This is a genomic window from Zoogloea sp. (genome assembly GCF_017302315.1).
Taxonomy (GTDB): Bacteria; Pseudomonadota; Gammaproteobacteria; order Burkholderiales; family Rhodocyclaceae; genus Zoogloea.
This window is the reverse complement of the sequence record NZ_JAFLDT010000028.1, coordinates 1-44,088: the sequence shown is the minus strand read 5'-3', so window position 1 is coordinate 44,088 and position 44,088 is coordinate 1. Positions and strand designations below refer to the sequence as shown.

General features: G+C 64.0%; 41 protein-coding genes. 14 read left to right on the top strand and 27 right to left on the bottom strand.

Going from position 1 to position 44,088, the window contains the following annotated elements; genetic code table 11:
- From J0L98_RS10475 to J0L98_RS10450, 6 genes are all read left to right on the top strand, one after another.
- Positions 1–1,629: primosomal protein N' (locus J0L98_RS10475; RefSeq protein ID WP_296411745.1), on the top strand; the 1,629-nt coding region annotated here is incomplete at its 5' end.
- A 147-nt stretch (positions 1,630–1,776) separates the two neighbouring features.
- Entirely contained in the window at positions 1,777–2,055 is a 279-nt protein-coding gene (locus J0L98_RS10470) for an amine oxidase (protein ID WP_296411743.1), read from the top strand.
- Between the two features lie 208 nt (positions 2,056–2,263).
- Entirely contained in the window at positions 2,264–3,268 is a 1,005-nt protein-coding gene (locus tag J0L98_RS10465; RefSeq protein ID WP_296411741.1) for a cytochrome-c peroxidase, read from the top strand.
- 141 nt (positions 3,269–3,409) lie between these two features.
- Positions 3,410–3,823, top strand: coding sequence for a Fur family transcriptional regulator (locus J0L98_RS10460; RefSeq protein WP_296411740.1), 414 nt, complete (start codon positions 3,410–3,412; stop codon positions 3,821–3,823).
- A 134-nt stretch (positions 3,824–3,957) separates the two neighbouring features.
- A complete protein-coding gene (locus J0L98_RS10455) occupies positions 3,958–4,206 on the top strand; it encodes a hypothetical protein (RefSeq protein ID WP_296411739.1) in 249 nt (82 codons plus the stop codon).
- Positions 4,190–5,485 carry a DUF2325 domain-containing protein gene (locus J0L98_RS10450; protein ID WP_296411738.1) on the top strand — a complete coding sequence of 432 codons (1,296 nt, stop codon included), beginning with the start codon at positions 4,190–4,192 and terminating at the stop codon, positions 5,483–5,485. The genes J0L98_RS10455 and J0L98_RS10450 overlap by 17 nt, the downstream gene beginning before the upstream one ends.
- A 7-nt stretch (positions 5,486–5,492) precedes the next feature.
- Here the strand turns inward: J0L98_RS10450 and J0L98_RS10445 are convergent, their stop codons facing one another.
- The gene (locus J0L98_RS10445) at positions 5,493–6,722 is read right to left on the bottom strand and encodes an MFS transporter (RefSeq protein ID WP_296411735.1); all 1,230 of its coding nucleotides are present in this window, start codon (positions 6,720–6,722) and stop codon (positions 5,493–5,495) included.
- A gap of 221 nt (positions 6,723–6,943) precedes the next feature.
- On the opposite strand from J0L98_RS10445, the gene J0L98_RS10440 reads away from it, so the two are divergent.
- From J0L98_RS10440 to J0L98_RS10430, 3 genes are read left to right on the top strand one after another with little or no spacing between them, the layout of a single operon-like run.
- A complete protein-coding gene (locus tag J0L98_RS10440) occupies positions 6,944–7,309 on the top strand; it encodes a response regulator (RefSeq protein WP_296411733.1) in 366 nt (121 codons plus the stop codon).
- A gap of 3 nt (positions 7,310–7,312) precedes the next feature.
- Complete coding sequence (locus J0L98_RS10435) at positions 7,313–7,957, top strand: chemotaxis protein CheX (RefSeq protein WP_296411732.1); 645 nt, start codon at positions 7,313–7,315, stop codon at positions 7,955–7,957.
- Positions 7,957–9,309 carry a diguanylate cyclase gene (locus tag J0L98_RS10430; RefSeq protein ID WP_296411731.1) on the top strand — a complete coding sequence of 451 codons (1,353 nt, stop codon included), beginning with the start codon at positions 7,957–7,959 and terminating at the stop codon, positions 9,307–9,309. Before J0L98_RS10435 ends, J0L98_RS10430 begins: the two co-directional genes overlap by 1 nt.
- Positions 9,310–9,342: 33 nt before the next feature.
- Here J0L98_RS10430 and J0L98_RS10425 read toward each other — a convergent pair whose 3' ends face one another.
- The 4 genes from J0L98_RS10425 to J0L98_RS10410 all read right to left on the bottom strand — a co-directional run bounded on the left by J0L98_RS10425 (position 9,343) and on the right by J0L98_RS10410 (position 16,645).
- Positions 9,343–10,311 carry a nitronate monooxygenase gene (locus J0L98_RS10425; protein ID WP_296411730.1) on the bottom strand — a complete coding sequence of 323 codons (969 nt, stop codon included), beginning with the start codon at positions 10,309–10,311 and terminating at the stop codon, positions 9,343–9,345.
- An 86-nt stretch (positions 10,312–10,397) separates the two neighbouring features.
- Positions 10,398–12,686, bottom strand: coding sequence for an AsmA family protein (locus tag J0L98_RS10420; RefSeq protein ID WP_296411729.1), 2,289 nt, complete (start codon positions 12,684–12,686; stop codon positions 10,398–10,400).
- A gap of 45 nt (positions 12,687–12,731) precedes the next feature.
- The gene (locus J0L98_RS10415) at positions 12,732–15,068 is read right to left on the bottom strand and encodes a CHASE2 and HATPase_c domain-containing protein (RefSeq protein WP_296411728.1); all 2,337 of its coding nucleotides are present in this window, start codon (positions 15,066–15,068) and stop codon (positions 12,732–12,734) included.
- Complete coding sequence (locus J0L98_RS10410) at positions 15,065–16,645, bottom strand: FecR domain-containing protein (RefSeq protein ID WP_296411727.1); 1,581 nt, start codon at positions 16,643–16,645, stop codon at positions 15,065–15,067. The genes J0L98_RS10415 and J0L98_RS10410 overlap by 4 nt, the downstream gene beginning before the upstream one ends.
- Positions 16,646–16,864: 219 nt before the next feature.
- On the opposite strand from J0L98_RS10410, the gene mscL reads away from it, so the two are divergent.
- Positions 16,865–17,287: a large conductance mechanosensitive channel protein MscL gene (gene mscL / locus J0L98_RS10405; RefSeq protein WP_276659629.1), complete on the top strand. Its 423-nt coding sequence runs from the start codon at positions 16,865–16,867 to the stop codon at positions 17,285–17,287.
- A 41-nt stretch (positions 17,288–17,328) separates the two neighbouring features.
- Here the strand turns inward: mscL and J0L98_RS10400 are convergent, their stop codons facing one another.
- From J0L98_RS10400 to pyrE, 4 genes are all read right to left on the bottom strand, one after another.
- Positions 17,329–18,057, bottom strand: coding sequence for a response regulator transcription factor (locus J0L98_RS10400; protein ID WP_296411726.1), 729 nt, complete (start codon positions 18,055–18,057; stop codon positions 17,329–17,331).
- An 85-nt stretch (positions 18,058–18,142) separates the two neighbouring features.
- On the bottom strand, positions 18,143–18,784 hold the full coding sequence (locus J0L98_RS10395) for an MBL fold metallo-hydrolase (RefSeq protein WP_296411725.1): 642 nt from the start codon (positions 18,782–18,784) through the stop codon (positions 18,143–18,145).
- A gap of 358 nt (positions 18,785–19,142) precedes the next feature.
- Positions 19,143–19,766 carry a hypothetical protein gene (locus J0L98_RS10390; RefSeq protein ID WP_296411723.1) on the bottom strand — a complete coding sequence of 208 codons (624 nt, stop codon included), beginning with the start codon at positions 19,764–19,766 and terminating at the stop codon, positions 19,143–19,145.
- Positions 19,767–19,770: 4 nt separating this feature from the next.
- The gene (gene pyrE / locus J0L98_RS10385; protein ID WP_349769114.1) at positions 19,771–20,421 is read right to left on the bottom strand and encodes an orotate phosphoribosyltransferase; all 651 of its coding nucleotides are present in this window, start codon (positions 20,419–20,421) and stop codon (positions 19,771–19,773) included.
- A gap of 35 nt (positions 20,422–20,456) precedes the next feature.
- Between pyrE and J0L98_RS10380 the strand changes: the two genes are divergently transcribed.
- Both J0L98_RS10380 and J0L98_RS10375 read left to right on the top strand, forming a co-directional pair.
- Positions 20,457–21,245: an exodeoxyribonuclease III gene (locus tag J0L98_RS10380; protein WP_296411720.1), complete on the top strand. Its 789-nt coding sequence runs from the start codon at positions 20,457–20,459 to the stop codon at positions 21,243–21,245.
- Positions 21,246–21,336: 91 nt separating this feature from the next.
- Positions 21,337–21,936, top strand: a complete 600-nt coding sequence (locus J0L98_RS10375) for a hypothetical protein (RefSeq protein ID WP_296411718.1) — start codon at positions 21,337–21,339, stop codon at positions 21,934–21,936.
- 32 nt (positions 21,937–21,968) lie between these two features.
- Here the strand turns inward: J0L98_RS10375 and kdpE are convergent, their stop codons facing one another.
- From kdpE to kdpF, 11 genes are all read right to left on the bottom strand, one after another.
- On the bottom strand, positions 21,969–22,667 hold the full coding sequence (gene kdpE, locus J0L98_RS10370; RefSeq protein ID WP_296411717.1) for a two-component system response regulator KdpE: 699 nt from the start codon (positions 22,665–22,667) through the stop codon (positions 21,969–21,971).
- A 19-nt stretch (positions 22,668–22,686) separates the two neighbouring features.
- Positions 22,687–25,404 (bottom strand): two-component system sensor histidine kinase KdpD, encoded by a 2,718-nt coding sequence (gene kdpD / locus J0L98_RS10365; protein WP_296411715.1) that lies wholly within the window; start codon positions 25,402–25,404, stop codon positions 22,687–22,689.
- A 2-nt stretch (positions 25,405–25,406) separates the two neighbouring features.
- Positions 25,407–27,041, bottom strand: coding sequence for a CorA family divalent cation transporter (locus J0L98_RS10360; RefSeq protein WP_296411713.1), 1,635 nt, complete (start codon positions 27,039–27,041; stop codon positions 25,407–25,409).
- A 275-nt stretch (positions 27,042–27,316) separates the two neighbouring features.
- Positions 27,317–27,619, bottom strand: a complete 303-nt coding sequence (locus J0L98_RS10355; protein ID WP_296411711.1) for a hypothetical protein — start codon at positions 27,617–27,619, stop codon at positions 27,317–27,319.
- Complete coding sequence (gene argB, locus J0L98_RS10350) at positions 27,616–28,434, bottom strand: acetylglutamate kinase (protein ID WP_296411709.1); 819 nt, start codon at positions 28,432–28,434, stop codon at positions 27,616–27,618. Before argB ends, J0L98_RS10355 begins: the two co-directional genes overlap by 4 nt.
- On the bottom strand, positions 28,435–28,899 hold the full coding sequence (locus tag J0L98_RS10345; RefSeq protein ID WP_296411706.1) for a PTS sugar transporter subunit IIA: 465 nt from the start codon (positions 28,897–28,899) through the stop codon (positions 28,435–28,437).
- Positions 28,900–28,920: 21 nt separating this feature from the next.
- Positions 28,921–29,790 carry a TorF family putative porin gene (locus J0L98_RS10340; RefSeq protein ID WP_296411704.1) on the bottom strand — a complete coding sequence of 290 codons (870 nt, stop codon included), beginning with the start codon at positions 29,788–29,790 and terminating at the stop codon, positions 28,921–28,923.
- A gap of 20 nt (positions 29,791–29,810) precedes the next feature.
- Positions 29,811–30,386 carry a potassium-transporting ATPase subunit KdpC gene (gene kdpC / locus J0L98_RS10335; protein WP_296411703.1) on the bottom strand — a complete coding sequence of 192 codons (576 nt, stop codon included), beginning with the start codon at positions 30,384–30,386 and terminating at the stop codon, positions 29,811–29,813.
- A gap of 16 nt (positions 30,387–30,402) precedes the next feature.
- A complete protein-coding gene (gene kdpB, locus J0L98_RS10330) occupies positions 30,403–32,481 on the bottom strand; it encodes a potassium-transporting ATPase subunit KdpB (RefSeq protein ID WP_296411701.1) in 2,079 nt (692 codons plus the stop codon).
- A gap of 10 nt (positions 32,482–32,491) precedes the next feature.
- Positions 32,492–34,288, bottom strand: a complete 1,797-nt coding sequence (gene kdpA / locus J0L98_RS10325; RefSeq protein ID WP_296411700.1) for a potassium-transporting ATPase subunit KdpA — start codon at positions 34,286–34,288, stop codon at positions 32,492–32,494.
- The gene (gene kdpF, locus J0L98_RS10320; protein ID WP_296411698.1) at positions 34,285–34,377 is read right to left on the bottom strand and encodes a K(+)-transporting ATPase subunit F; all 93 of its coding nucleotides are present in this window, start codon (positions 34,375–34,377) and stop codon (positions 34,285–34,287) included. The genes kdpA and kdpF overlap by 4 nt, the downstream gene beginning before the upstream one ends.
- Positions 34,378–34,652: 275 nt before the next feature.
- Here kdpF and J0L98_RS10315 point away from each other — a divergent pair, with 275 nt between their 5' ends.
- Positions 34,653–35,324, top strand: a complete 672-nt coding sequence (locus J0L98_RS10315; RefSeq protein ID WP_296411697.1) for a L,D-transpeptidase family protein — start codon at positions 34,653–34,655, stop codon at positions 35,322–35,324.
- Between the two features lie 83 nt (positions 35,325–35,407).
- A complete protein-coding gene (locus J0L98_RS10310) occupies positions 35,408–36,658 on the top strand; it encodes a spore maturation protein (RefSeq protein ID WP_296411696.1) in 1,251 nt (416 codons plus the stop codon).
- Positions 36,659–36,928: 270 nt separating this feature from the next.
- On the opposite strand, the gene J0L98_RS10305 is transcribed toward J0L98_RS10310, so the two are convergent.
- From J0L98_RS10305 to J0L98_RS10275, 7 genes are all read right to left on the bottom strand, one after another.
- The gene (locus J0L98_RS10305) at positions 36,929–38,032 is read right to left on the bottom strand and encodes a macro domain-containing protein (RefSeq protein ID WP_296411695.1); all 1,104 of its coding nucleotides are present in this window, start codon (positions 38,030–38,032) and stop codon (positions 36,929–36,931) included.
- The gene (locus J0L98_RS10300; RefSeq protein WP_296411694.1) at positions 38,029–38,676 is read right to left on the bottom strand and encodes a DUF4433 domain-containing protein; all 648 of its coding nucleotides are present in this window, start codon (positions 38,674–38,676) and stop codon (positions 38,029–38,031) included. The genes J0L98_RS10305 and J0L98_RS10300 overlap by 4 nt, the downstream gene beginning before the upstream one ends.
- Before the next feature lie 204 nt (positions 38,677–38,880).
- A complete protein-coding gene (locus J0L98_RS10295; protein WP_296411693.1) occupies positions 38,881–39,414 on the bottom strand; it encodes a hypothetical protein in 534 nt (177 codons plus the stop codon).
- 275 nt (positions 39,415–39,689) lie between these two features.
- Positions 39,690–40,391, bottom strand: coding sequence for a restriction endonuclease (locus J0L98_RS10290; protein WP_296411691.1), 702 nt, complete (start codon positions 40,389–40,391; stop codon positions 39,690–39,692).
- A gap of 341 nt (positions 40,392–40,732) precedes the next feature.
- Positions 40,733–41,632, bottom strand: coding sequence for a hypothetical protein (locus tag J0L98_RS10285; protein WP_296411690.1), 900 nt, complete (start codon positions 41,630–41,632; stop codon positions 40,733–40,735).
- An 89-nt stretch (positions 41,633–41,721) separates the two neighbouring features.
- The gene (locus tag J0L98_RS10280) at positions 41,722–41,976 is read right to left on the bottom strand and encodes a hypothetical protein (RefSeq protein ID WP_296411688.1); all 255 of its coding nucleotides are present in this window, start codon (positions 41,974–41,976) and stop codon (positions 41,722–41,724) included.
- Between the two features lie 29 nt (positions 41,977–42,005).
- Complete coding sequence (locus J0L98_RS10275) at positions 42,006–42,953, bottom strand: toll/interleukin-1 receptor domain-containing protein (RefSeq protein WP_296411686.1); 948 nt, start codon at positions 42,951–42,953, stop codon at positions 42,006–42,008.
- Positions 42,954–44,088 lie beyond the last annotated feature (1,135 nt).

The window sequence follows — 44,088 nt, the reverse complement described above, 5'->3', positions numbered from 1 at the left end:
GCGGCCATGGCCGGTGCCCCTACGCTTACCGGGGAGCAGGAGGCTGCGCTGGAAATCCTCTCCGGCGGATTTGGCCGCTTCCAGCCCTTCCTGCTGGCCGGGGTGACGGGCAGCGGCAAGACCGAGGTGTATCTGCGCCTCGTGCAGCAGACCATCGCCCGGGGTGGGCAAGCCCTGATCCTGGTGCCCGAGATCGCCCTCACGCCGCAGCTGGAAGGGCGCGTGGCGGGGCGCTTCCCTGCCGCCCGGGTGGTCAGCCTGCATTCGGCCCTGGCCGAGGGTGCGCGCTCCCAGGGCTTCGTGCAGGCCATGGAGGGGCGTGCCGACATCGTGCTCGGCACCCGCCTGTCGGTGTTCACCCCCCTGCCCCGCCTGGGCCTGATCGTCGTGGATGAAGAGCACGATGCCAGCTACAAGCAGCACGAAGGGGTGCGCTACAACGCCCGGGATCTGGCCATCTGGCGTGCCCGCCAGCGGGGCGTGCCCATCGTTCTCGGCTCGGCCACCCCCTCCCTGGAAAGCTGGCATGCCGCCGACACCGGCCGCTATCGGCGCGTGGAGCTGGCCAGCCGTGCCGTGGCCGCGACCCTGCCCAAGGTGCGGCCGGTGGATATCCGCCGCGAGAAGCTGCAGAACGGGATGTCGGAACACCTCCTGAGGGCCATTGCGGCCCGCCTGGAGCGAGGCGAACAGAGCCTGGTCTTCCTCAACCGCCGGGGCTATGCGCCGGTGCTGTCCTGCCCTTCCTGCGGCTGGGTCAGCCGCTGTCCCCACTGCACGGCCAACATGGTGCTGCACCTGGCCGACAAGCGCTTGCGTTGCCACCACTGCAGCCACGAGGCGGGCATTCCCCTGGCCTGCCCCGACTGTGGTGACCAGGACATCCAGCCCTTTGGCCGCGGCACCCAGCGTCTTGAAGAGACCCTGGGCCAGCGTTTTCCCGAGGCCCGCGTGCTGCGCGTGGATCGGGATGCCGCCCGCACCCGCAGCCAGTGGGATGCCCTCCTCGACCAGATCGGCCGCGGCGACGCCGACATCCTCGTCGGCACCCAGATGATGGCCAAGGGGCACGACTTTCCGCGGTTGACCTTCGTTGGGGTGCTCAACGCCGACTCCTCCCTGTTTGCCGCCGACTTCCGCGCCCCCGAACGTCTGTTCCAGCAGCTCATGCAGGTGGGTGGCCGGGCCGGCCGGGGCGAGCTGCCCGGCGAAGTGATGATCCAGACCCAGTACCCGGATCACCCCCTCTACAAGTGCCTGGAGGCCCACGACTTCGCCCGCTACGCGGCCCTGCAGCTGGAGGAGCGCAAGCAGGCCCGTTTTCCGCCGTATGCGGCCAACGCCCTGCTGTTCGCGACCGCACCGGAGGTGGCCATCGCCATCGACTGGCTAAAAGAAGCCCGTGCCCTCGCCGCGCCCCTGGCCCAGGCCTTCGGCGTGCAGGTGTTCGACCCGGTACCCATGCGCATGGTCCGCCTGGCCCGCCGTGAGCGTGCCCAACTCCTCGTCGAGGCCCCCGCCCGCCCGGCGCTGCAGGCCTTCCTCACCGAATGGAGCCGGCACCTGTGGGGCCTGCGTGCACCCCGCGAGCTGCGCTGGCACCTGGACGTGGACCCCGCCGAGGTGTAAGCCGCCGGTGTCCTGCGGCCCTGTTACAAACGCACATGCCCTTACATCTGCATTGCCAACCTCGCGCGGACAGGGCGCGTTGATCGCAGCAAGGGCCGGCAATCACGCCGGTCCGGTTGATCAACATACCCAGTCCAGGAGAACACCATGCTGAACAAGATCATCGCCCTTGCCATCGCCGCCGGTTTCGCTTCCGCCACCTTCGCCCAGGCACCGGCAGCCGGCCCCGCCGCAGCGCCGGCTGCAGCCATGGAGAAGAAGGTCGAGGCCGTCAAGGCCGCCGAGCCGGTGAAGGCTGAAGTGGCCAAGGTCGAGAAGGGCGCTGCCGCCAAGGCCCACAAGGCCAAGGAACATGCCAAGGAACACGCAAAGCCTGCCGCCATGCCGGCAGCTGCGGCACCGGCAGCTGCACCCGCCGTCAAGTAAGCGTTCTTCCTCTTCCCCGAGGGGGCGTGTTCCGGACATCCGGGGCACGCCCCCTCCGTCGTTTACCGTGCCGATCCATGATTCAGATCAAGATCCGCTGCCCAGGAAAGGCGTCAAATCAGTCCGCGATTTAGACCAATTCTAAAAAACCCCCCCAAGAGATCCGGTTTCAGTGTTTCGACATCAGTTCTTTCTGGAGGATGAAAACATGAAGATCAGCCGCCTTGCCCTTGTCACTGCCGTCGTCTGTGGCAGCCTCACCTCCCTTGTCCAGGCAGCCAAGCCCGCCAGTGAGCCGGTCGCTCCCATCGCGCCGGCCAAGGTCACCAACCCGAAGCTGGTCGAGCTGGGCAAGAAGCTCTACTTCGATCCGCGCCTGTCCAAGTCGGGCTTCATCTCCTGCAACTCGTGCCATAACCTGTCCATGGGCGGCACCGACAATCTCAAGACCTCCATCGGTCACAACTGGCAGAAGGGCCCCATCAACGCCCCGACGGTGCTCAACTCCAGCCTTGCCGTGGCCCAGTTCTGGGACGGACGGGCCAAGGATCTGAAGGCTCAGGCCGGCGGCCCCATCGCCAACCCGGGTGAGATGGCCTTCACCCACGAGCTGGCCGTGGATGTGCTCAAGTCCATTCCCCAGTACGTGGCCGAGTTCAAGGCGGTGTTCGGGTCGGAGACGGTGGACATCAGCAAGGTCACCGACGCCATCGCCGCCTTCGAGGAAACCCTGGTCACGCCCAATTCCCGCTTCGACAAGTGGCTGAAGGGCGACAAAAAGGCCCTCAACGAGAAGGAGCTGGCCGGCTATGCCCTGTTCAAGAACAGTGGCTGTGTGGCCTGTCACAACGGTCCGGCCCTGGGTGGCACCTCCTTCCAGAAGATGGGTGTGGTCGAGCCGTACAAGGCCAGCAGCCCGGCCGAGGGCCGTTCGGCGGTGACCGGCAAGGATGCCGACCGCTTCAACTTCAAGGTTCCGACCCTGCGCAACGTGGAACTCACCTATCCGTACTTCCATGACGGCGAAGCGGCCACCCTGGAGCAGGCCGTGGACACCATGGGCCGCCTGCAGCTCGGCAAGCAGTTCACCGCCGACGAGAACGCGAAGATCGTGGCCTTCCTGAAGACACTTACCGGCGATCAGCCCAGCTTCAGGATGCCGATCCTGCCGCCTTCGACCAACGCCACGCCGCGTCCGAAGCCCTTCGAGTAAATCCCGCTGGCGGGGCGGTCCGGCATGGACAGCCCCGCGCGCGTAGACCAGTGGCCTCCTGACTCGATAAGATCCGGATCACCTCCTCCCGCGAGGGAGACAGAATTCGAACAGTACGGACGCCCCGACGGAGATCCCACCATGGCAGACATGAGCATCAGGCAGGCGACCGAGCTGCTGCGCGAGGCCGGCATTCCGGTCACCCTGCAGCGTGTCGAGATCGCCCGCAGCATGTTGTCCGCTCCGGTCCATCTATCGGCCGACCAGGTGTTCAGCCGTGTCCGCGAGAGCGTGCCGGCCACCTCCCGGGCCACGGTGTACAACACCCTTAAACTGTTCAGAGAGAAGAACTTGGTACGAGAGCTCATCGTGGACCCGGAGCGGGTTGTGTTTGACTCCAACACCGCGCCCCATTACCACCTCTATGATGCCGCAAGCGGCCGGCTCGTCGATGTCTCCGCCGACGAGCTGAAGGTGGTCGGCATGCCCGCCCTTCCCCCCGGGATGGAGCTCGAGGAGGTGGATGTGATAATCCGCGTGCGCAGCCGCCCATAGTTGGTGCTGCCTACCTGCCCGCGGCAGGTTCGGTGGGGGCATCGACTTACATTTTGAGAATTATTCTCGTTTACAAAATCAGCCTGTGGGATTAAATTGAGAACTGTTCTCAACAATCCCAAGTGGGTGATTTCATGGATCCTGTCAGCGGCCTGCCGCCCGCCCTTGCCCCCGTCCCGGCCAGCCTGTGGGCCGGGGCGCTCAGCGAACTCCTCAATCATGGTGAGACCGGTTGCCGCCAGTCCGCGCGCCGGGCTGCCGATCTCCTGACCCGCTTGGCTGAGAGTCCGGCCGTTGATCGTGAGGTCCGCGACCTGTGCGAACGGGCCTGCGACCGGCTCACCCACCCTGCCCAGGAGCGTCGCCATGTGCCTGGCGTCTGATCCGAAGGGCGGAGATCTGCAGGCCCTGCTGCGTGCCGAGTACGCCAGTGCCCTGGTGGCCATCGAGCTCCCGAAGCCGGGCGCCCTGCCTTCCCTCCGGCGTGCCCGCCTGTGGGATCTGGACGACAAGCTGCATTGCCCGATCATCGGCACCTGCATCTCCATCGAGGAGCTGCAACGCCTCGCGCGGCGTTTCCAGTTTGCCGGCCCGTCCGATGACGACTTCACGGTGCACGTGGAAGCAGTGGGCCTCGCCCGCAATCGCAACCCGGTGTCCGAAGCCCTGCAGCGCCACCTCGAGAAGAAGTTCCACCTGGCAGTGGAGCGTTTCGGAAAGCTCAAGAGCGATGCCGAAGTCCGCCAGCAGTGGATCGAATGCTGCAACCGGGGCGAGGTGGCCGGCCCCCTGTGGGCGGTGTGCACCCACCGGGCCGTGTCGGCGGAAACCCGTCAGCGTGCCTATACGGACATCCACATGCTGTCCCATCAGGTGGGGGCGGGACAGGCTGCCGACGCCAGGCGCCTGGCCCATCTTCTGGCTGAGAACGCCGATCTGAAGCGCAGCCACGCGCAGGAAACGGCGGCCTTGCGCCGCCAGCTTGCCGACGCAACTGCCGGGCTCGCCGAGCGGGAGGCTGCAGCCGAGCAGGCGGCGCTGTACCAGAAGCGCCTGCAACGTTTCGAGTCGGGTCAGGCCTATGTGGAGATGGGGCAGCGCCTGCTGGCTCTGCAGGCCTCCCACGAGGCCCTGCTCAGCAGCGCCCGGCAGGTGCAGGAGCTGGAGCGGCAGCTCAAGGAGAGCCGTGAGGAGTTGCGTCGGCTGTCGGTGGAGCGCGATACGGCGGTGGCCGAACGGGAAGCCCTGGAGCACTTGCTGCAGGCCCTGGATTCGCCTGTGTGCGACAAGGCCGGCGGTGACGACTGCGCCGGTTGCAGCGAGGCCCTGACGGCACGTTGCGTGCTCTACGTGGGGGGGCGTGCCTCCCTGCTGGCACAGTATCGTCAGCTTGCCGAGCGGCTTGGCATCACCCTGATCCACCACGACGGCGGGCAGGAGGAGTCCCTGTCGCGGCTGCCCGAGCTGATCCGCGGCGCAGACGCGGTGGTGTGCCCCACCGATCGCATCAGCCACAACGCCTACTACCACGTGAAGGCCCACTGCAAGCGGGTCGGCAAGCCCTGCCTGTTCTACCGGGGAGGCGGCGTGTCGGGCTTTGCCGTGGCGATGGCCCGGGTCAGCCGGGGAGAGTTCAGCGTGGCCGGAAGCGAGGCGGGCTGAATCTCATTCAGTGGGGCTTGAAGCGGCCGGCGCGGGCCAACGGCACGAAGCTCAGGATCTGCGCCCCCAGCAGGATCAGGAAAGCCACCCGCAGGGCATCTGCTCCGCCCATGCCGCCGACGCGAAAGCCGTCCAGCAGCCCGCCCAGGCCCCACTGCACCACGAAGGCGCCGATGAAGGCCATCAGGTTGATGCTGGTGGTCACCCGGCCCGTAAGGTGCAGGGGAAACAGGCCGGCCACCACCCCGTACATCTGCGCGCCGGTGGCCGACACGACCCCGAGCAGGCACCACAGCACCAGAGTTGAACCCGCCTCGGCGATGATCAGGCCCTCCACCACCATGGTCAGGAACAGCCCCACCTGCATCAGGCGCAGGGGCGTGAAGCCCCGGGCTGCGAGCCGGGTCGCCCAGGCGCCGATGGAGAGCTGGCCGGTAAGCATGCCGATGTTGAGCCAGAACAGATGGTCGGCGGCCACGCCGCGGCTGTAGCCATTGACCTCCATCAGCCAGGGCACGGCCCACAAGCCCTGCAGGGCCATGAAGCCCCCGGTGAAGAAGGCGGACTGCCCCGAGAAGCTCCAGAAACGCCCTGCTGACAGCACCTCGGCGACGCCGCGCAGAGCGCTCTGCAGATCCACGCCGTGGGTGCCCTCGTCCTTCTCCGGCATGGCAAGGAAGATCAGGGCGGCAATGCCCGCGGCCAGGGCGGCCACCACCCAGAAGGCGCCGCGCCAGCCCAGGAAGGGCAGCGCAGCTTCGAGGGGGGCCGATGCGGTGACGGCACCGAGGGCGCCGCAGGACATGATGTAGCCCGTCATCGAGGCCAGCTTCTCCCGCGGGAACCACAGGGTGAATCCCTTCAGCCCGGCCATCAGGCAGGCCGCCACCCCCAGGCCGATCAGGCCGCGGGCACTGGCCAGGGTGGGCAGGCTGTCACCGGTGGCAAAGAGCACCCCGCCGAGGGCCGTGATCAGCAGCAGGGCTGCCTCCACCCGCCGCGGGCCATAGCGGTCCAGGGCGATACCCACGGGGATCTGGGCCAGACCGAAGGCAAAGAAGTAGGTGCTGGTGAGCAGGCCCAGGTCGGCGGCGGTCAGGCCCAGCTCCCGGGTCAGATCCGGCGAGATCACGGCGTTGACGGTGCGCAGCAGGTAGGAAAGGTAATAGCCCAGGGCAAAGGGCAGGAAGATCCGGCTGACCAGAAAGAGCGAGGAAGGAGCTGGGCGGGCGGGCATGGGACAAGCGGAACGATTGGGCGAGCCCGGAGCTTACCGGGGGCGGCTGGCTTCGTGTCAGAACACTAGGGTAAGCCCCAAGACGTTTCGGTCTGGTTGGTCGAGTCGCATCCGGGGGGGCGATGTGATGCGTGTCCTTGCATTGATCTGCTGTGCATAATTTAACTAAAGTTTGCATATTTGACGTCGTTACCGGCTCACGACATCACCGGAATCCATCCATGTCCCAGCCCGCCTCGATTCTGCTCGTTGATGACAGTCGCGCCTCGCGCATGTTGTGTGCGGCGGTCATGCGCAGCCTGCATCCCGAGCTTCATCTGCTCGAAGCGGGAGACGGGGCTGCCGCACTCGCCCTGCTCGACGATGCCCATCCTGATCTGGCTGTGCTGGACATGAACATGCCGGGCATGTCCGGCATCGAACTGGCGGAACGGCTGCGCCTCAGTCATCCCGGGATGAAGCTGGCCCTCCTCACGGCCAACACCCAGGAAGCCATTCAACGCAGGGCCGCCGCCCTCGGTGTGCATTTCTTCCGGAAACCCATTGGCGAGAAGGTCGTTGCAGACATCCTCGCCTTGCTGGAGTAGGCCGTGAGGACGTTCTCGGAACTCGAGATGGATGCCTTGACCGAGGCCTTCAACCTGTCCCTGGGAGAGGCAGCAAGCACCTTCTCGGCCATCGTCCGTGAAGAGATAGAACTGTCCGTGCCGACCATTGAGATCGTCTCCCGGGAGGAACTGACCGGTCGTCTTGAAAGCGCCCAGCCGGCGGGTGCAACCGAACGCCTGTGCCGCATCAACCAGCATTTCTGTGCAGCAGGCGGCTTCCAGACGGATGCGCTGCTGCTCTTTCCCGAGCACGGCAGCCTGGAAATCGTGCGCCGCATGCTCGGCGACGATACCGCCATCGAACACATCACCGAGCTGGAGCAGGACGCCCTTGCGGAGATCGGCAACATCATCATCAACAGTTGCATGAGCAGCCTGGCCAGTCTCTTCGGAAGCGAGATGCATGGTTCCCTGCCCAGGGTCCAGTCGCGAACTGTCCATACCCTCCTTGATGACAAGGCCGCCACCGATGTGATCCTGGTGGCCCGCATCGGCATGAGCATGGCGGCCCACAACCTCCATGGCTTTGTGCTGTTCATCATGGATGTACCCTCCATCGAACACTTCATGGATCGGGTGAGCCGCTACTTCAAGCTGCCACTGTACGACACGGGCGAGCGCGTCTGATGGACTGCTGCCACCTCCTTCCGGATAGCGTGGACATGGGCCTGATCATGGTGGACGGGGAGGGGCGCATCCGCCTGTGGAATCGCTGGATCGAAGAGCGTAGCGGGCGCCTGGCCAGCCAGGTATGTGGCGTGACGCTTGCCGAGGCCTTCGGGCCCCACGTGGACCCACGGATTGCCCTGGTTGTGCGGGAAGCCCTCGATTTCGGGTGGTCGGCCCGCCTCTCCCATGCCCTCCATCCCATGCCCCTGCCGCTCTACCCACCCGGCGGTGGGCGGGTGGAGCGCATGAAGCAGTCCATCGACATCACTCCGGTCCAGGGCGAAGGCGGCCCTCGTTGTCTCCTGCAGGTGCGCGACGTGACGGAAACCGTGCGCCGCGAAGCCCTGCTCAAGCAGCAGTCGCGACAGCTACGTCTTGATCTGCTGCGCCTTTCCCAGGCCCAGGTCGAACTCCAGCGCAGCGAAATGCGCTTCAGGGAACTGGCCCGCCAGGCACCGGCGGGTCTCTTCGAGGCCGATGCAGAGGCCTGCTGCACCTTTCTCAACGAACGCTGCGAGCAGATTCTCGGGTATAGCCTCGAGAATGTGGCCGGCACCCCGTGGATCAATCTCCTGCCGGTCAGTGAACAGGCCAGGGTAAGGGCCATCTGGTGCCTGGCCGTGGCATCGGCAACGCGTTTCGCCGAGGAGTTCCGCTATGTCGGCCCCGACGGAGAAAACCGCTGGATCCGGGCTGAGGCGGGGCCCCAGCGCGACGGGAATGACCGGATGAGCGGTTTCGTCGGCACCCTGCTTGATGTCACGGAGTTCCACGAGCGCGCGACCCGCAACGAGTTCCGCGCAAACCATGACGGCCTCACCTCCCTCCTCAATCGCGACCGCTTCGAGCGCCACCTGCGTGCTGCCATTTCCGGTGCCCGTGAAGTTGCCGACCGGATGGCCTTGCTCTTCATCGACCTGAACGACTTCAAGGGCATCAATGACACCCACGGGCATCATGCGGGCGATACGGTGTTGAAGACCATCGCGGCACGGGTGCGCCGGGTGCTGCGCAGCGAGGATATCGTGGCCCGTTACGGCGGTGACGAGTTTGCGGTGCTGCTGAACGGAACCGGTGATCCGGAAACCCTTGATGCCATCCTCTTCAAGCTCCATCAGGCGGTCGGGCTGCCCATCAACCTGGGGCATTGCCATGTGCGCGTCGGATGCGCCATCGGTGTCTCCATCTACCCCGACCATGGCAGCGACCCGCTCAGCCTGCTGACCCACGCCGACAAGGCGATGTACGCGGCCAAACGTGCCCGCTACGCCAGGAACGATCCGATCGCCCAGCCCTCTGCACAGATCTGACGCACCTTCAGCCCACAAGGGGGCTGCACCCGCTCAGGCCAATGCCGGGCTGGGGGGCAGAGCGCAGGCCGCCCGGTATTCGCTGGCGAGACGCTCGCACAATTCACGTACCGGTGGAACATCGTGGATGGTGGCAACCCCGTGGCCGGCGCTCCACACGTCGCGCCATGCCTTGGCTTCGTCCGCCAGGGGCTTGAGCTTGCCCTTGCCGATCCCCTGGACCAGCTCCTCGCGACGATGGCCCAGTCGCGCCAGGCTGGGCCACAGGAAGTTGGCATTGGTGCCGGAGACCGCATCGGTATAGACAATGTCCGCAGCGGCGGCGTCCACCAGCATCTGCTTGTAGGCCTCCTGGGCGTTGGATTCCCGGGTGGCGATGAAGCGCGTGCCCATGTAAGCCAGATCGGCGCCGAGCACTTCTGCGGCCCGCACGGCATGGCCATCGGAGATGGCGCCCCCGAGTATCAGGGTACCGTCAAAGAACTCCCGGATCTCGCGGACAAGGCTGAATGCGCTCTGGGTGCCCGCATGGCCGCCCGCACCGCCCGCGACGGCGATGATTCCATCCACGCCCGCGGCCATGGCCTTGCGTGCGTGATAGGCATGGATAACGTCGGAGAAGACCAGCCCCCCATAGGCGTGGACGGCCTTTACCACGTCGCCCGGATGCCCCAGGCTGGTGATGACGAAGGGCACCCGGTGGCGGCAGATGAGTTCCAGGTCCGGCCCCACGCGGGAATTCGACGCATGCAGGATGAGGTTGATGCCGTAGGGGGAGATGGGGGCGGACGGATCGGCTGCCCTGGCCGTCGCGAGCGCCTCGTCGATGGTTCCCAGCCAGGCATCGAGCTGGGCCGAAGTGCGCGCGTTGAGTGCCGGGAAGGTGCCGGCGACACCGGCCTTGCAGGTTTCGGTGACCAGCTCGGGGCCGGACACCAGGAACATGGGGGCGGCAATGGCGGGAACGCGCATTGCGCCGCGGAATGCGTGCGGAAGGGTCATGTTGCTGTCTCCTGGCTTGTCTTGTAGGTATCGGGGTGCTGCGGCTGGCAATCTAGCATGCGGCAGGCAGGACAACAGTGGGGGGCTTACTCCGAAACGGCCTCTTCCGCCGCCTTTTCGGGGGTGGGTACGGCCTTCTTCACAACCCGGCCGACCGCTTGGGTCACGCTCTTGGGAATCACCCGGGGCAGGCTGCGGACGGCCGCCCGACCGGCGCTGAGCGCGGCAGACGGCAGGTTCGCACCCGGCTCCAGGTGCCAGTACGGACCGTCGAAGGGACCCTTGATCCGGATCGGCAGAGTCACGCCGCGCAGGCTGGCCAGAGGGCCGCTGTCCGGCCCTACGGGGATAACGAGGAGTGTCACCCGGGTCAGGTAGTCGATCTGCCGCTGGGGCAGACTGATCTCGCCCGCACCGCTGATCCGCAGCATGCCGCTCTCGGCTTTCAGGTCGGTGCTGCGGGCGACTCCGCCGTCAATCCGGAAGCTGGCGGTGAGTTCTCCCACCGCTGTCGACTCCCGCTCCCGGTGGGCGCGCCGGGCACCCTGGCGGGCGCCGAGCGGACCGCGCCATTCCCGGATCGCCTGACCGATGTCGATGCCGGGTACGCTGCCGCCTTTCAATCGCAGGCGTGCCAGGCCCTGCAGGTCGCGCAGCAGGCTGCTGTGGCTTTCGGCTTTGCTGCTCACGTCGACGAAGAAATTGGCGGTCCCGGCGACTTTTTGCCGGGCACCGAAATCCACGAGCAGGGGGGCCAGGTCGGCGTTCTGCAGGTAAGCCCGATAGCTTGCCCGGCCGTCATCCGCCGCGATGTTGAGGCTGCCTTCCAGGCTGCCGCCGTACAGGGACAGGCTATGGCCGGCAGACACCAGCCGCCCGCCGTGCAGGCTGATGGGCAGTTTGACCTGTTCCAGCTTCAGGCCAGCCAACTTCAGGTGGCCGAAGCGGATCGTGCCATCCAGATCCAGCCCGTGCAGCGCCGACAGGTCGAAGCGGTCGTTTTCGGCCTTGTCGGTGGCGGGGCCACGCGCGGGCTGGGTGGCCAGGAGCGCATCCGCATCCAGCCGATTGACATCGATCTCGAAGCCGATGGCAGCAGCGTCGAGCCGGGGCAGGGTCCAGCTACCTTTGGCCTGTTGCTGCGCCGAGCGCAGTGTGAAGTGGCCGCCCGCACTATTGCGCTGCAGATCGACCCGGGCGTCGGCTTCGCTGGCGAACTTGAGCAGGCTTGTGCCGGGGCGAGCGGGCGAGAAGTTCAGATCCCCGGCCAGACTCGGCAAGTCGAGCTGGCGGTTGGCTGCACGCCATCGGATCGGGCCGGCAAGGTTGCCGGCAAGGCGGCCGCTGGCCATGCGCAGATCAAGATCGGTCGCCAGCTTGCCACCCATCAGGCCGCCGTCGGCGGGCTGCAGGTCGGTCAGGCGCAGACGAACGCTGCCGCCCCGCAGCTTGCCATCCAGGCGCAGGCTGGCATCGATGCTTTCGGCCTCAGGGCCGGTGGGGGTGAGGGCCAGGCGAGGCGCATTGGCACGGAGTTCGAAAGGCCCGCCCGTGCTCTTGCCGCGCACCTGCAGGCTGCCGCCCTGGATGCTCGAAGGGCCGTCGTCCGCCCATTCCAGCTCCGACAGGGTGCTTTCCGCGTCGAGGGCCTGCCAGCCTGCCAGATGGCCCCGGGCGGTCACACGTAGCTGACGCAGGCGGAGGGGGCCGTCGCTTTCGCCCACGCGGTAGGCGCTTTCCAGGTCCAGGTGCATGTCGGTGGCGGGTTCGGCCCGGGTCAGGCGGGCGCTGGCATTGACCCGGCCGTCGGCGGTCTGGCCGAGGCGCCCGGTCTCGATGGAGAGATCGGAAAGCGCGAGCTGTCGGCCAGCCCGTTCGTCCGTCCAGGTGATCGCCCCCCGCTGGATCGCCAGGGCGCGAATGTCCAGGTCAAAGGGATCGTTGCCGGAGGGTGGGGGAGCGTTGTTGTCTTCGGTGCCAAGGAGATCCGCAGCATTGAGCTTGCCCGCCTTGTCGCGGAGCAGTGCCATGCGCAGTCCGTCGATCTCGACCCGCTCCACCACCACGCGCCGGGTAAGCAGGGGCAGCAGGCGCACGCTGACGCTGGCCTGCTCAAAGCCCATGAACTCGCTGGTGCTGTTGCGCCCCGACAGGGTGCCGGCGGGTAGCTGCAGCCGGAGTCGGGGAAACATGGACAGCTCTACTGGCCCTTCGATGCGCAGGGTGCGCTGATAGCGCTGCTTGGCGAAGTGCGCCAGCTCACCTGCCAGGCGCAAGCCATCGAAGGTGGCATGGAGATACAGGGCTCCGGCGGCGATGACGGTGCTCAGCCCGCCCAGCGCGAAGGCCAGATACTTGAGGTATTTGAATCGCATGTCAGGCAATCCCATGACCGATGCGCCGATCTTACCTCAGGGTGCTTACACGCCGACCGCGTCGGCCGTCTGGCCGCGCAGGGGCAGGCGCAGCTCGAAGGTGCTTCCAACTCCCACCTGACTATCCACGGTGACGTTGCCACCATGGCGTTCCGCCACGGTCTTGACGATGATCAGGCCCAGACCCACACCGGAGGGCTTGTCCCGTCCCTCGTCGATGATCCGGCTGAAGCGCTTGAAGAGCCGTGGCAGGGCATCGGCAGGAATGCCCTCCCCCTGGTCACGTACCCGGATGACCCAGTCCGTACCTTCAGCCTTCAGGCTCACGGACACACGGCTGCCGGCATTGCCGTATTTGATCGCATTGGTCAGCAGGTTGATCACCGCCCGCCGCAGCAGGGAGAAGTCGCCGCGAATGATGGCCTCCTCCCTTTCGGCGTCCCGGGAATCCACGTCGATGTTGATACCCCTGGCGTTGGCCTGGGGCCACACTTCGTCGGCGGCGGAATCCACCAGGCCGGCCAGGTCGAGTTCAACGAAGTCCTTGGGATCGGAGCCTTCGGCCCGCACCAGACGGAAAAGACCGTCCGCCAGATCGAGGGCGGAGCGGGCATAGCGGGCAATGCGCGGGATCTGTCCGGCTTGAAGGACGGGATCGTCCCGGTAGCCATCGATCAGGGTCAGGATGGAGGCGAGGGGCGCACGCAGATCGTGGGACAGGAAATGCATGGTGTCCTCGCGGCTGCGCTGGGCTTCGTGCATGGTTGTGACATCCGCCAGGCCGATGACCCGTCCGGGGCGGTTGCTGGACTCCGAGAACAGATCGGCCACCGACACCAGCAGGTAGCGCTTCTTGTCGGGGGTGAGTTCGAACTGGCGGGTGCCGGAAAAGCCGCTGACGTCGGGCAGGCCATCCCGCATGGGCAGGTAGGTCGGCCAGGGTAGGCCGCGCAGGGCGCTCAGCAGGGCATCGTTGCGGAAGGCTCTCAGCAGGTGGCGTGCGCGCTCATTGTGAAGGATGACGTGGTCCATCTGGTCAATCACCACCACGCCGATGGGCAGGTGTTCGAGGGTGTCGGCGATGAAGCGGCGTACATCGCGCTGGTGCTGGGCCGCCCGACGTACGATGTGGATGCGGCGCTCAAGGGGGTCGGCGGCGGTCCGTCCGCCCTCGTCGACGGGCCGGCCAAGGGGCGTGCCCTCACGTTCGAGGGCGATCAGTTCGGCGTCCAGGTAACGCTGGGCCGACTCCAGGCGCCGCCAGCTCCACAGGGGATAGGCCAGCACGCAGCCCAGGACAGCCGGGGCAGGGCCGAACCACCAGCCACCCAGGTGCAATCCGAGCCCGGCCAGCAGGACTGCCGAGGCACCGAGGATGAACGAGGCCAGCAGGCCTGCGCGGGCTTCGGCGTAAAGCAGGATCAGCATCACCACCACCACCATCACCGTTGCCACGGCAGCCGACACCCACGGCGACAGTGGCATGACCGCCGCGCCGCGCCGCAGGGCATCGAACACGTTGGCCTGCACCTCGACCCCGGGCATGGGACGGGACAGGCCGGAGGTGGGGGTGGGCACCGCATCGCCCATGCCGGCGGCGGTGGTACCCACCAGCAGGATCTTGCCACGCAGCGCTTCCGGCGGGACTTCACCGCTCAGGACGGCCTGGTAGGAATAGTGGGTGTAGGTTCCGGGCGGGCCGGAGAAGGGCATGCGCAGCCAGTCGGCGCGCTGCCATTGCTGATGGTCAAGACCTTCACCGGTGGGCGGAGGGGGAAAGCGGTTTGCCGCTTCCGGTTCGAGCAGGCGCAACAGGGCGAGGGAGAGCTGGGGATGGCGGGCCGCACCGAAGCCTTCCCACAAGTAGACGCTGCGAGCGATGCCGTCCGGGTCGAATTCCACCTGGCTGTGGCCGATGGCGGCGGCGGCATCCGCGAAGACATCAAGCGGACGGACCTCGCCGGAGAGCATGGCACCCGTGGTGGCCTGGGTCATCGGCAACACCACCCGGCCCTGGTGGTGGATGGCGCGGGCCAGGGCCATGTCGGCACCGGGGTCGTCCTGGCTGGGGGCATCGAGGATCAGGTCGAGGACAATCGCCCGGGCTCCGGCCTCGCGGGCCAGGTCGATGAGGGCAGCATGAACGCGCCGGGACCAGGGCCAGCGCCCGATGCTGGCGAGGCTGGCATCGTCGATGGAGACGATGACCACATCGTCGCTGGCGGGCTGGGTCCACGCCGACAACACCCCGTCGTAAAGGGTTTGGTCAATACGCCACAGCCAGCCCTCAACCGCCGAGACCAGGGTCAGCAGCACACACAAGAGGGTGACGGCGAACCACTCGACGGTCGGCCGATGCAGGCTGGAGGCCGGTGCTCTCACGGATTCTTCACTGCCGGTGCCGAAAGGCTCCAAACGGGCAGCAGGTGGAGGGACTGCAGATGCTGGATTCCCGACCAGGGGCTGACGCCGCCGTCCGGGTCGGTGGCCCGGATGCGCAGTCGGTAACGGCCCGGGTCTGGCTCAGGGAGGGTCAGGGCGGCTTCCCCGATGCGCTGGTCGACGATGAGATCCTGGAAGGCCTCGTCATGGGCCAGTTGGACGTCGTAGATCTGACCGGGGCGTCCGGCCCAGGCCAGACGCAAGCGTCTGTTGTAGTGCTCGACGGTGGCAGGGCCCGGGGCCGGACGGATGTCCAGCGTCCGCGAATCGCTCCACGGACCCGGCTTGCCATCGGTGCGCAGGCTGGCGATTCGCCACGCATAGCGGCCCGGCCCCAGGGGCGGCATGGACTGCAGCCCGTCCACCTTGTGGTCAATGGCGGGCTGGGCAAAGCGGCTGTCGTCCGCAATCTGCAGCTGGTAGCCCGACGCGTCGGGTCGGGCTGACCACGCGACGACGCCCGGCGGGGCACTGATGGCCTCCGGGGGTTCCGGACGGGCGCGCAGTGCGATATCGCGGGTGGCGTCCCGGCCCTCCAGGCCGTCCGCATCGATGGCACGCACGCGCAGCCGGTAGTCCCCGTCGGGAAGATCGGTGAATCGCGCCCGCGGGGTCGCAAAGACACCTGTTGCCACCACGTCGCCGAAGGCCTCGTCGCGGGCAATCTGGGCCCGGTAGGCCACCGCCTTTGCGATCGGGGGGAAGGGAATGTCCATGGTGATCCGCTGGAACAGCGCAGGCACGTCATCCAGGGCAGGCGCTGGCAGCAGGGCTCGTGGCGCGGGAATCGGGGCGCCCGCCCGTGCAACGACCCCAAAACCCGCCGGAAGGGCTGTGGCATCCGCCGCTGTGGCATTGCGCATGCCGACCTCGCCCGCCGTGACCTCGGCCTGGGCCGTGCCTGCATCCGGGTCTGCCCCGGCCCGGAAGGCCGTACCGCGAACGCTGAGCGTGGCCGACGGCGTGCGGATCTGATAGCGGGCGGCCGGGCCGCGTTGGGGCGCCACGGAGGACTCGATGCGTCCTTGTTCAAGGTGAATCCGGGTGTTCTGACCGGGCAGGCCGTGGAAACTCTGTACCTTTTCCAAGCGCGCCTGACTGCCGGGCTGAACGGTAAGGCGGGACTCATCGGGCAGCGCAAGGGTCACAAAGCCTCCTTCACCCGTACGCAGGATGGCGCCGGCGGACACCCGGGTGTCCGGGTCCAGGGGCTTCCCGTCCATGGTGACGTCGCCGCTCACTGCTACGACCCGGGCCGTGTGAGGCTGGGCCCGCAGCCAGTTTTCCGGAATGCGCAGGGGCGTGCCGATGGGCAGACGCATCGGGTTGCCGATGCGGTTGAGTGCCTTGAGCCCCTTCCATCCGAAGGGAGCGGACAGATACTGGCGCTCCAGGCCGATCAAGGTGTCGCCCGCGCGGGTGGTGTAGACGATTTCCAGATCCGCTGCGTGGACACCGGGGCCGGCAAGCGCCAAGCCAAGGGCGGTAGCCAGGAGAGGGACGGAATGACGTGCCACGGGAAAGGTCTTTCTGCAGAGTTTGGGCAACTATATTAGTTCCCGGTCCGGCGCAGGGTGCAAAACATCGCAAAATAGGCGAGAACTGCATCCTCCGGTGTCAATTCCATAACGATGCATGTGCTTGGGAGTTCTATCATGCGCCACAGACATCCCGACTCCCCCCATTGGGCATGATCTTGTTTCTTCCCCTCTTCAACCCGTCTTAAAGGAAAACCCATGAGCTTCATCCAGGAATTCAAGGAATTTGCAATGAAGGGCAACGTCGTCGATCTGGCGGTCGGCGTCATCATCGGCGGAGCCTTCCAGAAAATCGTCGATTCCCTTGTCAAGGACATGCTGATGCCCGTGATCGGCAAGCTCCTGGGGGGCGTCGATTTCAAGCACCTCTACATCAATCTGGGCGACAAGACCTTCGAAACCATGGAGGCCGCCGAAAAGGCCGGTGCGCCTTTGTTCAAGTACGGTGTCTTTGTCAATTCGATCATTGATTTCACCATCGTCGCCCTGGCTATTTTCGTGGCCATCAAGGCCATGAACAAGCTCAAGCGGGATGAGCCGGCACCGGCGCCCGAGGCGCCCCCTGCCGAACCGGAAGACGTGAAGCTGCTGCGGGAAATCCGTGACGCGCTGAAGAAGTAAGCGCGCGAAGCCGGGGGCCCGCGACCGGGCCCCCGAAGCGGTCAGGCTGGCGACATCGCGGCCTCGCCGAGGGTCGACGATTCGGATGGGTCGATCTTCTCCAGCCGATAGCCGAAGTTGTAGGTCGGGGTCAGGCGGAAGCCGTTTTCGGGGCGCAGATTGAGTTTGCTGCGCACGCGGCTGATATGGGTATCCACCGTGCGCGTTGCCAGATCGGGGTTGCGTCCCCACACCGCCTCCAGCAGATGACCCCGCGACAGCAGGCGACCGAGGTTGCGGAACAGGAAGGCGGCCAGCTCGAACTCCTTGTCGGTCATCTCCACCGCCACGCCATCAATCGACAGGGACTTCTTGACCAGGTCGAAATGATAGGGCGCCACCGTCAGGGTCTGGTTGGTGTTGCGAGGCTGGGCCCGACGCAGCACGGCCTCGATGCGCGACAGCAGTTCGATGCGGCGGGGCGGTTTGATGAGGTAATCATCGGCACCGGCACTGAAGGCGTTGGCAATATCCTCTTCCGCATCCCGGGAGGTAATGAAGATGGCCGGGGTGTCATTGCCCCGCTCCACCCGCAGCCAGCGCAGCACCTGCTCACCGGTCAGGTCGGGCAGCACCCAATCCACCAGGAAGAGGTCAAAACTCTCACGGCTGGCGACCCGCATCAATTCGCGGGCCAGCCCAAAGCCATGCACGTCGTGCCCGGCGTCCCTCAGCCAGCCGGTCAGCACTTCCATTTGGGCCGGGTCGTCTTCGAGAATAGCTAATCGCACGCTGGTTTACCTTTATCGAGAAATTGAAGCATGCCATTCGGGAATGCACGCCGGCATTGACCGGCTGAAATCCCCAGCGGCGCATTTACGCGTAATCACCCACATACGGATTGCTGTCCCGCTCTTCGCCGAAGTTTGACATCGGCCCATGACCGGGAATGAAACTCACATCGTTGCCCAGGGGCCACAGTTTTTGCCGGATCGAATTGATCAGATCCTTGTGGTTGCCCCGGGGAAAATCCGTCCGTCCGATCGACCCGGCAAAGAGCACATCACCCACCACGGCCAGTCTCGCCGAATTGCTGAAGAACACCACGTGGCCCGGCGTGTGGCCTGGGCAATGAATCACCGACAGGCTTTCCTCGCCCACGTGGACCACGTCGCCGTCCGACAGCCAGCGATCCGGCGTGAATGCCTCGACATGGGGAAAGCCGAACATCTTGCTCTGCTTGGGCAGATCGTCGATCCAGAAGGCGTCGCCTTTCTCGGGCCCCTCAATGGGAACGCCCAGCTGCCTCGCCAGGCTCGCGGTACCACCGGCGTGATCGATGTGACCGTGGGTCAGGAGGATCAGCTCGATCCTTACGCCAAGGGTGTCGATCGCCTTCAAAATGCGCTCGGGGTTGCCGCCCGGGTCCACGACCGCCGCTCTTAGGGTCTTGTCGCACCACAGGATCGAGCAGTTCTGTTCAAACGGAGTGACGGGAACGATCTGGTATCTGAGCATGGTTTGAAGTTGCCTGCCAAAGGGGCAGGGATCGGTAAAGAGACTACTTACGCCTCGGCCGCAGTTTTTTCAAGGCCGCTGTGAAAGCACTCCGCATGCCGTCAAGTTTATCACGCTCAAATTGGGGAGCCATTGGCGCTGCCACTGCCCAAGCGCCTATCGGGCCTGCCGACACGCTTGTTTTCACACTGGATTTGATCGCATTTATCCAAGTGTCAGAAAGCAATCCCAATCACATCGGCGGGGCGCGTATTGAGGCGGTGAGAGATCATCGCGGGATCTGCCAATGGGGACGCCCATGCCAGAAATGGAGATGTCACCTAACCGCAACGGGCGAGGCGTAACCTGCGTTACGGGTTCAGCGTGGGAAGGTGCGTGATTCGGTGAGGGCGATGTAGCGGCTGCGATCCTGCTCGAAGCGATTGCGGATGGCCTCGATGTCGCGCCGCTTGGCATCCATGATCGAGTTTTGGGCGGCCAGCTCGCTGTCGGATTCGCGCAGGGATGCCGCAAGGGCGGGCGGCATGGCGCGCTTCTGGAAAAACTCGGCTTCGCGCAGCAGCCCGGTGCGCTTCTTCATTAGCTGGGCGTGGCGGGCTTCTGCCTGCCGGAGCTCCAGTTCGACGCTCTCGATGGCCCGGTCGCGCCGGCTGTCGATGTCGGCCACACTGGAGTAGGTTTCGAGCAGGGACTGGTTGCGCCGCATCTCGGCCCGCTGGCGGGCCACCTCGGCCCGGCGGGCGCGTTCCTCGGCTTCACGGCGGGCCAACTGCTCGGGGCTCAGGGGCGCCTCGACCGTGCGCCGTACCGTGCCCTGGGGGCTCATCTCCCGGTAGCTCTTGCCGAAGCATTGGGGCGGCAGCACGTCGCCACACACCTGGTGGCCGTTGTCCGTGCAGCAGTAGACCGTACCCTTCGATGCCGTCTGGGCGTGGGCGAGGGGCATGGCCAGCAGCAGGGAAACGAGCATCAGACGTCGCATGGGTTCAGGCGTCTCCACTCACACCGTAGGTTTCGCGGTAACGCTGGACAGCTTCAAGGTTTGCCTTCAGGGCCGGGCTGTCGGCGAGATAGCCGATCAGATCCTTCAGGCTCGCCACGGCCAGCACCGGAATGCCATAGGCTTCCCGAACCTCCTGGACCGCCGATAGGCTGCCGGTGCCGCGCTCCATGCGGTCGAGGGCGATGACCACGGCAGAGGGCGTCGCACCATGGGCGCGTATGATCTCGACGGACTCGCGCACGGAAGTGCCGGCGGAGATCACGTCATCGAGGATGGCCACACGACCCTGCAGGGGCGCGCCAACCAGGGTGCCGCCTTCGCCATGGTCCTTGGCTTCCTTGCGGTTGAAACAGAAGGGCAGGTTGTGCCCGTGCTCGGCCAGACGCATGGCCGTGCCGGCTACCAGTGGAATGCCCTTGTACGCCGGCCCGAACAACATGTCGCAGGGCAGGCTGGCCGACAGCAGGGTACGGGCATAGAAACCGCAAAGCGCACCGAAAGACGCGCCGTCATTGAAGAGGCCCGCATTGAAGAAGTATGGGGACAGGCGACCTGCCTTGGTCACGAACTCCCCAAACCTCAAAACGCCCTTGTCACACGAGAGGGCGATGAAATCACGGCTAAAATCCACGATGCTCCCAGCAAAAAAATCGGACCATGTCTCTAAAAATGTTACGCGTTGTTTCCGCCAACCTCAACGGCATCCGCTCCGCAAACGTGAAGGGTTTCCTCAACTGGCTCAACAAGCAGGATGCCGATCTGGTCTGCGTCCAGGAGTTGAAGGCCCAGATCGACGACCTTTCACCGGATATGCGTAAACCCGGCATATATACCGGATACTTTCATTGTGCGGTGAAGAAGGGCTACAGCGGGGTGGGAATCTACACCCGCCGGCCCCCTGATCGCGTCATCGAGGGCCTTGGTAACGAGGAGTTCGACGCCGAAGGTCGCTATCTGCAGCTGGATTTTGGCTCCCTGTCGGTCGTTTCCCTCTACTTGCCCTCCGGCTCCAGCTCGGAGGAACGCCAGGCTGCAAAGTTCCGCTTCATGGATCTGTTCCTGCCCCACATGGCTGCTCTGCGTGAGAGTGGCCGTGAAGTGATTATCTGCGGTGACTGGAATATCGCCCATCAGGCCATCGATCTCAAGAACTGGCGTTCAAATCAGAAGAACTCGGGCTTCCTGCCCGAAGAGCGTGCCTGGTTCGGACGCCTGCTGACGGAACAGGGTTGGGTGGACACTTACCGCAGCCTGCACCCCGATGCCACCGACGCCTGCTACACATGGTGGTCGAACCGGGGCCAGGCCTGGGCCAAGAACGTGGGCTGGCGTCTCGACTATCAGCTCGCCACCCCCGGCGTCGGTACGCTGGCCCGCAGCGCCACGGTGTATAAGGATGAGCGCTTCAGCGATCACGCGCCGCTGACGGTGGATTACGAGCATCCCTTTGACGCCTGATCTGCGCCGCCGCTGCCGTGCGGCACTTTGTCGCGCCTGTTCCCCATGCCTGCCTACCGGAAAGACCCTTGCCCGCAGAGCTCGCCGGTGCATGGCTGGTGGCGCAGGGACGATCGTGCTGGGCCTGGGATCGGTGCAGGCCGACAGCCCGTCGTCTCTCGACGGCCAGCTTCGGTTGGGCGTCGAGTACGAGTACGAAAAAGCCGCGGACGGCCGTGAGCGAGCAGACGCGCTCACGCTGATTCCCGGCATCAAATGGCGCTCGGGTTGGCTGACCATGACCGAGCTGCTCATCGAATCAGAGCAGGAGCGGGAGGCCGGCCGTGTCACCGACCGGGCCGGCAAGCTGGGTATCCGTCTGCGCAAGGACGTTGCCCTGAACGAGCGTACCCGCCTGGTCCTGCGTGGCCTGCTAGGCCGCGCCCTCAACGGCAATGAGAGCTACACCTACGCCTACCTTGAACCCAGCCTCAAGTACGCCTTCGATGACCTGGAGATGATGATGGGCTTTCGCGCCGTGCGCGCGGTGGACGGCACGCCGGGCCATGACGTCAACAAGTTCCGCATCGGCCCCAGTTTCGATCTCGGCAAGGCGTCGGAGATCGAGTTCCGCTTCGTGCGCAACTGGGACGCCAGCACCGGCCGCCACGCCAGTGATGCCTACATCGTGGAGTTCGTGCAGAAGTTCTGATGCGCCCTGTCGCGAGGGCCGGGGCGTGCGTGTCAGGGCTCGGCAACAAACCGATAGCCGATACCGGGTTCGGTCACGATATGGTCCGGGTTGGCGGGGTCGGCTTCGAGCTTCTTGCGCAGGTGTCCCATGTAGACGCGGACATAGTGGCTGTCCTCCGCATGGGTAGGCCCCCACACGGCCTTGAGCAGTTGTCGATGGGTCAACACGCAATCGGGATTGGCCAGCAGATAGGCCAGCAGACGAAACTCGATCGGGGTCAGGTGGAGCGATTGCCCGTTCTTCTCGACCAGTCGCCGGCCCAGGTCAACCTGGATCGAGCCGAATGTCAGCAGGCTGGGCCCGTCGGCGCCCGCGCGCTGGCGTCGCCGCAGATGGGCCCGTATGCGCGCCAGCAGCTCCGCCGATCCGAACGGTTTGGTGAGGTAGTCGTCGGCACCCGCATCGAGCGCGGCGACCTTCTCGGCTTCGGCGGTGCGGGCGGACAGGACAATGATCGGAATCTCCGACCAGGTGCGGAGTTCCCGGATCAGGTCGATCCCATCGCCATCCGGCAGCCCGAGATCAAGCACCAGGAGGTCGGGTTTCCGCGTTCCCGTCTCGATGAGGCCGCGTTTGACCGAGTCGGCTTCGAAGACCTCGCAGCCTTCGGCTTCCAGTGCCAGGCGTACGAAGCGGCGCAGGTTGGCTTCGTCCTCGACGACAATGACCGTCGGCATTGAGTGAGACATGGTGTTTCCTCTCAGACCTTCATGGTGCCGTGTCGGCTTCATCGGTCTCAAGTGTCGGGGGGGAGCCCAGGGGCAGGGTGAAGATGAAGCAGGCTCCGCCACCGGGGCGTTGCCGTGCATGGATCGCGCCGCCATGGGCTTCAACGATGGCACGACAGATCGCCAGCCCCAGACCGACTCCGGGCGTACTGCCCTCGGGCATCCCCCGTTCGAATTTCTTGAATATCGCTTCCTCACGACCGGGTGGCAGGCCCGGGCCGTCGTCCTCCAGGCGTACCTCCATCGTGCGATCCGTCGTGATCGCCCGGATCCAGATATGGCTGCCCGACGGCGTGTATTTCAGCGCATTCTCAAGCAGATTGCAGAACACCCGCTGCATCAGAACCGAATCCACCTCGATCAGAGGCAGGTCCTCGTCAAGCTCCACCCTGACCTGATGCGTGCCAAGCACTGGCCGCAGGCTCTTGAGCGCACTGCCGACCACCTCCTCGATGGGTTGCCATTGACGGTTCAGTTGAATCCGGCCTGCCTGCAGGCGGGCCATGTCGAGCAGGTTGTCCACCTGGGCGTTGATCCGTAAAGCCTGCTCCCGCAGCTTCCGGGAGATGGCGGCCTGGGCGTCGGTGGGCGGCGGTTGGGTCAGGAACATGGAGTCCGCCAGCCCGATCATCACGCTCAATGGTGTGCGCAGATCATGGGAAATGGCGGAAAGCAGGGAGTTGCGCAGGCGCTCCGACTCCATCTGGACGGTGCTCTCCTGGGCCACGACGACGTAATGAACCCGTTCCAGGGCAATGGCGATCAGCGACGCGAAGGTCTCCAGCAGACGTCGCTGCTCCGGAATGAGCAGACGTGCCGGATTGCGCATCTCCAGGGCCAGCACGCCACGCAGGCGCATGGGGGCCTTGAGGGGCAGGTAAAGGACAGGGCTGGCGGGCAGCGTGTCGGTCCCCTGGCCGGCGGGCTCGGCGTGGTCGAAGGCCCACTGGGCAATGCCGGGATCGATCTCGGGCAGCCCCGCAGAGGCAAAGATGGGGGCTTGCAGGTGGTCGGCGTCGTCGGTGAGCAGGAAGGCCGAGCGGGCACCCATCTCTGCCACCAGAAAGCGCTCGCCAATCTCGGCAATCTGCTCCGGCAGCAAGGCTGCTGACAGGTCTCGCGACATTTCGTAGAGCGCCCGGACACGGCTCTCCCGGCTACCTGCGACATACGCCTGATATTTGTACCCGGCGGTAAGCTGGCCCACCACCAGGCCCACGACCAGCATCACGGCGAAGGTCATCAGGTACTGAACGTCGCTGACCGCGAAGGACATCCGTGGCGGGACGAAGAAGAAGTCGAAGATGGCCACACATAAAAACGATGCCATCACGGCAGGGCCGCGGCCGAAGCGCACCGCCACGAACACGACCCCGAGCAGGAAGACCATGACAATGTTGGCCAGATCAAACAGCGGATGCAGCGGGGTGGCAAGCAGCCCGGCCAGGCCACAGACCACGACGGTCAAGGCGTAGGCGCGCCAGTCGGCCGCGAGCTGGCCTGCGGGCCGTTGTGAAAGGTCTTCGGTGGCGGGAGCATGCCCCTCTGCGCGCGCCACCTGGATGACATCCAGATCCGGAGCGCGCTGTCCGATCCGGTCGGCCACTGAGCGCTTCCAGGCACGCCAGGGCGAGGGCTCGTCCCGGCCGACCATGATCCGGGAGAGGTTGTGGGTGCGGGCGTAATGCACTGCCTCTTCTTCGACCTTCGTGCCGGCGACGGTCGCGGTGGTCGCGCCAAGCTCCTCGGCCAGCTTGAGTGTCTTCAGGATGCGGTCCCGGCTGCCGGCCGACAGGCGCTGGCGATCCGGAGTCTCCACATGGATCGCGTGCCAGGGCGCTTCGAGGCGCCCGGCAATGCGCGCAGCGGTACGCACGATCTTCTCGCTCCCTGCGCCGGGGCCGATACAGGCCAGCAGCGAGTCCTGGGTCTGCCAGACGGGGGACACCAGTCGATCGCGCCGGTACTGCTGCACATCATCATCCACCCGGTCGGCAGTACGGCGCAGGGCCAGTTCGCGCAGCGCCAGCAGGTTGCCCTTGCGGAAGAAGTTGCGGATCGCCCGTTCCGCCTGATTGGGCAGATAGACCTTGCCGTCCCGAAGGCGCTCCAGCAGCTCATCCGGCGGCAGGTCCACCAGAACGACCTCGTCGGCATCATCGAAGACCTTGTCCGGCACCGTCTCCCAGACGCGAATGCCGGTGATGCCGCTGACCACGTCGTTGAGGCTCTCCAGGTGCTGCACATTGACGGTGGAATACACGTCGATGCCGGCCGCAAGCAGTTCTTCCACGTCGTGCCAGCGCTTGGGGTGGCGCGAGCCCGCGACATTGGAATGGGCCAGCTCGTCCATCAGGATGAGGGCCGGTTTGCGCGCCAGGGCCCGATCCAGATCGAATTCGGCCAGCATGCGCCCCCGGTAGGGCACCTCCACCATCGCGAGGCGCTCGATACCGTCGGCCATCGCCTCGGTTTCCATGCGCCCATGGGTTTCGACCACGCCGATGACCACATCAACGCCCTGGATGAGTTGCTGGCGCGCCGCCGCGAGCATGGCGCATGTCTTGCCGACGCCGGCGGAGGCGCCGAAGAAGATCTTCAAACGCCCGCGGCCGGCGCGCGCCTCATCCTGCTGCACCCGCGCGAGCAGCTCGTCGGGGTCGGGGCGACCCTTGCCGGGGTTTTCACCGAGGGCCATGCCTATTCCTCCGGTTTCCTGAACACACGGGCCAGGGAGGTCCACTTGGCCCGGAGATCGAGACGCTCGTCGGACATGGCTTCCAGGAAATCCGAGAGCCGCTTGGAGCGGGCAACCGCAAACAGCACAAGGCCCAGGGTGGCGCCCGTCACTAGGCTGAACTGCAGCAGCTTGCGTGACTCCGGCACCTCCGGGAAGTTGAACAGGTTCATCCCGAAATAGCCGGTCACCACGGTGGCAATCAGGCCGAAGATGGTCACCACGGTGAGTCGCAGCACGGTAGCCGACTGGCGCCGCTGGCTGTCGCTGTCCAGGTAGGCGCTCATCTCGCGGACCTGCTCCTTCACGTCGGAGAACAGCTCGTCATTGCGCAGCAGGCGCGTGGTGCGCTGAAAGAGTGCCTGCACCAGACCCTGCTCGGAGACCTCGTGAAACCAGTAACGATGGGTGAAGCGCAGGAAGGTCTCGAAGGACTGACGGATGCGCCGCTTGAAGCGGCGTACCGATTCACTGTCGCGAATATCAAGGTCATTGACCGCACTGGCCAGCCCGTCGGAAAAGGAGAGGAGGGCGGCGCGGTGGAAATGGGCGATCAGGAAAACGAGGAAGTACTGGTGCCGGAAGCGGGCCAGAAAGCCATGGTCCGCATCACGGAAGTAGTCCGATCCGGCTTCGCCCACCAGCATCAGCGCGTTACCCGTGCAGATGAAGCGGGTGTTGGGCCCGCCATCCGACCCGGTCCAGTAGCGATCCTCGCAGTGCAGTCGTTCGAAGCGGACCACCGCCGGATCGCGCAGGGGCACGGGATCACGGGACGGCAGGTTGGCGGCGAAGCCGATGCGGATGAAATCCTCCCGGCTCAGGCTGCGGGGGTCGTCGAGGGCCAGGTAGGCCATCATGGGCATCCGGTAGTACTCGATCAGCCGGAAACGCAGTTCGCTGACCGCCTCCTCCTGATCGAGTACCAGCGGCCGCAGCAGCCAGGCCCACAGGGCGCCGACGCAGGGCGCCCTGTGTCTGCACACGAAATGCAGATAACGCTCCCGGTTTTCGGAGTCAGAGGTGGCGAGCACCCGCCCCTGCCGGTCCAGCAACTCCGAGCGATGCACGTTGTGCACGCCCTGCCCGCCGCTATCCCAGCCCGTCGGGTAGGCCCGCCCGAAGCGGTAGAGCAGTTCCAGCGCGGTGGCGAGGGGCAGATCGTCGGCGGCAACCTCCACATTGAGAAGGGCCACATCCATGTCCAGGAACAGGTACAGATCCACGTGCGCCACACGCAGGTGGATCGGCACATCGCCGGCTTGAGGGGTAACGTTCAGGCCGGCTACGTCGGTGCGCCGGAATACGGCCATCGGTGCAGCCTGGTGCGCTTGCCCGTCAAAGCCGCCTGAACGGCTGTCGCCATAAAGAAAGCGCTGTACGTAGGGCAGAAAGGCCACGAACTCCTTGTAGTGGCGCTCCTGAAAATCTGCTGGATCGGTGGTGAACTCATCGTCAATCGGTGCCCACTGGCCGTCGGCGGTCATCAGATGATGAATGCGGGCGACGTTTTCACCCGAGAAGCCAGGCCGGATCTGAACCGGCCATACCAGTACATCCCGGAAGTGACGAACGACCTGGTCTGGTTGTGAAAGCATGCGTCTCCTCTTCTCTACGGCGCGGGATGCGCGAAATTCCGTTGCACGGCATCGTGCCCGGACATCATGCGCTAGTCTTCCCCCATGGCGCTTTTCCTGCGGCGGAGGTCCGCGGATTCAGCCATTGCGGCAAGTGTGCGCTGGCGGGCGAGCGTCGCCAGTGCCACCTTGCATTTTGGTGAGCATGTCAGCGCATACCCGCAGGCAAGACGGTGGAGTACCACCGAGACTTCATGCCGGGCACCACATACGGGACACACATGGATGGGCATGCGTTACACGGCCCGCGAGGCATAACGCGCCAGGGCGACCGGATGGTCCGCCACGCCACGGGCCACGATATAGATATTGCACCTCTCGGCGGGGCCCACGGCGAAGGCCAGACCCATCGCAGCATCGCCGGAAACCGCGAGGCGCAAGGGGCGGCTCTGGCCGGCCAGGAAGACCCGCAAGGCCGCACGCCCCAAAGGAGACACCGGAAAGCCGACGTGCTCGGGTGCGCCCGAAGCATCAAGGGTGGCCACCTCACAGGTGTTCTTGCATGCGACGACTCCAACGCATAAATCAGCAGGACTCACGTTTCATCTCCTCTCTCATCGGGTGACAGATATTGCGCACTCCTGGCGACCACTCCGGCAATGCCGTCTGGCAGAACCAAGCTACCCCGGCTTTCGCAGGTCAGTACTTCAAGCAGCAGCACATCGGGACGCCGTGCGTCGACGACATGCACAGCCCCTACACCCGATCGCAGCGCGCGAACGAAATTCGCGTTGCTGTGATCGGCTCCCAGCGCCTCTGCTTCGGCGGCTGACAGGCGATGAACGACGTGCCCTTCGGCGTCTTCAAGGCCTGCCGAGTCCCGCATGATGATCAGCTTTGAAGCCCTCAGGTGCGCAGCGATGGCCGCTGCCACCTGCCCCCCATCGACGGGACACACCTGGCCATCCGGTGCTGACGCCAAAGGACGAATGACAGGCAGGAAGCCCCTGGCGAAGTGCATCTGGAGCAGTGTGGCGTCGACCCCGGTAATTTCGATGCCAGCGGGGCAGTGCTCCCGCATGGGCGCTGCACCCAGCTTCAGGAAGCCACCATCCACACCGGTAAGGCCGACTGCCCGGCCACCATGGCGATTGATCAAGCTGACCAGTTCCGCGTTGAGCGCACCACCTCGGTGAACGACAATCAGCCGAAGCCCGATGAGGCTGAGCAAGGCCAGATCGCGCCCCATGCTGTTCCACGCAACAGGCCGTCCGGCGATGCTGCGCTCATAATCGATGACAAAGGTCTTGCCGTGGTACGCGTGGATATAGGGAAGCGCTTCGGCAAGAACCCGGGCCTGTTCCCTGCCGAGCGCGTTGAGCGATGGTGCTGCATCCATGTCCTGATGCTCCATTCACGCTGCGGCCGCCAGCCAGGACCGGAACAGCGCCTGGATTGCGTAGGGGTCATCGCAGGCGTGCAGCGCATCGCGAAAGCGTGGGTCGGTGAAGAGGCTGGATACACTGGCGAGAATCCCCAGGTGTGTGTCCGTGGCGCGCTCGGGAAGAACGAGCACGATGAAGTCCGACACGGGCTTGCCATCGGGTGACTGGAAGGGCATGGGACGTCGGGGCCTCACGTAAGCTGCGTGGCTCTGGTTCAGCCCCTTGATTCGACCGTGGGGAATCGCCACCCCCAGGCCGAGCGCTGTGGAACCAAAGGCCTCCCGTTGCGCCAGTGCCTCGGCAACCACCACACGGGGCAGCCCGTGCCAGCGCTGCATGGTCTGGCCCACCTCATCGAAAAGCCCTGCGGCGCCGCTGACCTCCAGATCAAGCAGAATGTCTTCCGGAAGCAGGATGTCGGCAATCGAGATCATGGTCATTTCCTCCACACCCGCTCAGAAGCTTCGACTGATCGAGAGGACGATCACCGCCCGGCCCGCATCGCGGCTGCGCGAACCGCTCCCGCTGCCATCACTGCGCAGGCTGCTGCTGAAACAGTAGAACTCGCCATTGGCACAGCGTCCCTGAGCGTCGCTGTCCACGTAGCTGGCGCCCACCATCCAGCCGGATATGTCCTTGGTGACGCCGACGCGCCAATCCGAGTAACGGCCGTCGTAGGTCGATCCGTCGGCATTGCGATAGGAGAAGTCGCGCAGCAGCAGGTGCCCGACATGTGCGCCGAGCACATAGCCATTGCCCAGGTCGTGGGCGGCCGAGAGATCCACGTAGCCGCTTCCCCGGGTGCCCGGCATCGAGAAATAGTCCGTGACGGCATGCGAGTACTTCAGGGTCAGGAAGCGCCATGTCCCCGCGAGGTAAAGCTCGCCGTTATTGACCCCGCCGTTGGCGGCCTTGCCCGGGTGGCGTCGATTGACGCCAGCAAAGGCGTTCTCCAGCCGCGTCCCGGGGTAGTGGTAATACAGCGCACCCATATCCAGGCCGACATCGCCCACGCGGGTCTTGTAGCCGGCATAGAAGTCCATCTCCAGGCTGCCCTCCGGATAGCCCGCGCCGCTGCTCACATTGGAGTTCCAGTTGCCGGCGTACAGCCCGGATGCGTGGGTGTAATCGAATCCACCCTGCACGGCCGGCTTGCCAAAGGTCTGATCAAGCCCGCGGAAGCGGTAGCTGCTGAAGAGCCCCGCATTGGCCGTCAGCGAGGACGGGGAGGGGGCCCCTTCCGCGTCCTGCTGCGCGTGGGCGGGGGAGTGGAAAGTGGTGGCGGCCAGGGCCAGCACGGCAAGGCGTTGGATCGTATTCGACATGTTTCTTCGTGACTCCGGATTCAGTTCTTCAGCGCATCCAGCGCCAGGTTGAGCTTCAGTACGTTGACCCGCGCTTCGCCGAGCAGCCCCCACTGGCGACCCTCGGTATGGGCATCGACCAGCGCCGTGATCTGCGCCTCCGGCAGGCCACGCGCTTTCGCTACCCGTCCCGCCTGCCACAGGGCGGCGGCCGGACTGATGTGGGGGTCGAGACCGCTTGCGGATGCACTCACCAGGTCCGCGGGTATCGGCGCCGTATTGCCCGGGTCTGCGGCGCGCAGTGCCTCGACACGGCCCTTCACCGCGTCCACCAGGGCCGGGTTGAGAGGGCCCTGGTTGGAGCCGGACGACGCCGCTGCGTTGTAGGGCTGCGGGGCGGTGGCGGAAGGGCGCCCCCAGAAGTGCTTCGGGTCACTGAAGTTCTGGCCGATCAGGCTCGATCCGACGGGCTTGCCATCCTGGAGGATCAGGCTGCCGGCGGCCTGTTCCGGGAAGACTGCCCCGGCAATGCCGGTGACGGCCAGGGGATAGGCAAGACCGGTGATGGCGCTGAGCAGCACGAACAGGCTGAGGGCGGGACGCAAGAGGGTTTTCATGGTCATGTCTCCAGGTTCAGGCCATGCCGGTGGCGGCCAGGATGAGGTCAATCAGCTTGATCCCGACGAAGGGCACCAGGATTCCGCCGAGGCCATAGATGGCCAGATTGCGACGTAGCAGCGTGGCGGCCCCGACAGGGCGATAGGGCACGCCCTTGAGTGCCAGGGGGATCAGGAACACGATGATCAGCGCATTGAAGATCACCGCCGAGAGGATGGCCGACCCCGGGCTGCTGAGCCCCATCACGTTGAGGGCCGCCAGCTGGGGATAGGTGCCGACGAAGGCGGCCGGGATGATGGCGAAATACTTGGCGATGTCGTTGGCAATGCTGAAGGTGGTCAGCGAGCCGCGCGTCATCAGCATCTGCTTGCCGGTCTCCACCACCTCGATGAGCTTGGTGGGGTTGGAGTCCAGGTCCACCATGTTGCCGGCCTCCTTGGCGGCCTGGGTGCCGGTGTTCATGGCGACCGCCACATCGGCCTGGGCCAGCGCCGGGGCATCGTTGGTGCCGTCGCCGGTCATCGCCACCAGGCGGCCTTCGGCCTGGTACTGGCGGATCAATGCCAGCTTGGCCTCCGGTGTGGCTTCCGACAGAAAGTCGTCCACCCCGGCTTCGGCGGCGATGGCGGCGGCCGTCACGCGGTTGTCGCCCGTCACCATCACGGTCTTGATGCCCATCCGGCGCAGTTCGGCAAAGCGCTCCTTGATGCCGCCCTTGACGATGTCCTTGAGCTCGATCACCCCGAGCACGCGCTTCCCCTCGGACACCACCAGCGGTGTGCTGCCGCGGCGCGCCACCTCGTCGACCCGGGCACTGACCGAGGCCGGGAAGCTCCCGCCGAGGCGTTCCACATGGCGGTGGATCGCGTCAGCGGCACCCTTGCGGATCTGTCGGGTGCCGATATCCACACCACTCATGCGTGTCTGGGCCGAAAAATGAATGAAGTGGGCATCCATCGCCTGGATGTCGCGTTCGCGCAGCGCGTATTTATGTTTGGCGAGCACGACGACGCTGCGGCCCTCGGGGGTTTCATCGGCGAGGGAGGCGAGCTGGGCCGCATCGGCCAGTTCCCCATCGCTGATGCCGTCCGCCGGCAGAAAGGCCGAGGCCTGGCGGTTGCCGAGGGTGATCGTGCCGGTCTTGTCCATCAGCAGCACATCCACGTCGCCCGCTGCCTCCACGGCCCTGCCCGACGTGGCGATCACGTTGGCCTGCATCATGCGGCTCATGCCGGCCACGCCGATGGCTGACAGCAGGCCCGCGATGGTGGTGGGGATCAGGCACACCAGCAGGGCCACCAGCACCGTGATGCCGACCGGCTTGCCGGCGCCGGATACGTCCACGCTGAACAGGGAGAAGGGCAGCAGCGTCACCGTGACGCCCAGGAAGACGATGGTCAGGGCCACCAGCAGGATGGTCAGCGCGATCTCGTTGGGCGTCTTCTGGCGCTTGGCGTTTTCCACCATGGCGATCATGCGATCGACGAAGGTCTCACCGGGGTTGGCGGTGACACGCACGACGATCCAGTCCGACAGCACGCGGGTGCCGCCCGTCACTGCCGAGAAGTCGCCGCCTGACTCGCGGATGACGGGAGCGGATTCGCCGGTGATGGCCGATTCGTCCACCGAGGCCACGCCCTCGATGACTTCGCCGTCGGCGGGAATGACCGACTGACCGATGTCGCCGGCCTCGACCACGACAAGGTCGCCCTTGCGCAGATCGCCGCCCTGCACCAGCTGCCAGGGGGCACCGTAGTGGGGCGCCTGCAGCTTCTTCGCCCAGGTCTCCTTCTTGAGCCCGCGCAGCGACGCGGCCTGGGCCTTGCTGCGGCCCTCGGCCAGCGCTTCCGCAAAATTGGCAAACAGCACCGTGAACCACAGCCACACCGTGATGGCGACAACGAAGGCGGCCGGCGCTTCACCTTCGCCCCCCAGCGCCTGGATGGCCAGCAGGGTGGTCAGGATGCTGCCCACGTACACCACGAACATCACGGGGTTGCGCCACTGCACCGCCGGGCTGAGCTTGCGGAAGGCTTCGCGCAGCGCCGGTACGACCAGGGCAGGGTCAAACAGAGTAAAGGTCTTCTTGTTCATGTCTTTCTCCTCAGGCCGCCATCCACAGCACCAGGTGCTCGATCACCGGCCCCAGAGCCAGGGAAGGGACATAGTTGAGCAAGCCCACCAGCAACACCGTGCCGATCAGCAGGGTGACAAATAGCGGGCCGTGGGTTGGCATCGTTCCGGCACCCGCCGGAATCCGCTTCTTGGCGGCAAGGGAACCCGCCATCGCGAGTACCGGCACGATCACCCCGAATCGCCCGAACCACATGGCGATACCCAGCAGCACGTTGTAGAAAGGGGTGTTCGCGGACAGGCCGGCGAAGGCACTGCCATTGTTGTTGGCCGCCGAAGTGAGGGCGTAGAGGATCTCGGAGAAGCCATGGGCACCCGGATTGGCGATGCCCGCGCGGCCTGCCTCGCTCATCACCGCGATGGCCGTGCCCAGCAGCACCAGCAAGGGCGTGACGAGAATGGCGATGGAGCTCATCTTCATCTCGTAGGCCTCGATCTTCTTGCCCAGATACTCCGGGGTACGGCCGATCATCAGGCCGGCAATGAAGACCGCCAGGATGGCAAACACCAGCATGCCGTAGAGGCCCGTGCCGACGCCGCCAAACACCACTTCGCCAAGCTGCATGTTGGCCAGGGGCACCAGGCCACCGAGGGGCGTGAACGAGTCGTGCATGGCATTGACCGCGCCGCAGGAGGCCGCCGTGGTGATCGTCGCGAAGAGCGCCGAGCTGGCGATGCCGAAGCGGGTCTCCTTGCCTTCCATGTTGCCCCCCGACTGCAGCGTGCTGACGCCCTGATCCACGCCCAGCGCGGCCACAAGCGGATTGCCCTGCTGCTCAAAGTGCATGGCAGCCCAGGCCATGAACACGAACATCAGGGTCATGGCGGAGAGTACGGCCCAGCCCTGGCGTTCATCGCCCACCATCCGCCCGAAGGACACGCACAGGGCGGCCGGGATCAGGAAGATCGCCAGCATCTGGATGAAATTGGTGAGCGGCGTGGGGTTCTCGAAGGGGTGGGCCGAATTGGCATTGAAGAAGCCGCCACCGTTGGTGCCGAGCATCTTGATGGCTTCCTGGGACGCCACCGGCCCCATGGCCAGGGTCTGGGTGCGGGTTTCGGCGGCCGTGGTGAGGGGCGCGCCCGTATCGTCCTTGAGGGCTTGCCCGTCCGCGTCGAGGCGTGGCGCGTCGTAACGGGTGATTTCCACTGTCGTCACGTCGCGATAGGCATCGAAGTTCTGGATCACCCCCTGGCCGACCAGCAACACGGCCATCAGGAAGGACAGCGGCAACAGCAGGTACAGCGTGGCCCGGGTCAGATCCACCCAGGCGTTCCCGAGCGTGGAGGCGCTGTGACGGGCGATGCCGCGGATCAGCGCAATCACCACGACGATGCCTGTTGCCGCAGAGAGGAAGTTCTGCACGGTCAGGCCGAGCATCTGGACCAGGTAGCCCATGGTCGACTCGCCCGCATAGCCTTGCCAGTTCGTATTGGTTACGAAGCTGATGGCCGTATTGAAGGCCGAATCCGGCGTGACGGCGCCCATCTGCTGCGGATTGAAGGGCAGCTCAGCCTGGAAACGCTGCAGGGCGTAGACCGCCACCACACCCAGGGCATTGAACAGGAGAAGGGCCAGCGCATAGCGCAAGCCGCTCATCTCCTCGTCGGCCTTCACGCCGGTCAGGCGATACAGGATGTTTTCAACCCGTTGCCCGCCGCGGAAGCGCCCCTCCATGACGTAGGCAATGTAGTGACCGAGGGGTTTGGCCGACAACAGCAATACGGCCAGGAAAGTCCCCAGAAGAAGCCAGGCATGGGAGGTCATGAAAAGTCCTCCGGTTTGAGAAGCGCCACCAGCAGATAGACGAGCAGCGCGGCGGCCGAGATGGCGCCGACGACATAAGGCCAGCTCATTTTTGGCCTCCCAGACGGTCACATCCAAGCGCGAGACCGATCACCAGTGCCAGAAAAGCAGCGGTGATGGCGAGATAAACGAGATCCATGAATTTCCCTTTCGGATCGAACTATTCGACCCCTTCATGCTAGGGAAGGGGCCATCAAAAAATTCGAAAAAGGGAAGGAGGGCGGATAAAGGACTTATAAAAATGGGCGCTGTCGCGAGAAAATGCGGCGGCCGCCGGGCCCACGCCGGTGCATCAGCCCGAGCATCCGCCATGACATCCCACCCCATGCTTCCCCCCGCCACCACCCAGCTGCTGCTGTGCCTCTCGCCAGGCTGGGATGCCCCGTCCGGGCACTTGCAGTGCTTTGAACGGCGGGCGGGAGACGCTTGGCAGCCCGTTGGCGCTGAAATACCCGTTGCCCTGGGGCGTAGTGGCATGGCCTGGGGGCGTGGCCTGCATCCCACCGCTGGCGGGCTTGAAAAACGTGAGGGCGATGGCCGGGCGCCGGCGGGCGTGTTCGCCATCACCGCCCTGTTCGGCTACGCGGAAGCAAGCGCACTGCCGGCACCGCCACGCCTGCCGTACCACCGCGCCCGGCCGGATCTGAAGTGTGTGGACGACCCGGCCTCGACCCACTACAACCGCATCGTCGATGGGTCGGCGCGGCCCCGCGACTGGGCCTCGTGTGAAGACATGCTGCGCCAGGACAGGCGCTATGAACTGGGCGCAGTCGTCGCCCACAACTGCACGCCGCCGGAGCCGGGGGCGGGTTCGTGCATCTTCCTGCATGTGTGGGAATCGCCCGTCACCCCCACCGCCGGCTGCACCGCCATGGCCCTTGAGCCCATGCGCGACATCGCCCTGTGGCTGGACGGCGCCCGGGCGCCGCTGCTGGTGCAGCTGCCCCAGGCCGAGTTCGCCCACCGCCGGGCCGAATGGCGCTTGCCCCGGCGGTGACACCCGCCGGCCGCGCCGATAGACTTCCAGCCTTTCCATCCTTCCCCGGTCGCGCGCCCCACGGCGGCTGACCCACCCCCATCGTGCTCAACCGGATCTGGGTCGCCCTTGTTCTCGTCGGCTTCTCCGCCGCCCTGGTCCAGACCCTCCAGGGCGACCTGCAGATCTTCTCGCGCCTGCTCACCGGCCTCTTCGACACCGCCAAGACCGGCTTCGACATCGCCATCGGCCTGGTCGGGGTGATGAGCCTGTGGCTGGGCATCATGAAGATCGGCGAGCGGGGCGGGCTGATCCAGCTCTTCGGGCGGCTGGTGGCGCCCTTCTTCCGGCGCGTCTTCCCCGACATTCCCCCTGGCCATCCCGCCAGCGGCAGCATCGTCATGAACGTCAGCGCCAACATGCTCGGGCTGGACAACGCCGCCACTCCGCTGGGCCTCAAGGCCATGCGCGAACTGCAGGAGATCAACCCGGCAAAGGACACCGCCAGTAACCCGATGATCATGTTCCTGGTGCTCAACACCGCGGGCATCACCCTGATCCCCACCTCGGTCATCGCCATCCGCCAGAGCATGGCCCTCCAGCAGGGGCTCACTGGCTTCAACGCCGCCGACATCTTCCTGCCCACCCTGCTGAGCACCTTCATATCCTTCTGTGCCGGGCTCATCGCCGTGGCCACCTGGCAGCGCATCAACCTGCTGTCTGCCCCGGTGCTGGGCTTCCTGGGCGGCTTCGCCCTGCTCATGGGCGGGCTGTACGCCTGGCTCGCCCCGCTGCCGCCGGCCGAGATGGCGCAGATGATCGGCCTGCTCGGCAGCGGCATCATCGTCTCGCTGATCGCCCTCTTCGTCGGCGTCGCCGCCTGGCGCGGTGTGGATGTCTACGAGAGCTTCGTGGACGGCGCCAAGGAAGGCTTCGGCGTTGCCGTGCAGATCATCCCCTACCTGATCGCCATGCTCGCCGCCATCTCCCTGTTCCGCAGCAGCGGCTGCATGGACTACCTTGTGGGCGGCATCGGCAGCGTCGTCGTGGCCCTGGGCATGAACGCCGACTTCGTCCCGGCCCTGCCCGTGGGGCTGATGAAGACCCTCAGCGGCAGCGGCGCCCGCGGCCTGATGGTGGACGTCATGAGCACCTACGGCGTCGACTCCTTCCAGGGCCGCCTCGCCGCCATCATCCAGGGCTCTACGGAGACCACCTTCTACGTGTTGGCGGTGTACTTCGGCAGCGTCAACATCACCAAAACGCGCTACGCCGTAGCCTGCGGCCTGATCGCCGACGCCGTGGGGCTGGTGGGGGCGATAGGGGTGGGCTACCTGTTCTATTACCGGGGGTGAGAGGGCGTCGGACAGCCCTGCGCGGGCTGCTCTACGAATTTGGCGTGACCCTGCCCCGAGGTCGGCACTCAGGCCTGCGAAAACTGGCCCAGCAACGCGCCGAGATCAACGACGCTGTGCCGGCGGTCATGGTGCGGCTGGTGGACGATCAACTGCTGGCCCTTGCGGACATCGAGCGGCACGTCCAAGCGATGGAAGAGGAGATCAGCCTGATGCTCAAGAGCCAGGAAAGCGCCCGTCGTCTGCGTGACACCCCGGGGATTGGCCTGCTCAGGGGGATGGGACTTTCGGTGGTGTGGTTGGTGAATGTGCGGCGAGCGTGCCTAAACGCACCAAGGCAATGCCCAGCGCCCGGTCGTCAAACAAGCGGCTCTTGCGCTCGGCTGCATTGGGTCCACCGCGCCAGCGGCGCAAGCCCTCGCGCAGGGCAGGCACCGTGGGGGGCACGCCTTCGCGGGCCAATAGCCAATCGACGGTGGCCAATAGTTCCATGCCGAAGGGCGACTCAAAGCCGTCGATCAGGGCGGTGGTGAACTCAAGGGCTTCCGTGTATGCCTTGCCCTCACTCTTCAGATAAGCCTGTACGAAGGCCTTGCGCGCGTCATCAAACCAGATCACATCCATCGGGTCCGCGTCGCTGATGCGCTTGTCGCAATGCAGGTAGCTACCGTCAAGATTGTTCAGCAGGTGATCCAGCCGATTCGCATAGGGTCCGTACTTGTGGGCCACGAACTGTAGGTCCAGCGGATTGTTGCCCGGATTGAAGTGCTCAATGGCGCGTTCAAGAAACCACGCCAGCTTCTGGATCTCCAGCAGGCTGCACTCCATGCCCAGCACCCAGTAACGGCGCACCAGTTCCGCGATCAGCGCGCGCGCAGGGGTCAGCACCTCCACGCCGGCATGCTTGGCCACGTTTTGATACTGGGTGCTTGGTTCGAACACCAGTATCTCCGCGTCCAGATCCCCCAAGGCCCGTTCGATCTCCTTGCGCACGTCGAGCCAGTTCAAGCCCCCGTTGCCCGCACCCAGCGGCGGGACGGCAACCGACGCGACCTGATGCTCAAGCAGAAACTGCCGCAAGCTCTGCAAACCCTCGACCACCCACTCCATGCGCGAAGGCGCGCGCCAGTGCTGCTTGGTGGGGAAGTTGACGATCCATCGCGGCCCATCGAGCTCATGCACAGAAGTGACGAACATCTTGCCGGTCTGCACTTCCTTTGCCTTGCAGGCGGCGGCATACAGGCGGAAGTTGTCGGCAAAGCGTTCCTTGAACATCAGCGCAATGCCCTTGCCCATCACCCCGACGGTGTTGACAGTATTGACCAGTGCTTCGGCACGGGCCTCGAGCAGATTGCCTTGTGTGAATGTGATCATGAGAAATACCACTCTGTACGTGCATGAACCGGTAGTGTCAGATGGCGGGCCGCAATCTCCCCTTCAATGCCCTGTTTCACTGCTTCGGTGTAGCACACCAGGCCCAGAAGGCCTTGCACCGGCACATGCTGGTGAATCAGCGCCTCGGCCTGGTAGCGCTCGAACTTGGCCAGATCTTCCGGGTCGCGCTTGAAGTCGCGGCGTTGCAACAGCGGCCAGTCGATCTTGTCGAGATCTGCCAACGCTGAATAGAAGCGTGCCCACTGGTAGTAGGCGTGGCTGTCGGTGAACAAGAACGGTAAGCCAAGTGCGGCGATATGAGGCAAGCTGGAAACAAGGATCACGATCTCCTCGTTCGACCGTTTCTGAATCCCACCCCACGCGGTGTGGATGTTGCGCAGCATCGGCGAGAAAGGGGTGAAGTAGAACGGCACATAGTCGTTCAGCCAGCCCCCCGGAGGTAGCGGCACCGGATGCTTGGCGCGTTTGTCGATCAATTCCGGATTACCGATGCTGATCCAATCCGGAGCCTTCACCACGCTGTTGCCGCAGTACAGACCGTTGTCGAGAATCCAGGGCAGGTTGTCACGATGGACGATACGCCAGATCAGCGCCTTTTCCGGATTGAGCTTGGTGTAGAGCATCAGATGAACATCCTGTCGTTATCGCCAACCTCCTGATCAAGGACTGATCTTCGATCAGGCTTCTGATGTATTCACCCCATCCAGATCGCGCGGAGTATAACTTGAAGGGCTGGCCCGCTGCTTCCGGGCGCGGGCAGTAAGCACTCCGCAAGCCTTGATCGCCACCGTAGCCGCATCACGCCACTCAGCCACGCGGTGTCACCATCACCGTCCCAGCTTCGAATAGCATCCCTCGCGAAACGCCTGCATAGCGGATTGCCGGTCACACTCCGCCCGGCTCGCCGCGCCGGACTCCAGCGCCCAGTTCTCCCCGGCCACCCGGTCGCCGTTGAGTGCCCCGCCGGGCGCCGACATCTCGTCGCGATGCCCCAGGAAAAGATGCGCGGCCCACGCCACAAGCGCAAGGGCCAAGACGCCGTAACGCACCGCAGCGTGCCGCAGCATGCAGACCAGCGTCGCCGCCGCCGCGACCATGTTGAGCCCCGCCGCAACCGGCGCCAGCCCGAACAAGCCCAGCATCGCCGCCAGCGCCCCATAGGCCGTCGACTCGCCGTGGGGCCCGGCCATTGCCTGGAAAAGCTGGTAACAGACGACATCCGCCGCCACCGCCAGGGGCACGAAGATCAGCATGTCCGACACCCCGAAGCTGCGCCCCCGAAAACGGAAATACGCCGCCACCGCGCTGATGACGCTGATCAGCAGGAGGATGATCTCGATGACTTCTTGGAGGGCTTCCATGGTGGGTTGGGGGATTGTTGGCAGGTGGGGTGAGTGGCGGGGGTATTGTGCTTGTGGTGGGGGGCGGTTGTTCGGCCGGAACAGACGTTGTACGCCTTCGCGAGCAGCGTCTGCTTCGCACCGCTGAGCGGACACGCCTGCCAATGCAATCCCATTTGGCAAGTTATGGCTTCATTGCGATTGCAATAAAACTAAAGAAGAAGTGAAGACTTCCAACCCGAATGAGATCACGACGCTCACTTCAATGAGTACTCGTACCTCTAAGCTTGTCACGACTATTTTCTAAACGCTTTCAACCAAGACGTCAAGTTGCTGTAATCGTTAAGAACAAGTCGATGCTTAGAGAATTCCGCAGCCTCTTTTGCGTCTTTAGTGAAGCTGGAAGTTGTAACAATGATTCCTTTTGTCGCCTTGTGCTGCTCAACAACACCGTACAGACGCTGAACAACGCCGATGCCCACGGTGTTGTGAGGAAGATAACGTTTGCACTCAATCAAGTTCAAACTGCCGCCGCACAAATCATCACGCTGCACTGCAATTATGTCGATCCCACCGTCGCGCGTCTCTGGCGTTAGTTCTACATCGAAGCCGTTTTTGTGAAACACAGATGCAATCAGTTCTTCGAACTTTCGCGGCGGCAACGAGTACAGCAATTCCGGGTGCCGTCCAAAGTAAGCGAGAATTTCAGTCTCGATGTCTGTGTATATAAATGGATGCGCGCTTGCAAGCTGTAGCGTTGAGGCCGAGTAAAGCTGTTCAGTAAATTCTTCAACGCCTTCTTCCCTACGTTCGGTTTGTGTCGGCTCGAGGTAGTCTGAGCCTAGAAGTGAATTCCATTCCCGCTGCGATAAATCCTCTCCAAGAAAAAGCTTCTTCATAGCAGTATCGGCTTGTTCTATTAGTTCATAGGCATGCCGTGCCGATTTTGGATGGGTTCGAATACGAAAATTAACCGGAGGTACTTTGTGTCTTGCCATTTCGGTCATTCTGATATCTAATTAGTAAGCAATTGAGCTTACGAAAATAGAGGTCGCAGTCGATTGGGTGCGCGTCCGGATTTTTTGCAAAGCAGCAACTGCCCACCCTAGGAATGGCCGCTTCGGCCGATTATCTGCCCGACTCGATAGACCGTTGATCGGCCAGAGCGGTCTTTCGGCATGCGACATATGAACGGCAGTTGGCAGTTCTCCAACTATCAGCCGACCTCTCGGCCAACCTGACCCCGAAAGTCCAGTTTTCGAATTGCTTGTCGCTGGAAGGGATTCAGCGTCATAGATCGAAGCTGTCGGCGTGAGACTCTGCGCCACGCCGCACCGCTCTACTTTGCCCAACCTAATTCACGCAAAAGGAATCCGAGAGCCTCTATCGATAGTGTTGCATCCTCTTCTACGGCTAGACGAAGTTGTTCTGTCTCTTGCTTATTGGCCTTCCCGCGAGAATGTAGCAATCGAACAATGTTAGCTGCATCTCGCGCTGCTGATTTATTGAAATCACGCTCGATTGCTTTGCACACCTCACCGAGGTCTTTGGCTAGCAAACTGTTGCTCGCGCCTGAATGAACCATCCATCGCGACAGAATCACTTGGGCTGCATTGCGGCAGTGATCGACCACGGAAATCGGGGACTCACGGAATGCAGCATCGAGAACTCGGTCAATGGCTCGCCGAACAGGCAGGCGAAGCTCGTCGGCAAGATCTCCAAAATCGACTTCTGGCAATATTCCGAAGGCAGATAACGCCTTCAGCGTTACCAGAATATCGTCGTCTACCAGCACCTCTAGCTGAATGGCTCTCCATGCCGAAGCTGCATGGCCTGTTCCGAGGGCAAGAACAGTGCCGAACCCGCGGTCGGGCCGCGCAACCATAGATTGGCATGGCCCGTATGTGTAGAGGCTCTTTGTTGGGTGCCGACTGGCGGCAATTTCTCTTACAGCTTCGTGATCGAATGGATGTGCGCTGACCGGAACAATCTGCGGTTGAGCCCCAGTGCATGACTCATACAAACGCCCACGTCGGATCCTGGTCACGGGATCGAACGACTCCTCCCTAAACAGCCATGGAAAAGGCGTGGTGCTCATGTTCCGAGGAAGCCTATTCCAGCCGTTAGGAGATTCAATCAGTGTCGCTAAAGTAATGGCGGGGCGAGGCCAGACGGCAAACTGAGGTGCTGAGTATCCCTCGTAGATATGACCGGAGTTACGTTCAACGCCAAGATGCATTCATTACTCCAGAGGGGCTTAAAAAGGTGGAAGGACTTCAATGCCGGGACATCCATTTACGGTAACGGCAACGAACGGAAAGCGAACATCTACATGACCCGGCCTCGCACTGCCCCATCTTCGCCATAACCTGGAAGTAACAGGAAGCGCAGGTGTATGCCAGCAAAAATGGCATCAAGGTTGTATCCGTCCGCGGAAACCTTCAGTTTGAGCGCCTTGAGCGATGAGTGTTTACCTACGAAATACTGCGCTCTCTCGACGAAACGGGAAAAAATTTGTGTAAGCCGCGTGTGCCGTCTTTTAAGATGGATAAATTCGTCGACGACCTTGGGGCTAATTTTCATGACATTGGCTCAATATGGTGCTCAGGTGGTTACTGCAGAGGGCGGATAAGGATTTCCCAGTAATACTCCGCAGCACCCTGTTCAGATAAAGCCTTGTCACGATCGCCGCCGTAACGCTGCATGCCCAGCGGCTTGAGTTGGAGGGCATAGCCATCATCTACGACGGAAAGCGACTCATTGAGGCTGTTGCGAGGGGCGTCTGCGGATTGGGAATAGGCGATGCCGGACGAACCTAAGGCACTTCCATACCACACAGAGCATTGTGCGACCCGTTGGCCGTTCTTATAGATCGAAGCGGTAAAGCTCGTGGCATCGAGGCGCTTGAAACGCGTTTTCAGCTGCGGGTTCCTTGCGGCTAGTTCCTCCAATGAACCATCGAAGTAACGAGCGATGTATTCATAGCTGTCTTCCAGGAATCCGTCCCGCTCGTGATCGTCGAACTTGCGCTTTACCCTCAGGTTACTTGAGCGAGGTTTCGGGCTTGATCTGAGATCAAGACGTTCTAGTGGTGGGGCTTCTCGCGATGGAGGCTCCATTGCCGAAACGCTGGTGGCTATTTCCCGAACATCTCTAGCAACGATGGCAAGGGCCTCGTGTCGATTGGCATACATAGAAATTGCTTTGCCATCAGTAGGCGTGGCCCGGAGCTTACCAAACTGCGCCGAGTGCCAATCACAGGGGTGAAGTATGACCGGAATGACGGTTGCACTTCCTTCGTTGTGCTTCTCTAGCGCTCTAGCCATCTCCCTTTCAAAACAGTAGTCGGATGCAAGGAAGTGCGCACTCACCAGAAGCAAGATGATCTGCGATGATTCCAGTTCGGCATCGATAGTCTTGTCGATGTCGCTGCCGGCCGAAATCCGGCGGTCGTGCCACGACGAAATCACTCCTTGGCGTTTCAATAGCGCAAGATGAGTTTCGAGTTCGTTGCGCAGATCCTCGTCCTTATGGGAGTATGAAAAAAACAGTTTTGCCATGGTCATTCACGGGCCAGAGGGGTTCAGGCGAAGAGCCGCCGAAGTTGTGTAAGGAAGGCGACGAGGTTGCCTCCAGAAAAATGTGGGTCATTGGGCCCCCGATCAGCCCAAAGCGCAAAAGGTCGTTCTCATCTGGGGTTGGTCGCCGTCCGCCACCTTGTGTGCTTGTGCAGTTGGGTGTGGCAAGACTCATATTTAGCCCGCCTTGCTGGATTGACACTCTTGCACAGATGGGCTGTCCGTCTGCGCGCCGCCGTTGTACCTGTTCATTGATCCAGACCGGGGTCGCGTCTTGGAGCGAACGCTGTTCCGCCCCAATGCTTACGATAATCATCGAGTAGACCTTTCTACTCCCTACCAAGGAATACCTTAAGCATACAGCTTCTACATGGAGTAGTTTGTGTAGTGCTACTGGCTGACTTAGCAGGACAGCGTAGCCCTCTCTATATGAGTGCTTACCGCTATAGACGGCCGGGTCAGTGCACAGCCCGGTATCAATGGCTGCTTTGTAGTCCAGAGTGGAATGATACTGCAGTGCATAGGAACGTCCGCTCCGGCCGACAACGCGACATTCACACCCCCCAAGAATAACCGCGACACCCCCCGGCCGACCTTCCACTCCCCCAACCCATCCACCGGCTCCGGCAGGTTTTCCCATCCCACAGTAGGCTCGACTCCTACAGCCTGTTGTCGATGGTTTTCTGCAAACCGGAGCGCGCAATCTCACGTCCCGAATCGCCCTGCCGCAAACGCATCAGAACCTGGCGGTTCGCATGCATTGTGATACGCCTGCGGGCCATCGGTTTCGTCCTGCCAAACCGGGGAGGGGGGCGGCGGTTCACTCAAGGTCGAGACTTCCGTCAGAGAGAAACTGGCGCCATTGTGCCGGTCGGTGACACCCGCCAGACGGACCCGCGTGATGGTGCGGGTTGGCTGGCGGCTATAGCCGACAACGCGCCTTAGAACGAGGTGACGGCTGACCATATTGAATCGCCCCGGGTTTCGAGGAGGCCGTTTGGTTTTAGTCAGGCCAACACAGCCTGACCGGTTTGGCTGCGGTAATAGTTTGCCTCAGCTTCAGCCGGCGGCATGTAGCCAATAGGCGCGAGCAGCCGATGATGGTTGAACCAAGCCA

Bases quoted from the DNA above. Each gene is read 5' to 3' on its own strand.
- J0L98_RS10470 (WP_296411743.1), top strand. From the start codon at position 1,777: ATGCTGAACAAGATCATCGCCCTTGCCATCGCCGCCGGTTTCGCTTCC.
- J0L98_RS10465 (WP_296411741.1), top strand. From the start codon at position 2,264: ATGAAGATCAGCCGCCTTGCCCTTGTCACTGCCGTCGTCTGTGGCAGC.
- J0L98_RS10460 (WP_296411740.1), top strand. From the start codon at position 3,410: ATGGCAGACATGAGCATCAGGCAGGCGACCGAGCTGCTGCGCGAGGCC.
- J0L98_RS10455 (WP_296411739.1), top strand. From the start codon at position 3,958: ATGGATCCTGTCAGCGGCCTGCCGCCCGCCCTTGCCCCCGTCCCGGCC.
- J0L98_RS10450 (WP_296411738.1), top strand. From the start codon at position 4,190: ATGTGCCTGGCGTCTGATCCGAAGGGCGGAGATCTGCAGGCCCTGCTG.
- J0L98_RS10445 (WP_296411735.1), bottom strand. From the start codon at position 6,722: ATGCCCGCCCGCCCAGCTCCTTCCTCGCTCTTTCTGGTCAGCCGGATC.
- J0L98_RS10440 (WP_296411733.1), top strand. From the start codon at position 6,944: ATGTCCCAGCCCGCCTCGATTCTGCTCGTTGATGACAGTCGCGCCTCG.
- J0L98_RS10430 (WP_296411731.1), top strand. From the start codon at position 7,957: ATGGACTGCTGCCACCTCCTTCCGGATAGCGTGGACATGGGCCTGATC.
- J0L98_RS10425 (WP_296411730.1), bottom strand. From the start codon at position 10,311: ATGACCCTTCCGCACGCATTCCGCGGCGCAATGCGCGTTCCCGCCATT.
- J0L98_RS10420 (WP_296411729.1), bottom strand. From the start codon at position 12,686: ATGCGATTCAAATACCTCAAGTATCTGGCCTTCGCGCTGGGCGGGCTG.
- mscL (WP_276659629.1), top strand. From the start codon at position 16,865: ATGAGCTTCATCCAGGAATTCAAGGAATTTGCAATGAAGGGCAACGTC.
- J0L98_RS10395 (WP_296411725.1), bottom strand. From the start codon at position 18,784: ATGCTCAGATACCAGATCGTTCCCGTCACTCCGTTTGAACAGAACTGC.
- J0L98_RS10390 (WP_296411723.1), bottom strand. From the start codon at position 19,766: ATGCGACGTCTGATGCTCGTTTCCCTGCTGCTGGCCATGCCCCTCGCC.
- J0L98_RS10380 (WP_296411720.1), top strand. From the start codon at position 20,457: ATGTTACGCGTTGTTTCCGCCAACCTCAACGGCATCCGCTCCGCAAAC.
- J0L98_RS10375 (WP_296411718.1), top strand. From the start codon at position 21,337: ATGGCTGGTGGCGCAGGGACGATCGTGCTGGGCCTGGGATCGGTGCAG.
- kdpE (WP_296411717.1), bottom strand. From the start codon at position 22,667: ATGTCTCACTCAATGCCGACGGTCATTGTCGTCGAGGACGAAGCCAAC.
- kdpD (WP_296411715.1), bottom strand. From the start codon at position 25,404: ATGGCCCTCGGTGAAAACCCCGGCAAGGGTCGCCCCGACCCCGACGAG.
- J0L98_RS10360 (WP_296411713.1), bottom strand. From the start codon at position 27,041: ATGCTTTCACAACCAGACCAGGTCGTTCGTCACTTCCGGGATGTACTG.
- argB (WP_296411709.1), bottom strand. From the start codon at position 28,434: ATGGAGCATCAGGACATGGATGCAGCACCATCGCTCAACGCGCTCGGC.
- J0L98_RS10345 (WP_296411706.1), bottom strand. From the start codon at position 28,899: ATGATCTCGATTGCCGACATCCTGCTTCCGGAAGACATTCTGCTTGAT.
- J0L98_RS10340 (WP_296411704.1), bottom strand. From the start codon at position 29,790: ATGTCGAATACGATCCAACGCCTTGCCGTGCTGGCCCTGGCCGCCACC.
- kdpC (WP_296411703.1), bottom strand. From the start codon at position 30,386: ATGAAAACCCTCTTGCGTCCCGCCCTCAGCCTGTTCGTGCTGCTCAGC.
- kdpB (WP_296411701.1), bottom strand. From the start codon at position 32,481: ATGAACAAGAAGACCTTTACTCTGTTTGACCCTGCCCTGGTCGTACCG.
- kdpA (WP_296411700.1), bottom strand. From the start codon at position 34,288: ATGACCTCCCATGCCTGGCTTCTTCTGGGGACTTTCCTGGCCGTATTG.
- kdpF (WP_296411698.1), bottom strand. From the start codon at position 34,377: ATGAGCTGGCCTTATGTCGTCGGCGCCATCTCGGCCGCCGCGCTGCTC.
- J0L98_RS10315 (WP_296411697.1), top strand. From the start codon at position 34,653: ATGCTTCCCCCCGCCACCACCCAGCTGCTGCTGTGCCTCTCGCCAGGC.
- J0L98_RS10305 (WP_296411695.1), bottom strand. From the start codon at position 38,032: ATGATCACATTCACACAAGGCAATCTGCTCGAGGCCCGTGCCGAAGCA.
- J0L98_RS10300 (WP_296411694.1), bottom strand. From the start codon at position 38,676: ATGCTCTACACCAAGCTCAATCCGGAAAAGGCGCTGATCTGGCGTATC.
- J0L98_RS10295 (WP_296411693.1), bottom strand. From the start codon at position 39,414: ATGGAAGCCCTCCAAGAAGTCATCGAGATCATCCTCCTGCTGATCAGC.
- J0L98_RS10290 (WP_296411691.1), bottom strand. From the start codon at position 40,391: ATGGCAAGACACAAAGTACCTCCGGTTAATTTTCGTATTCGAACCCAT.
- J0L98_RS10285 (WP_296411690.1), bottom strand. From the start codon at position 41,632: ATGCATCTTGGCGTTGAACGTAACTCCGGTCATATCTACGAGGGATAC.
- J0L98_RS10280 (WP_296411688.1), bottom strand. From the start codon at position 41,976: ATGAAAATTAGCCCCAAGGTCGTCGACGAATTTATCCATCTTAAAAGA.
- J0L98_RS10275 (WP_296411686.1), bottom strand. From the start codon at position 42,953: ATGGCAAAACTGTTTTTTTCATACTCCCATAAGGACGAGGATCTGCGC.